This window comes from Paenibacillus sp. FW507-14B1B (assembly GCF_058781425.1).
The window spans coordinates 1,499,162-1,556,832 of sequence record NZ_JBYSWS010000001.1 but is presented as its reverse complement, the minus strand read 5'-3'; the positions used below and the strand labels follow the sequence as shown (position 1 = coordinate 1,556,832).

The following is a 57,671-nucleotide window of genomic DNA, read 5'->3' as shown; positions in this document are numbered from 1 at the left end:
GTTCAGATTCTGACACTTGGTATGGACTGTTGCCGAGATTACATTGTAGAAGCTCTCGTAGAAGTAATGAGTCCTGTAGGGATTTATGAGCGCAGCGATGTATCCGTGAGGGAACTGGAAGGTCTCGAACAACGCAAGGGAACATTGTACGGGGAGTGTCCAAGGCACGTTACTGTGACAGAGAATGGATTAAAGATCAAAGTTGATATTGAAGAAGGTCAGAAAACGGGTTATTTCTTTGACCAGCGTGAGAACAGAGCCTCTATTGAGCCGCTTATGAAGGGCTGGGGAGGCCGAAGTGGAATTGTGAAGCAGGAGGTTGAAATCAGCGGAGAAGTTCGTACGGTTCCTGTTAACAAGAGTGGAAAAGAAGTTACGTTTCCTTACTGGGATGGAGCAACGGTTCTTGAATGCTTTTCACACACAGGAAGCTTTACACTTCATGCATGTAAGTACGGTGCTAAAAAAGTGACTTGCTTGGATATATCAGCGCATGCGATCGAAAGTGCAAGAGAAAATGTGGAGCTGAACGGATTTCAGGATCGTGTCGAATTCGTTGTGGATGACGCTTTTCAATATCTTCGGACACAGGTGAAAGGTGTAGAAGAGCGGGAGGAACGCGCAAAAGGGGACCATAAGGTGGATACCTCCAAGCCGTTAACAGCTGGAGGCGGGCGCACATGGGACGTCGTTATTCTAGATCCTCCTGCTTTTGCCAAGAGTAAAGGTGCGGTCAAGGGAGCTTGCCGCGGTTATAAAGACATCAATCTTCATGGTATGAAGTTAGTTAATGAAGGTGGTTATCTTGTCACTGCGAGCTGTTCATATCACATGCGTCCTGATCTATTCCTGGAGACGATTAAAGAAGCGGCGCAGGATGCCGGTAAAGTGTTACGTCTAATCGAATGGCGTGCAGCTGGCAAGGATCACCCTCAGATCTTGGGTGTAGATGAAGGTCATTATTTGAAGTTTGCAGTATTCGAGGTTCGTAGCAAAAAGACAATATAGAGTAACAGTTGCAATAAAGATTGAAAAGACTGCTTGATTAAGCGAAGTATAATTGCTTAATTGAGCAGTCTTTTTTGATGTGTTGATGTGAATGAAGGGGTTGACTAAGGGCCTGATAGGGACGATTTATAATGGTTTATAAATAAGTTTCTTATTTGTGTTTCTAATGGTAATGCAATCCAAACGTATGTTCCTTCTATTCTCAGATATGCTATACTAATAGACATCATCTTATAGGTTGAAAGTATAGGGATTTCAGCTTAAGAGTCAAAGATTATCTGAGAGAATACGATTGTTAGACATGATTTTTTTATATATAGAACAGGGTTTATGTATCGAACAATAGGCTTGAGTATTAAGGAGGTATGACATGTCGTTGCATTTTGTTATCGGGCGTTCTGGAAGCGGGAAGAGCACCGCTATATGTGAAGAGATTACAAGACGACTGGAGGAGGATCCTCAAGGTAAGCCGATTATTCTGATCGTACCAGAGCAAGCCTCATTTCAAGCGGAGAATATGCTAGTCACTTCTGGGAAAATCAAGGGGAGTCTTCGTGCCCAAGTACTAAGCTTTCGTCGATTGGCTTACCGGGTAATGCAGGAAACGGGCGGTGCTGCCAAGATTGCAATTAGTGAAGAAGGCAAGCGAATGATGTTATACAAGATCATTCAGCATCGTAAAGAGGAACTTAAATTGTTTGGTGCGTCAGGGGAACAGTTAGGTTTTGTAGGTAAGCTAAGTGATTTATACACTGAAATGAAAAGATATTGTATTGATTCTGCCTGTATTGAGGACCAACTTACTTATTTGACCTCTGTCGCAGGAAGCTCTCCTATGCTTAAGCGAAAGCTTGAGGATGTAGTAATGTTATACCGAGATTTTGAACGCGAGCTATCCCCACTTTATATGGATGAGGAAGATACACTTATTACGCTTGCTGAAGGGATTAGTCGTTCATCATATATCAGCAATGCTGATATATGGATCGATGGTTTCCATGGCTTTACCCCACAGGAATACGCAGTGCTTAGGGAACTGATTCAGCACGCTTCGTCGGTAACCGCTGCTTTGACATTGGATAAACCTTATTCAAGTGGTGCAATGCCGCATGAATTAAATTTATTTCATCCAACCGCTACGACATATGTAAAGCTACAAGGAATTGCAGATGAATTGGACATAGAATCTTCATACACGCTGCTTCAGGAAGATACACTACCGCGGTTTAAGAATTGTTCCGTACTTGCGCATTTAGAACGTGGTTATGACCGGAAAGTACGCTTTCGCTCTCATGAAGAGAATGAGGGTGATACGGGCTTAGCGATTTATGCTGCTGCGAACCGTCGTGCTGAAGTGGAGGGTGCAGTTCGTGAGATGATCCGATTATCCAGGGAAGAAGGAGCAAGATACCGTGAGATGGCAGTGTTTGCCCGTAATCTAGGCGATTATGAATCTTTAATCGGGCCACTGTTTCGCGAATACGATGTGCCTTATTTCCTTGATCAAAAGCGAAGTGAACTTCATCATCCGCTTGTAGAGTTTATCCGTTCGGCTCTTGATGTCGTCCAGCGGCGCTGGCGTTACGATGATGTTTTCCGATGTGTCAAAACAGACTTTCTGCTCCCTCTAGATGGATCACTAACCAGAGAGGATATGGATGTATTAGAGAACCATGTACTGGCTTCTGGTATTCAAGGTTCGCGTTGGACCGATGGTCGACCTTGGAAAGGCATACCTAGCCTGTCTCTGGAAGATGGTGCTGAGGGGACTCGTCACAGCAAAGGACTCCATCACATAGAGAATTGCCGTGCGGCGATTACTGGCCCGCTGTTTGCTTTTGAGAAGAGAATGAAGAAAGGCGTAACAGCGCTTGATAAATGTACAGCTGTTTTTAAACTGCTTGAAGAGGCTAAGGTGCCGGAGAAGCTGGAGCTGATGAGTAGAGCGGCACTGGATAGCGGTAAGCCTGAAGAGGCTAGAGAGCATCGCCAGATATGGTCTGCTGTGCTGGATCTTCTAGATCAGATCGTTGAAATGATGGGAAGCGAAAAACTGAGCACAGAAATGTTTACAGGTGTGCTGGATACAGGTCTAACCGAACTCAAAATGTCACTTGTACCGCCGTCTCTTGACCAGGTACTGGTAGGCAGCATGGATCATACCCGTTCGGGTGGCGTTAAATATGTATTTTTATTGGGCGTGAATGACGGGGTTGTTCCGGCTCAATTTCAGGATGATGGCATATTGACAGAGCAGGAGCGGGTTACGCTTGAGAGTTCTGGCATGGAACTAGCTCCTAACATTTCACGTCGACTTCTGGATGAACGTTTTCTTATATATACGGCTCTAACCAGTGCCAGCCACCGGTTGTGGGTTAGCTATCCGACTGCTGATCATGAGGGGAAAGGACTGCTGCCATCGGAGGTCATACGACATTTGAAGAGCATGTTTCAGTTGAATGAACAGGTGCTCTATGCTCAGCCTCATGGTGCGCAAGCTACAGAGGAACAAGGACGATTCATAGCTGGAAGTGGGAAATCCCTCGCTTTTCTTGTAGGTAGACTTCGAGACTTTAGGAATGGAGGGAACCTACCGCCTTTGTGGTGGGAAGTATACAATTGGTTCGCTCGTAATGCGGAATGGAAAGATCAACTGGAAACAATGTTGTCCTCACTTTCATATCGCAATGAAACGAAGACGCTAAAGGAGAATACGAGTCGACGCTTATATGGTAGTAAGCTTCGCACAAGTGTGTCGCGGATGGAGCGTTTTGTAGCATGTCCCTTTTCCCATTTTGCTTCACATGGACTTAAGCTGAAGGAGAGACAACTTTACCGACTTCAAGCTCCTGATATTGGACAGCTGTTTCATGCTGCGCTCAGTGATATGGCTTCTCGGTTTCAAGAGCAGCATCGAAGCTGGGGAGATCTGAGTGCGGATGAATGCCTTCGCGAGGCGGAGTCGACGGTAGATCGGCTCGTTCCACTCTTACAAGGTGAGATACTACTTAGCTCGAAGAGATACGGCTATATATCCCGCAAGCTTAAAAATATTGTAGGCCGCGCTTCTATCATATTAGGTGAACAATCTCGTCGAGGCAGCTTTGAACCGGTTGGCTTGGAGTTAGATTTCGGGCCCGATAAACCTATTCCTCCACTAGCTTTTGAGCTACCTAATGGAGTGATGATGGAAGTGGTCGGCCGGATTGACCGTGTTGATATGGCGCGCGGAGAGAATGGAATCATGCTTCGGGTTATTGATTATAAATCGAGTCAGAAGGATCTAAAGCTGCATGAAGTGTATTATGGATTGTCACTACAGATGCTGACTTATCTGGATGTTTTACTTACATTTGCTGAAGATTGGTTAGGAGAGACTGCTCTTCCTGCAGGTACACTTTATTTCCATGTTCATGATCCTGTTCTTCAGTCACCGAACGGAATGAATGCAGATCAAGCTGCTGAAGAGCTTTTGAAGCGATTCAAAATGAAAGGATTGCTTCTTGCGGATCGTGAGGCAGTCTCCTTAATGGATTCTGCTCTGGACAAAGGGCACTCAGCCATTCTTCCTGTTGCCGTGAAGGCAGATGGTAGCTTCTATAGCAGCGCCGCAGTGGCGACTCCGGACCAGTGGCATACGCTACTGGGTGCGGTAAGAGAGAATATTGTACGGATTGGATCCCGGATCACGGGTGGTGAAGTGAATATTGAACCTTACCGAATTGGACAGGAGACTGCTTGTACCCACTGTTCATACCGACCGGTGTGCCAATTCGATGAGTCGATGGAAGGAAGTCAATATCAATTATTAGGTAAACCAGGCAAGGATCAGGTGTGGAATCTGCTTGCTCAGATGAAAGGAGGAGACGGGAGTTGAACGATATCATGACGAAACCGGAAGGAAGTATGTGGAGTGATGATCAATGGAAAGCGATCGCTCTTAGTGGTGACGATATTTTAGTTGCCGCTGCTGCAGGTTCCGGTAAAACCGCCGTACTAGTTGAGCGCATTATTCGCAAAATCACGGATGAAAGTGCGGGTTTTAGTGTAGATCGTTTACTCGTGGCAACCTTTACGAAAGCAGCGGCGGCAGAAATGCGTGAACGTATTCGGGAAGCACTTGATCGAGAATTGGAAAAAGATCCAGACAATGAGCATCTTCGCCGGCAACTTGCGCTGCTGGGAAGGGCCTCAATAACAACGCTTCATTCCTTTTGTATGGAAGTGATTAGACGCTATTATCAACTAATTCCCTTGGATCCTAATTTTCGAATATTAAATGAGCATGAAGCTGAGTTGATGCGGCAGGATATTTTGGAGGAGCTATTCGAAGAAAAATATGGTGATGCTGAGAATGGTGGAACATTCCTTCAGCTTGCTGACTGGTTCAGCGGGGAACGCAGTGATGATGCGTTGTACCGACTCGTGCAGCGACTGTATAATTTCTCACGCAGTCATTCTTGGCCAGATCGGTGGCTCCGGGATACGGCAGCTGCATTTCAGGTGGAGGATACGACAGCGCTTGGAGAGACCGCTTGGGTTCGTAGTATTCTGACGGATGCACGTCTGGCATTATCGGGGGCCGTTGGTCTGCTTGAGCAGGCAATGGCAGTTGCACTTCAGCCGGGAGGACCAGCGCCATATGCCGTGAATCTCGAAGAAGATAGATTTTTGATTGATTCTCTGATTGAAGCGGTAGACACGAAGCCTTGGGATCAGCTTTATGATATGTTTCGAAATGTGTCTTTCGGTAAGCTAAAATCGGTCCGCAAGGATGATGTGGTACCTGAACTGCAGGAGCGCGTCAAAGAACTTCGTGACACGGTCAAAAAGATGGTTAATGAACTTAAAACCGCGTTGTTTGGACGTCCGGCTTCTGAGTTTGTGCATGAAATGCAAACAGCGGCTCCGCTTATGAATGAGCTGGTGGAGACGGTGATAACTTTTGCAGACCGATATCGCGCGGCAAAGGCAGCTAAAAGCACCGTGGATTTCAATGATTTGGAGCATTATTGTCTTCAAATCTTAAGACATAAGGACTCAGATCCAGATCATCTTATGCCTTCAGATGCAGCGCTCGAATATCGGCAGCAGTTTGATGAAGTGCTGCTTGATGAATATCAGGATACGAATAGTGTTCAGGAAGATATCGTCCGTTTGATCTCGAGAGAGTCACCGGGTAATCGATTTATGGTTGGTGATGTGAAGCAAAGTATTTATCGTTTCCGTTTGGCGGAGCCTGGATTATTCTTGGACAAGTATAAAAAGTTCGGTACTGGTGATCAGGAGGAGTATGATGCTTCAGAACGCCTAGATTCGCTTGAATCTTCTGGCATTCGAATTGATCTCGCTCGCAATTTCAGAAGCCGGATGGAAGTCGTTGATGCTGTGAATATGCTATTCAGGCAAATTATGAACGAATCGGTTGCCGAGATTGCTTATGATCATCGTGCTGAGCTTGTATGCGGTGCCTCCTTCCCGGAGGTGGATAAGATTGCCGAGGTAACAGAAGAGGATACATCCGAAAAGAGGGAAGAGCATTCGTATGCACCCGAACTTCTCCTCATAGACCGTCTGGGTCCAGAGTCTGAAGATGTGAAGGATGAAGACACCTCAGATTCAGAGGGCTATCTTCCCGAGGCTGAGCGTCTGGAGATGGAAACCGCCCAACTGGAAGCTAGGGCGATTGCTCGCCGAATTCGGGCGATGACAGGAGAGAATGGCAAGCCTTTGATGGTGTTTGATAAGTCATTGAAATCTATGCGACCAGCGCAATATGGGGATATGGTAATCCTGCTCCGCTCCGCGATGGTGTGGGCCCCCCTGATTATGGAGGAGCTTCGACAGGAAGGTATTCCATCCTTTGGGGATCAGAGCAAGGGGTACTTTCAAGCGATTGAGGTCGAGATTATGCTCTCTTTACTTCAGGTGATAGACAATCCACGGCAGGATATTCCGCTTGCTTCTGTGCTCAGGTCTCCGATTGTGGGATTAACGGAGGAGGAGCTAGCCCAGGTTCGCCTTTGCGCTTCAGGAGCTTTCTATGATGCTCTTTCCGAAGCGGTTGCCGGGTATATGCCGGATCTATTTGATACAGATATGAACACCGGTTCATGGCTTGCGGGACTTGAGTTACCGGGATTTGCCGAGGCTGCAGCAGGTGTGGCAGATTTGGTGGACGGTCAGAATCACAAAATAAGTTCAATCTATACAGAGAATGTAAGCGATGAACGACCTGTTATATCAAATGAGCTTTTCAAAAAATTGAAGAAGTTCATGGAGAGACTTCATAGTTGGCGTAAAGATGCACGTCAAGGAAGTTTAAGTGATCTCATATGGCGGATTTACAGTGAGACGGGGTATCTGGATTGGATTGGTGGTCTACCTGGTGGTGCGCAGCGTAGGGGGAATCTGACGGCGCTATATGACCGGGCTGTGCAGTATGAACAGGACACTTCATCCAGAGGTTTGTTTCGTTTCCTAACATTTATTTCTCGCTTGCGTGATAATGGTGGAGATTTAGGGGCTGCAGGAACAACGGAGACCCAAGGAAATGCTGTACGTTTAATGACCATTCACAAGAGTAAGGGCTTAGAATTTCCTATCGTGTTTGTGGCTGGTATATCGAAAAAATTCAACCAACAGGATTTGAATGTACCTTTCCTGATGCATAAGGAGCTCGGTTTTGGACCGAAGTATGTAGATGAAAAGCTGAGAGTCAGTTATCCAACACTGCCGAATCTAGCGATTCGTCGTAGATCCCAGCTCGAATTACTTGCTGAAGAGATGCGTGTACTTTATGTCGCGCTTACCAGACCGAAAGAGAAGATGGTGTTGGTTGGAACGCTGAAAGACCTTCCGAAAAAAATAAGCAGTTGGGCGCAAGCTGATCATGTGCGGGATCTACTCCTTCCGGATTACTTACTTGCGCGTGGACGGAGTTATCTGGACTGGATCGGACCGGCAATTATACGTCATCCATCTGCGCGCATTTTGAGAGAGGCTGCTGGTTTAGATACACTTGATCACACCCCTTTATCTTCAGATAGCACAAGGTGGGTTATTCATTTGATGAGTTCTGAATCGCTTGCTGAGACAACTATAGTTTCGGAGGAGGAAACACAGAGCCCAGACAGGTCTGATAAAGAAGCGGCACTGCATAAACTTGAGCCGGTTGCCGATATTGGGTGGAATGAAGAGGGCAGTCTTCAAGAAATGAGACAAGAGATATACCAACGCTTGAGCTGGTCTTATCCATATGCAGAGCTAAGTGGGATCCCTGCGAAAACATCCGTTTCGGAGATGAAAAAACTACTGACCATGCAGGATAGTCCTTCGCTTGATATGATGGAGGAAGCGGCTGTCCACAGACAGCAGGAGGACAAACAGAAAGATAATGCTCAGTTCACTTTCCAACTGCGAAGACCAAAATTCATGGAAAATAAAGCCCTGACCCCAGCAGAACGAGGGACGGTTTATCACACGATAATGCAGCATATGCCTATTAGTCATAATACCGATCTCCCTGTCATAGAAGAGACAATTGCAAAGCTTACGGAGAATGAGACGATCACCAGAGTACAAGCGGAAGCGGTGAGACCAGAAGACATTCTAGGTGTTTTCCATTCACCAGTAGGTGAGAAATTGATTGAGGCACAGCAAATTTGGCGAGAAATGCCTTTCTCTTATGGCCTTTCGGCTGCGGAAGCCTATCAAGGCTTAGCCGTTCTAGGAATCGCAGACAGTACTAGGATAACCGCTTCAAACCGTGATCAGCTGTTTGAAGAAGAGACTGTATTAATCCAGGGAGTTGTGGACTGCTTGTTCAGATATAATGGACAATTAGTCCTGCTGGATTACAAAACAGATCGGGTACTTGAGCACCGTGGAGGTATTGAAGCATTAACAGAGCAGTATCGCTTCCAGCTGGATTTGTATAGCAAAGCACTCGAGGACATATTAGGCGAACCAATCTCTGAAAGATGGCTCTATTTTTTCGATGATGGGGGACACGCTGTACTCATATAGTTAATATCGTTTGAATGTGAATAGAAACAAACAACAATGCTCCTTGATACCATAGGTTTCAAGGAGTACGTTTTCAGTAGGGAGGAGAATGAAGCGTTATGCGGATTTTGCATACGGGTGACTGGCATTTGGGTCGTACCCTTGAAGGACGGAGCCGTTTGGCAGAGCAAGAAGCGTTTTTGGATGAGCTCGTTCATATGGCGAATGATCAATGCGCTGATCTCATATTGATGGCGGGTGATGTATACGATTCGGTCAATCCGCCAGCAGCAGCAGAGCAGTTGTTCTATGATGCTGCCGCCCGGCTGACAGAAGGAGGGCGTCCGCTTGTTGTTATTGCAGGCAACCATGATCAGCCTGAACGGGTATCTTCAGTAACGCCTCTTGTATCTAAACGAGGAATCACTTTAGTTGGGCTTCCTTCGTCGGAAGCTATAACGGTCACCACTCCAAGAACAGGTGAGATTGCTAAGATCGCGGCACTTCCATATCCCTCAGAAGCAAGGCTGAATGAGCTGCTAACCGCGGATGGAAATGAAGATGAACTTCGCCGAGCATATAGTGAGCGGGTCGGTAAACTGATGCAGCTAATGGCGCGTGATTTTTCACCAAAAACCGTAAATTTGGCCATGAGTCATATTTACGTGCTTGGAGGACTAGAGAGCGAGTCAGAGCGACCGATTCAAGTGGGGGGCGCGTATACAGTAGATCCATCTGCTCTTGCTATGGGCGCTTGCTACACGGCTTTGGGGCATCTCCACCGCCCTCAAGCTGTTAAAGGTGAAGGGATTATACGCTACAGCGGATCGCCGCTGGCATACAGCTTTTCCGAAGCTGGACAAGCTAAATCTGTAACGATGATAGATGTTTCACCTGGATGCACACCGGTGATCGAAGAGCTATTCCTCAGTAGTGGTCGTCCGCTCGTTCGCTGGAAGGCGAAGGGGGGGCTTCAGGAGGTATATCGGTGGCTTGATGAAGAACGAGATATGAATGCTTTTATTGATCTGGAAGTGTCATTAACCGAAGCTATGGGACTCGCAGATATCCAGCGTTTACGTAAAAGCCGTGATGGTATCGTGCATATTCGACCGATCTATCCTGAAATGGAGGCGCTAGAGCTTGAGATCGAACGCTCACGGATTCCTTTGCCTGATTTGTTCCGAAAGTTCTATCAGCGTCAGACCGGAGGAGCAGAGCCGGATGACAGCTTGGTACATTTGTTCATGGAACTTGTGGATGAAGAAGAGTCAGCAGGGCAGGAGGTGACAGAATGAAGCCGATATTGCTGAAAGTAGCGGGCCTTCAGAGCTATCGTGAACCACAGGAAATAGATTTCGAGAAGCTGTGCGAGACGGGATTGTTCGGGATATTTGGACCGACGGGTAGTGGTAAGTCAACACTGCTTGATGCCATCACCTTGGCCATGTATGGCAAAGTCGAGCGGGCGGTAAACGGAACACAAGGTATTATGAATCATTCAGAGGACAGTCTGTCCGTTTCATTTACCTTTGAACTAGCTTCAGCAGATGGGCCGGAGCGCTACCGGGTTGAACGCAGATTTAAGCGGGTTAACGAATTATCTGTAAGCAATACAATTAGCCGCTTTGTTGCCATTACAAGTGAAGGTGAGGCTGTAATTGCGGATAAGCTGGCGGATGTCACAAGATGTGTCGAAGAGAAGATTGGTCTTAAGATGGACGACTTCACAAGAGCGGTTGTGCTACCTCAAGGTAAATTCGCAGAATTCCTATCCTTAAAGGGAAGTGAACGGCGTCAGATGCTTCAACGTTTGTTTCATCTTGAACGTTATGGTGACCAGCTTGCAGTCAAGTTGAGCCGAAGAGTGAAAGACAATGATGGGGCTCTTAGATCCTTGGAGGCGGAGCAGCAAGGTCTAGGAAATGCAGGTAAAGAGGCTTTAAATGAAGCTGAAAAAATGCTCTTAGAAGCGGCAAAACACGCCGGTGAATCCAGAAAACAGTTGCTTGCTGCCACCGAGCGTAGTGAGCGTATGAGTAAAGTGCGAGAGCTTGACCTTGAGCAGCGTCGATTGAGAAGTAAACTAGATGATCTGTCGGCCCGTGAAGAAGAGATGAAGAACTATGAGCGGCAACTCGAGCTTGGTGCAGCTGCCAAGCAGCTTGTTCCTGTACTGGACACCCTGCGCGAATCTGTAAAGACACATGGCCAGCTTTTGGAAAAAGCGGAACTGTTATTCAATGCAGCAGAACAGATGGAAGTGGTAGCGCAGCGTGCTACTGTGGCGGATGACGCAGCAGCGGAGGTATTGTCAGCAGAGGAGCCGAAGCTTGTATTACGAGCAGAGCAATTGGAGCAAGCAGCTGCGTTACAGCGCGAACGGAATATTTTACAGCGTGAGCTTTCTGAACTAACGGAACAGCGAGTGAAGACAAGAGAGTTACTTAACAAAACGAATGAACAGTTATATAAGGAACAAGAATTGCTAGAAAGAGGTAGAAAACGTAGGGATGAATTAAAGGATTCCCTGAAGCTGTTAGAGACACGTTCCCAAGATCGTCAAATGCTGCATGACGCGATGCATAAGCGACAATCAATCTTGCTTGCAGAAGAGCAATTAACAAAAGCTGAGGCAGAAGTAAAGGGACAGCGTGCGAAGCTGAATAAGGCGGAAACAGAACTACAGGAAACACGAACTACTGAAAAAGAATTCCAGCAACAACTGGAAATCTTGGCTGCTGAGATATCGCTGCTTCAGAACTCGGCTACTCATGCCGTGAAATCTGTTGATGATGGATCGGCTCAGGCAGCATCAGTATTCAAAGCGATGAATGAATCCCTTCGAGAACAGCAGCTTCATGCTTTATCTCTCTCGCTTGCTTCTGAACTTCGTGAGGGAGAGGCTTGTCCGGTATGCGGAAGTGCTCATCATCCTGCACCCGTTCAGCCAGAAGCGTTGTCAGATCACTCCGGGGAGCTTCAGCTTGAGCGTATACGCCAAGTCCAAGAAGAAGTGCAAGAGATTCGACTAGTACTGCGTCAGCAACTGAATGAGATCTCAAGTTTACCAATCCCAGCATCAAGCTGCGAGAAAGTGGCTACTGAGGAGATTTCTGTACACATTGCTTTAGGTGAAGCAGCTGCTGGTCTGGTTATCGATCAGGCTTCCAGTCGTAAGCCTGCCGATGAGCTTTCTAGTCTTGAACAATTCGTAGAAGCATTGAAGGCCTTTACCTCAACTCAAGCTTCTATTCTCCGTGAATATAGAGAGAAGGCGACATTGTTACAGCAAAAGTTAGCTACTCTACAGCAGGAGTTGGCCAAACGTTCGGCTTCTGTCGAGAATGCAAATTCGTTATTTGAACAGCTCAATACAAAGTTAACTGGATTGAAAGATGACATAAAGGCATTGAAGCAGGTATGGGAAGAAAGTTATCAAGGGCTCAGTCTACAGGAAGTTGAGAGTCGATTCAAAGAGATGCAGGAACGTGACGCTAAAGCGGAATCTGTAAAAGATGGCCTAGAGCGCAGTGTTCCCTTTTTGGAAGAAAAGAAGCACGTAGTACTTCATCTGGAGGGTCAGGCTCGCGAACTGGAAAAGCAGTTAATTCAGTGGGATGCTCAGGATCAAGGCAAACAGGAACTGTTGCAGGAGAAAGAACATCGGCTCCGGACGTGGATTGGAGACAGTTCGGCAGAGGAGTTACTGCAGGAATGCAAGCAACGTCTTCTTGATCTTAAATCGGCAGCGGAGCATGCTAGACAGGAACGCCGCAAAGCCGAAGAGGCGAAGCAGCAAGCGGCAAAAGATGCGGCCATCGCGAAGCAAGCAGCTGATTCAGCGGCAGCGCATGCTAAGGCGGCTGAAGAACGCTGGCTGACCCAGCTTAAGGACTCGCCGTTTGCTACAGAAGAAGGGGTTCTTGAAGCCTTTATGACTCCAGAAGAAACGGATAGACTATCCGTACAAGTCCAAGCTCATCGGGAAGGACAGCGTGAATGGTCCCTGCGACTTAAGGATGTTGAGTCGAAGCTGAAGGGAGCTCAGTTTAACGAAGCGGATTGGCAAGAATGTTGTCTGCAACTTGAACATTATCGTCAATCAGATGAAATGGCGATTCAATCCAAGGCTCGTGCAGAAAGAGATCTTGAAGACCTTCGTACACGCCATGTTCGTTTTATGGAGCTTGAAGAACGCAGATTGATGCATGCTGAGGAAGGGGAGCGGCTTTCCAAGCTGCAGTCTTGTCTTCGGGGGAACGCGTTCGTAGAATATGTTGCGGAAGAGCAGTTAATGCAGGTCAGTCAATCCGCGTCACAGCGCTTGAGATTCCTCACGAAGCAGCGTTATTCCTTGGAAGTAGACTCTGGCGGTGGATTTGTTATTCGGGATGATGCCAATGGGGGAGTTCGCAGGCCTGTATCAACACTTTCTGGTGGAGAAACATTCCTAACTTCTCTATCCCTTGCACTTGCGTTATCGGCCCAAATTCAACTGAGAGGCCAGTATCCACTTCAGTTCTTCTTCTTGGATGAAGGGTTTGGTACACTGGATCCGGAACTACTCGACACCGTGATTACTTCGCTTGAAAAATTGCACAACGATCAGCTTACGGTAGGTATCATTAGCCATGTACCAGAGCTTAGAGCGCGTCTTGCACGAAAATTGGTCGTGCGACCAGCTGAGCAAACCGGTGGTGGCTCACAGATCATTCTGGAGACAATGTGAGAATGAATTTGCGTCGTGACTTTTTTCACAGAGACAGTTACATGGCGCTGTTATAATACAGCTAAGCCGACATTCTATTTAGAAGCACCCCGGCGGACGTATGGACGAGAGCGATCTCTCTTGGATCATACGCCCGCTTGCTGGACAGCTGTGTTCCAGCTGACCTGGGTGCTTCTATTTTTTTTGTTATCATTGGACGGATTTACAGGTTTTCTTGTATGATGGGATCAAGATAACCGTTATAGGAGGTATGATTGATATGGATTGCTTGTTCTGCAAAATAGTCAATGGAGATATTCCTTCCAAAAAAGTTCTAGAGAATGATAAGGTACTCGTGTTTCATGATATACAACCTGCTGCACCGGTTCATGTCCTCGTCATTCCGAAGAAACATATCGCTTCTATGAATGATGTTCAGGGAGAAGATTATGAACTGATCGGTGAGATTCATAAAGCAGCACAAGAGGCTGCTGCTGAACTGGGTATTGCAGAAAGTGGATATCGTCTGATCAACAACTGTGGACGTGACGGTGAACAGACTGTTCATCATTTACACTATCATGTGCTGGGTGGGGCGCGTCTAGGTGCATTAACAGGCATTTCAAACTCGCACGCCTAATTATAATAGAGCTAAGAGGAACGGTAAGATTAGAAAGATATTATCTTTTAACTCTAAAAAAATACACTCAAGGTTGACACCATATTTCAGTTTGCCCTATAATGAAGAATGATGAACCGTGTTATTGCTCTTGGACGGTCTGGTCGGAGGGAGGGAAAACTGGTGTCTGAAACGAAAGTTCGCAAAAACGAGACAATTGATGCTGCACTTCGTCGCTTCAAACGTTCCATTGCTAAAGATGGTGTCTTGGCAGAAGTGAAGAAACGCAAGCATTATGAAAAGCCAAGCGTAAAGCGCAAGAAAAAGTCCGAGGCTGCTCGTAAGAGAAAGTTTTAGGAGGAAATGAACTAGCATGAATCTTAGCGAACGATTGAACGAAGATATGAAGCAAGCGATGAAGAGTAAGGACAAGTTCAAACTCTCCAACATTCGAATGGTTCGTTCGACGATTAAAAATCTTGAAATAGATTTGAAAAGAAGTTTGGATGACAGCGAAGTGCTTGATATTATTGGTCGTGAAATCAAACAGCGCAAAGATGCCCTCCAAGATTTTGAAAAAGCAGGTCGTGAAGATCTTGCCGCCGATGCGAAAGCAGAAATTGAATTTCTTAGCGCCTACCTCCCGGAACAGCTTTCTGAAGAAGAAATTAAAGTCATTGTAAAGCAGACCATCCAGGAAACCGGTGCTTCTTCAAAAGCCGAAATGGGTAAAGTAATGAGCGCTCTCATGCCGAAAGTTAAAGGGCGTGCAGACGGAAAGCTTGTCAACCAAGTTGTTCAACAATTTCTGTAACAACATAAGCGAAACATCCCTTGATTTTTTCAAGGGGTGTTTTTTTCGTTGGTGCAACATTTTTGAAACGAAATGTAAAGTTATTCGTAGTAACTACCATAAGATGGGGAGTTTATACATAAGTTAATCCCGAGGCCATTCGCATGGTTTGCCCTATCGATATATGCGAATTACTGGCATAATATGTCGTAAAGGAGGGGAAGAGTTGAAGATAAGAGGAACATGGCTGGGTAGAGTGTGGGCATGCGTAGGAATGCTAGTTTTTATTCTGATGTCTGCTGGGATGTATGTAAGTCCAGGCAATACTGCTGCGGCGGCTAACATCGGTTCGGTTTATGTGATTCCTGTAGAGCACCAGATAGAACGTGGATTGACCAGCTTTATGAAGCGCGGATTCGCAGAGGCTGAGAAGATGGAAGCAGGTTTAATAGTCCTGGAGATTAATACACCTGGTGGCCGAGTGGATCAAGCTGATGAGATTGGTAACTTAATTAAGAATACTAAGATTCCAACCGTAGCCTTTATTCGCGGGGATGCTGCTTCAGCCGGAAGCTTTATTGCGCTTAATGCAGATAAGATTGTGATGGCTGAAGGTAGTATGATTGGTGCAGCGTCCATGGTCGATGGCATGGGTAATCCCGTAGAAGACCCTAAGATGATTGCTTGGTGGAAGAGTAAGATGGCAAGTGCTGCGGAGTCGAAGGGTCGCCAGAAGGAGATTGCTCAGGGCATGACAGACCTCAAGATGAAGGTAGAGATGCCTGAGATCGGTAAGACGAAAGAGGCTGGCGAGATTATAGCCTTATCACCAGATGAAGCTTTAAAGGTTGGTTATGCTGATAAGATTGCGAATAGCACCAATGAAGTCATTGAGTGGATGGGTTACTCTACGAATGATGTGTTCCACATGGAACGTACCTTTTCGGAGAAGTTAGCAACATTTTTGACAAGTCCTGGTGTGATGACCTTACTGCTCTTTATTGGTATTGCGGGAGTTATCATTGAAGTGATTGTTCCAGGCTTTGGTGTTCCGGGCATACTAGGGATTGCGGCCTTTGTTTTATATTTCTTCGGTAACTCGGTTGCTGGATTTGCCGGATCAGAGACATGGCTGCTCTTCATTATTGGTATTGCGATGCTCCTTATGGAGTTGTTTGTTCCGAGTTTTGGCATCTTAGGTATTATTGGATCCGCAAGCTTGATTGTTGGAGTTGTGCGTGCAGCATATAGTACATCGCATGTGGCGCTATCACTAGGTATTGCGGCCGCTTGTGCTCTTGTAGCTATTATTGTTGTGGCAGTTGTGTTTAAGGAGCGAGGGATCTGGAATAAATTTATCTTGCAGGAGAGTCTAACGAAAGAGCAAGGTTATATTCCGATTGAGGACCGTGATATTCTGATTGGTGTTGTTGGTACAAGTGTTACACCACTTCGGCCTTCGGGGACAGCAGAGTTTGAGGGGCGTCGGTTTGACGTGGTGACCGTAGGAGGTTTTATAGATCCAGGTCGTGCTGTGCGTGTGTTAAAGACGGACGGAACCCGAATTGTTGTTGAGGAAGTAGAAGTGTAAGTGTTCGGAAGTGGTTGCGTTACTTGCTTTCTTTGGTAAGATAAACCTAACCAAATAATCTGATATGGAGATGATGTATATGACAGAAGGTTTGATTCCAATTTTACTGATTGCGGTCGTGGCGATCATCGTACTGAGCGTGTTTTTCAGTTTCTTCCCACTGATGCTCTGGATCTCTGCACTCGCATCGGGTGTGCGCATTGGTATTATTACACTGGTTGCTATGAGACTACGGCGCGTTACACCAAGTCGTATCGTGAATCCACTTATTAAAGCGACAAAAGCTGGTCTTGGCTTGAATATTAACCAACTGGAAAGTCACTACTTAGCGGGTGGTAATGTGGACCGCGTCGTAAACGCATTGATTGCTGCACAACGTGCGAATATTCCACTTGAGTTCGAACGGGCTGCTGCAATCGACCTAGCTGGCCGTGACGTGCTTCAAGCGGTACAGATGAGTGTTAACCCGCGTGTGATCGAAACGCCGGTTGTAGCCGCTGTAGCGAAGGATGGTATTGAGGTGAAGGTTAAGGCTCGAGTTACAGTACGTGCAAATATCGATCGTCTCGTCGGTGGTGCGGGTGAAGAGACAATTATTGCTCGTGTTGGGGAAGGGATTGTTACTACGGTCGGTTCGGCTGGTTCCCATAAAGATGTGTTAGAGAATCCAGATCTGATTTCGAGAACGGTATTATCAAAAGGACTGGATGCTGGTACTGCGTTTGAAATTCTGTCGATCGATATTGCGGACGTGGATGTAGGTAAGAATATCGGTGCATACTTGCAAACAGAGCAAGCGGAAGCGGATAAGCGGATCGCTCAAGCGAAAGCGGAGGAGCGCCGTGCGATGGCGGTTGCCCAAGAGCAAGAGATGAAGGCTCGTGTCGTAGAGATGAGAGCGCGCGTTGTAGAATCCGAATCTCAGGTACCACTCGCTATGGCAGAAGCGCTTAGCAATGGCAAGCTTGGTGTGATGGATTATATGAACCTTAAGAATATCGAGGCTGATACCCAAATGAGAGGATCCCTCGGTAAGATGGGCGAAAGTACAGATGGCCCAGACACTCCGAAGAACAATAAATAGAGATGAGGCGAGCCACTGATGCAATGGATTCTTGATAATATTTACATCGTGGCGGGTATCGCTTTCTTTATCCTCTCTGCACTTGGGAAAATGGGCAAAGGCAGCGGTGAAAGTAAACCTAGTCAGATGCCTACCTTTGGAGGAGGAGACGATTCGACCAGAAGAGGGCCACGGCAAGCCAAGACAGAGCAATCTGGTCAGCAGCTCCGTCGTGTCCACCCCCGTCCTGGTACAACCGCCTCAGCGGACAGTGTAGGAAATCGATCATATGAGAATACCGATGACAAGCAAACCAGAGGGGTTAATCCGTATGCTCAAGAAAAGGAGATCTATTACGAACCTTCAAGTGATATGGAGAGCCGAATGGATCTGTTCTCAGATGTAGATGATCCTCATGAGGAACGAGACAGTATGGAGAAGCGTAAGCGCAATATGCAAGCAGAATTGGATCAGATCCATAAGCATTTAGATCGTATGACTTCTCACATACCTGAAACGATTCTAGAAGTAACGGACACTGATGTTGCCACGAAAAAACAACAATCAATGTTTGCTAAACAAGCTCTGAACGGTGTCATCTGGGCTGAAATTTTGGGACCACCCCGTTCTAAGAAACCGATGGGCCGCAAGTAGTTAGGGAAACCGTATCCGTCTTTTGATGGATGCGGTTTTTTTGGTTTCTGGATTTGATGCTTGGTGAGCTGATGGAAATGAATCAACGGGTAGAAGAGCTTTTCAACTTGCATAAAAAGGGCTTCTCGCTCATAAGGTGTACAGTACAGGAAGGGGGAAGGCCTTCATATGTCCCGCATCAGCCGCAAGCTGCAGAAATGGACTCAAGAAATGCTCGATTTGCCACAGGATTTGCTGTTTGACTTGCCGCGGTTGACCCTGATTGGCAATAAAGAGCTTCATATTGAAAATCATCGAGGCGTCCGTCATTTTTCGGCGGAGAAGCTTATACTGTCCCTTGCTCAGGGCTCTATGGAAATATCGGGTTCTGACCTCTCCATTCGAGCTATTCAAAGTAGTGAAGTGACCATTGAAGGGACGATCAATCATATTAATTACATAGGGACGGGGGAGAAACCTTGAACATTCCGACAATGATATCTATTCGTGGTTATTTGAAGCTTACGGTTCGTGGGGAGCATGTAGAAGCATTCATTAATGCATTGGCGGAAACAGGAACCCCAATATGGGATGTTAGACCAACGGGGGAACATTCGGCAGAGTTCAAACTGCTGCTGAATGATTTCAAAGGGCTGCGCCCTTTGTTGAAGCGGACAGGCTGCAGAACGCGTATTCAGGAACGGCACGGCTTGCCGTTCCGTGCTTTGCGTTTGTTGAAACGTAAAATGTTCGTGGGTGGAATCGTAGCTTTTTTTGCGATATTGCTCGCCTTATCTTCGATGGTATGGAACGTAAGTGTGGAAGGCAATGAAAAAGTTGCATCAGAGGATGTGCTCGAAGCCGCTAAACAGGAGGGGTTGTATCCTTACCAATGGATATTTCGACTTAAATCACTGGACAAGCTCTCTACCAACTTAGCAACTCGGCTACCGGAAACCGCTTGGGTGGGGGTGGAAAGGAACGGTACTAGCATTCGAATTCAGATTGTAGAGGCTTCTGTGCCGAAGAAACCAGAACTGCTTAGTCCGAGACATCTCGTAAGTACGAGTGATGCTGTAATTACCCACATATATGCTGAGAAGGGCGTTCCGAGAGTTCAGATCAATAACCGAGTGAAGAAGGGGCAGGTGCTTATCTCAGGCATATTAGGAGATGAGGAGAATGCGCAGAATGTAGTTGCTAAGGGAGAGGTAAAGGGGCTTGTGTGGCATGAATACCAGATTGAGGTCCCCTTAGTTAAAATACGAAAAATCTATACGGGGGATTCCTCTAAGAAATCTTACCTCGTGCTTGGTAATCGTGCTGTCCAGTTGTGGGGATACGGGGAGGTTCCGTTTGAGAAACATGAGACATTAACTTTATATGATCCGCTTACTTGGCGCTCAAGAGTACTTCCCTTTGGTTGGATGACGGAGAAGGTATTGGAGGTCAATGAAACAAAAACAACTGTAACTGAGGAAGAAGCTAAGAAAGAAGGATTAGATAGCGCTTTTAGAGATATTTTGGCTAAATATGGCCCAGATAGCAGACTAGTAAGCCAAAAAATTTTGCATGATAAGAAAGAGAATGGTAAAGTTTATATGAAAGTACTTTTTGAGGTGGAAGAGACGATCTCGAAAGAACTTCCCATAGTATACAATCAAGGAGAATGAGGCTATTTGTCACAGCAAACGACCAGCATTCAGATTTTTTTGCAAAGCGCGTCTGAAGGACTTTCCTTATTCGGGCCGCAGGATACTTTTTTAAAGATTATTGAATCGGAAATTCCCGCGAGAATTGACTCAAGAGAAGCGATTATTACCATCTCAGGAGAGCAGCGTCATGTGGATAGTCTGCAGCAGCTGTTTGATGTTCTGCTTCAGCTTGTCCGTAATGGATATATCCTGACCGAAAGAGATGTCCTTTATGCGGTTGATCTGGCAAAAGACTTGCGTGCTGATCAGTTGCTTGATCTGTATAAGGGAGAAATTACGACAACATTTCGGGGTAAGCCGATCCGTGTGAAAACAATCGGACAGAAGCATTACGTCACAACCATTAAGAAAAGGGATATCGTGTTCGGAATTGGCCCAGCAGGTACGGGTAAAACTTATCTGGCTGTCGTTCTGGCTGTAGCAGCTCTTAAAGAAGGTACAGCTAAACGAATTATTCTCACTCGGCCAGCTGTTGAGGCTGGAGAGAGCCTAGGCTTCCTTCCAGGCGATCTTCAAGAGAAAGTAGACCCATACTTAAGGCCGCTATATGATGCGCTCTATGACGTCATGGGGCCCGACCAAGTAGCGAAGGCGCTAGAACGAGGATTGATTGAGATTGCGCCGCTTGCTTATATGCGGGGACGGACACTTGATGATTCATTTATTATTTTGGATGAAGCGCAGAATACAACACCTGAGCAAATGAAGATGTTTTTGACTAGGCTCGGTTTTGGCTCGAAAATGGTTATTACGGGAGATGTAACACAAATTGACCTGCCAAGAGGAAAGAAATCGGGATTGGTGGAAGCCAAAACCGTACTGAATCAGATTGAGGATATCGGATTCGTCTTTTTCGCAGAACAGGATGTTGTACGGCACTCTTTAGTACAAAAAATCATCGTCGCATATGATAAAGCAGCAGAAAACCAAGATTAAAGGGGATTGTCGCTATGGCCTCCAAAGAACCATCGACGGACAAGTCCATATCTGTTAAGAATAACGGTTGGAAATATAGCGTGGCGACACGCTATATTCTATTTTTATTGCTTGCCCTAATGTTCTACATTAGCTTTTCGATGAACTTGCTTCCAGAACGATATGATATTCAGGTCGGTACACGAAGTGAAAAGAGTATCATGGCTCCTTTGCAGATTGAGGACAATAAGGCGACCCTTAAGGCTCAAGAAGAAGCGGCTGAGCGGGTACAGCCCATTTATACATATGTCCCTTTGCGTAACGACTTACTAGTAACTCAGTTATTCGAACGGATTGATCGATTGAATCAAGATGAAGTGTCTGTTCAAGATAAGATCGATATATACCGTAAGGAAATTCCACAACGTGCGCAAGATTTCGTGAACAATTTCATTACTAGCAATAGAGGGACGGAGACGTATCCCCCTGAACTATTTGATGAAATGAAAAAGGTGATTGAACAACAAGCTTACCGTATACCGGAAGAGACGTTCATTAAAATTCCGAGACTTGCTCCTGAAGATATCAACCAGATGAAATCCGTAGCAAGGGAAATCGTATCTCGTTTGATGAATGAAATCGTTGATGCACAGACAGCGAGAGCGAAGGTTGCGGAGCTTGTTAGTGCGAGCTCGCTTAATGATCGTACCTCCAGAGAGGTCGTGCAGGAGCTTGTGCGGTTCTCGATAACTGCGAACAAGTTCTATAACGAGGTGGCCACTAAGGAAGCCAAGGTGGAAGCTCGGGAGAATACCCAGCCTGTATTCATTAAGCAGGGGGATGTGCTCGTTCAGAAAGGGCAACTGATCACACCTGAGTTGTACGAACTTCTTGGCAAGAATGGCCTATTGAAAGATGAGATCAATTATTGGCCTGAGCTTGGTCTTTTCTTATTCTCTATGCTGCTTTCCTTAGGTATATTGATGTTTATTCGCCAGTCTGATATGAATATATTCAAATATAACAATTCCCAAATTCTTATGCTTGTATTGATTTATGCGATTACGCTGATCTCCATGCATTTAGCAGGGATTTTGCAGAGTGAAGATCGCGCTTATGTAGGATATTTAGCACCCGTGGCAATTGGGGTCATCTTAGTAACTTTGCTGCTCGATATCCATTTAGCATATTTCAGTGCTATCATTTTCAGCATTATGGCAAGTGTTATTCTGAATGTGAATAAGGGTGAAATGTTTGATTTTCATTTTGGATTTTTTGCTGTAGTAACGTCTTGCGTAGCCATCTTCTCGATTCATCGCGCCAGTCAACGCTCCACTTTGCTAAAGGGCGGGATCATGGTCTCTTTGTTTGGAGCAATGTCGGTCCTGATTATGCTGCTCATTAATGACTCATCCTGGACGAGAGCGGAGTCCTTATATGCGTTAGCTTTTGCAATCGCAGGAGGGTTATTAACTGCTGTATTAGTGATCGGGTTGATGCCGTTTTTTGAAGTCACATTTGGCATTCTTTCAGCGCTTAAGCTTGTGGAGCTATCGAATCCAAATCATCCGCTACTGAGAAAGTTGCTTACAGAAACACCAGGGACTTATCATCACAGTGTTATGGTTGGGAATCTGTCAGAGGCAGCTGCTGAAGCCATTGGTGCGGATGGATTATTATGCCGAGTAGGTTCTTATTATCATGATATTGGTAAGACCAAGCGTCCCATCTATTTCATCGAAAATCAGAATAACATGGAGAATCCACACGATTCGATTGATCCTAAATTAAGTAAGTCCATCATTGTCGCTCACGCACGAGACGGTGTGGAAATGCAAAAGGATTATAAGCTTCCAAAACCGATCCGTGATATTGCAGAGCAGCATCATGGAACAACATTTTTACATTTCTTTTATCACAAGGCACTTCGTCAAGCCGAGGAGCAGGGCGTTGAGCCCGATTTTACGGAAGCTGATTTCCGTTATCCAGGTCCGAAGGCGCAATCTAAGGAAGCCGCTGTTGTGGGCATTGCAGATAGTGTAGAGGCAGCTGTTCGTTCACTTCGCAAGCCAACGGTGGAACAAGTAGAGTCCATGATTGAGAAGATTATTAAGAGCCGCTTGGATGACCATCAGTTTAACGAATGTGATCTGACGATGAAAGAGCTCGATATTATTGCTAGGACACTGAAGGAAACGGTTATGGGGATTTTCCACTCCAGGATCGAGTACCCTGAAGAGATAAAGAAGGGAAAACCGGATAGTTTACCAGAACAGAAGACAACGGTGACCCCTGATAAACAGGAATCTAAAGAAGAAGACCAAAAAAGGAGCGTTTGAGAATGAGTCTGCAGCTAGTATGGAACAATGAACAAGAGGAATTTGTCATTTCGGACAATTTGATCTCTCTTCTCGAGCGCATTCTCCAGCAAGCTGGAACAATTGAAGGCGTTATGGACGGAGAAGTGGACCTTACTTTTGTGGATGATGTACAAATTCACGAATTAAATAAGGAATACAGAGGAATTGATCGACCGACCGACGTTCTATCTTTTGCGATGCATGAAACGACGGATGAAGAGCTTCAAATTATATATGAACTTGATGAAGGCGATGAAGCCGGTAATGTTCCTGATGTACTGGGGGATATTATTATTTCTGTTCCGCGTGCAAAGCTGCAAAGTGAAGAATATGGACATTCACTGGAACGTGAGCTTGGTTTCCTATTCGTCCATGGCTTCCTTCACCTGCTTGGATATGACCATCAGGATGAGGCAAGCGAAGCCGTTATGATGGGCAAACAGGAAGCTGTACTCGCAGAAGTGGGTTTGACCCGGTAGTGAAACCTGCCAAGTATTCACTGCGTGCGACGTTTACTTTTGCAATCCAAGGCATTATTCACGCCTTTAAAGCCGAAAGAAATATGAAGGTCCATATCGCTGCGGCTGCTATCGTTTTCATAGCAGGCGGACTATTGGGACTTTCACCAATGCGTTGGTTGTTTCTTGCACTTGCTGTAACTTTAGTGATTTCGGCTGAATTAATAAATACAGCGGTGGAAGCTGTAGTTGATCTAGTATCTCCTGACGAACATCCCTTAGCCCGTATTGCCAAGGATACAGCCGCAGGGGCGGTATTTATTACCGCTCTTTTTGCGGTAGTCGTAGGGATTGTGGTATTTTATGAGCCACTGCGGAGTTGGATTGAAACGCATTGATCGTTAATGAAAAGATTCAAATAGATTGTTTTGAAATAAGGTTTCGACCTTGGGATTTGTAATATTGGTCAATCAAAGTTAAAGTACGTAAGTACAACTTAGAAACAATAGCGGAATTATAACGGAGGAATATATGCAGAAAAAAACATTCAAATCGGGTTTTGTAGCGATTATTGGACGTCCAAATGTTGGTAAATCAACACTGATGAATCAGGTGATTGGTCAGAAGATAGCCATTATGTCGGATAAGCCACAAACGACCCGGAATAAAATCCACGGCGTTTACACAACAAACGATTCACAAGTTGTATTCTTAGATACCCCGGGAATTCATAAACGCCAGTCTAAACTTGGAGACTATATGAATCAAACCGCACTTGGAACATTAGGTGAGGTAGAAGCTGTTCTGTTCTTAATTGATGCATCCGAAGGCTTTGGGGGCGGTGATCGATTTATTGCTGAACAATTGAAGCAGATTCGTACCCCGGTCATTTTGGTTATGAACAAGATTGACAAAATTGAGCCTCAGGCTTTATTACCGTTAATTGAGGAATACCGTAAGCTTCATGATTTTGCAGAAATCGTCCCGATTTCGGCGAGACTTGGGAACAACGTAAATACATTACTGGATCAGATTCAGAAGTATTTGCCAGCGGGTCCACAGTACTATCCTGAGGATCAGGTAACGGATCATCCCGAGCAGTTTGTGTGCGCTGAGTTGATTCGTGAGAAAATTCTTCATATGACGAGAGAAGAAGTTCCTCACTCCATCGCGGTTACCATTGAGGACATGAAGGTAGAAGAGAACGGGACAGTTCATATATCCGCTGTTATTTTTGTGGAGCGTGATTCTCAAAAAGGGATCATTATCGGTAAACAAGGCTCGATGCTGAAGGAAGTTGGAAGACAAGCACGCCAAGATATTCAGCGATTGCTTGGATCCAAGATATTTCTTGAATTGTGGGTAAAAGTTAAAAAAGACTGGCGTAACCAAGAACGCGTTCTTCGGGATCTCGGTTTCCACCGTGGACAATAACAAAATCCCTCCCATGTGATCATTGCTTGAGATACAGAATGTAGCTCCATTTCGACTCCTGCCAACAATTGCAAATCATAGATCTGATCGCAGGCGCACATCCTATTCTTGTAGATGCAGACGTCATTTCCGAAGAAAGGATGAATACGAATGCGAGATTTTTCGTGGAAGTATTTTGCGATGACTGGAGATGTCGATGCTTATTTGCTGTATAAGGAGTCCCATAGCGCTACGGAACTCGAAAGCATGACCACCTCAGAGGAAGATGCGGTTGAGTATGAAGAGAACGATTGATCTTTGGCTGCTTCAGGAATGGTTGGGGGATAGAGCATGCTATACAGGGCGGAAGGGATTGTCATCCGCAGCATGGACTACGGTGAAGGGAACAAAATCATTACGCTTTGCACCGAAAAATCAGGCAAAGTAGGCGTTCTTGTCCGCGGAGCAAAGAAACTGAAAAGTCGTCATGCTGCTCTGACACAGCCCTTTACTTACGGCGAATATGTTTTTTTTAGAAATGGAACGGGTCTTGGGACATTAAACGCAGGAGAAATCATTGAGTCCCATCATCTGCTTCGTGAGGATCTCCTTAAAGCTGCCTACTCTTCTTATGCTTGTGAACTGCTGGACCGGGTTCTTCAAGATGAAGAAACAGGCGCTTTTTGGTTCCATCAGTTGAAAGCTTGTCTTGAAGCCTTACAGGAAGGTAAAGACCCACAGATTATCATTAATCTATATGAAATGAAGGTACTTCAGACAGCTGGATATGGTCCTGAACTAAACGTCTGCGTCTCTTGTGGTAATGAAAGAACTGACGAGGAGATGCTGGTCAGCCCTAGACTTGGAGGCGTCTTGTGCCGGCGGTGTAAGCATTTAGATCCACCAGCGATGGTAGTGTCACCCAAGACACTGAAACTTCTTCGGTTGTTTGCACGACTTGACTTGAGAAGACTTGGAAATATTGATGTTAAGGAAACTACTAAGGCAGAGCTTAAAACAGTAATGAGAGCACTGATGGATACACAATTAGGATTACGTCTTAAATCACAAAATTTCTTAGATCAAATGGAGAAATACGGTATTTGACGTCTGAACGAAAATTAGGTATCATATGTTAAGTTTCAATTTTCGAATATTGACATGCGTTGAACGGAAAAGTAATGGATTTAAGTCCTATTTTGTGTAGCGAGCCGGTGATGGTGGGAGTCCGGCGATAGGAATCCATGAACATGGCGCCCGGGAGCATGCTGCACGTGATAAAGTGGGTCCTTATGGGGCCAAGTAGGGTGGAACCGCGGGAAGCCACAGCTCTCGTCCCTATGTCTGTACAACAGACGTAGGGCGAGAGCTTTTTGTTGTGCAGAGCGCTGGCGTAAACATTGCATATGAGAGATTAGATGCAGTCAGTATTAAAAACGGTATGAAGGAGCTAAAATCATGAATTTTCAACAAATGATTTTGACGCTGCAGCAATTTTGGGCGGAGCAGAATTGTATTATCGTACAACCGTACGACACGGAAAAAGGCGCAGGTACGATGAATCCAATGACTTACTTGCGATCGATTGGACCGGAGCCGTGGAATGTAGCTTATGTTGAGCCTTCCCGCCGCCCTGCGGATGGACGTTATGGGGAGAACCCCAACCGCTTGTACCAGCATCATCAGTTTCAGGTTATTATCAAACCATCTCCTGATAATATTCAAGAACTTTATCTGGAGAGTCTGAAGCGTCTTGGAATCGATCCACTTGATCATGATATCCGTTTTGTCGAGGACAACTGGGAAGCGCCGACTCTGGGAGCTTGGGGCCTTGGTTGGGAAGTATGGCTTGATGGTATGGAAATTACACAATTTACGTATTTCCAACAGGTCGGAGGTATTGATGCCAATCCGGTTGCTGTCGAGATCACTTATGGTATGGAGCGTCTTGCTTCTTACATTCAAGATAAAGAGAATGTGTTTGATCTGGAGTGGGTTGACGGTATTACATATGGTGATGTATTCCAACAGCCAGAATACGAGCATTCCAAATATACCTTTGAGGTATCGGATGTAAAAATGTTGTTCACTTTGTTTAATATGTATGAGGAAGAAGCAAATAAGGCGATGAGCCAGCACTTGGTGTTCCCTGCTTATGATTATGTTCTGAAGTGTTCACATACATTCAACTTGCTTGATGCACGTGGAGCGATCAGTGTAACAGAAAGAACGGGTTACATTATGCGTGTTCGTAATTTAGCGCGCCAAGTTGCAGCGACATATTTGGAGGAACGTGAAAAGCTTGGATTCCCGCTGATCAAGAAAGGAGGCGCTGACCGTGGCTAAAGATTTATTGTTTGAAATCGGGCTGGAGGAAGTGCCTGCACGATTCCTGCGTGCAGCGATGGAACAGCTTGAAGATAGAACCGTTAAATGGCTGGAAGCTTCCAGAGTTGCATATGGAGAAGTGAAATCATATGCAACCCCACGAAGACTTGCGGTGCTCGTTAAGGATGTAGCGGAAAAGCAGACGGATGTTAGCGAGGAGGTCAAAGGACCTTCACGTAAGATTGCGTTAGACGAGAACGGTAATTGGAGTAAAGCGGCACTTGGTTTTGCACGTAGTCAGGGCGTTGAACCAGATAGCTTTACCTTTAAAGAACTTTCTGGCGTTGAATATATTTATGTCACAAAAAATAGTATCGGCGTTGAAACCTCTGCAATTTTGGCAGAAGGGTTGAACGGAATCCTACATTCCATGACTTTTCCTAAGAACATGAGATGGGGTTCTTATGAATTTAAATTCGTTCGTCCGATCAAATGGATCGTATCTCTGTTTGGATCAGATGTAATTGATATGGAGATTACTGGCGTTAAGTCCGGTAATATAACGTCAGGGCATCGATTCCTGGGAAGTACTGCGGTAATTCCTGAAGCATCAGCTTATGTGGAAGTGCTCAGAGGACAACATGTTATCGTAGATGTTAAAGAACGGAAAGAAATGATTGTTTCTCAGATCAGTGCCTTAGCGCTTGAGAAGGACTGGAATATCGCTGTGAAAGAAGATCTACTAGAAGAGGTGCTCTTCTTGGTGGAAACACCAACCGTATTATACGGCTCATTCGACCCTTCATTCCTTGAAATTCCACAGGATGTACTGATTACTTCTATGCGTGAACATCAGCGTTATTTCCCTGTTTTGAATAAACAAGGTCAGTTGCTTCCGTTTTTCGTAACGGTACGTAGCGGCGACAATCGTTCGCTTGATATTATTGCGAAGGGGAACGAGAAGGTACTTCGTGCCCGCTTGTCCGATGCTAAATTCTTCTATGAAGAGGATCAGAAACTACAAATTAAGGAAGCCCTTTCGAAGCTTGAAAGCATTGTATTTCATGAGGAACTCGGTACGATCGGTGATAAAGTTCGCCGTATCCGCCGCATAGCAGATAGCTTGGCAGCAAAACTTAGTATTCCGGCAGAAGCTGCTGATTCAGTTAGTCGTGCAGCAGATATTTGCAAATTTGATCTTGTTACTCAGATGGTATATGAATTCCCTGAACTCCAAGGTGTAATGGGAGAAGACTATGCACGCAAGGCTGGAGAGAAGGAAAGTGTTGCGAAGGCTGTCTTTGAACATTATCAACCACGATTTGCTGGAGATTCCGTACCATCTACAAATGTAGGTTCAATTATTAGTATCGCTGATAAAATCGATACGATTGTTGGCTGCTTCTCGATTGGAATTATACCTACAGGATCACAGGATCCGTATGCGCTGCGTCGTCAAGCACAAGGGATTGTACAGATTATTCTTGAGCACAAGCTTCCAGTTTCATTGTCAGATGTATTTGGAGTCGCACTCTCCGTTCATGAAGATATGAGTGTGCTGAAGCGTTCAGGATCAGAAATCAGTAAAGATCTATATGAGTTCTTCAGTCTACGGGTGAAGAAACTTCTGTCCGAAGAGCAAAGATACGATGTTGTTGATGCTGTTATCTCAGCTGGATTTGACCATGTTGTATCTGTTATGTCACGGGGACAGGCATTAATGAGTGCTGTCAGCGAAGCGGAAGACTTCAAGACCATTGTTGAGTCATTTAACCGGGTGAGTAATTTGGCTGCTAAGGCGGGTAAGGTTGCAGTTAATCCGAGTCTATTTACAGAGGAAGAAGAAAGCAAGCTTCATGAGGCATGGCTCGCGATTCGTCAACCTTATGAAATAGCTATGAAGGATTCTGAAGGTAAGCTTGCACTCACACTTCTTAGTGGGCTGAAAGAACCAATCACTGGTTTCTTTGATTCAGTAATGGTTATGGCTGAGGATGAAGCGGTCAAAGCGAATCGTTTAGCACTGTTGTCTGGTATTGATAGTGACTTGAAGCAGTTTGCAGATTTTACAAAGTTGGTGTGGTAAATCAGAACCAATTCATACACAACTGAAGATATTATTTAATAGACGAAAGCGGGGCCTTTTCTAGGGGAGGTGGCCGCTTTCGTTATTCCATGGAACGGTTGGAAAAAAGAGGATTATCATTTGAACATCTAAGAAGAAGGATTTTAATCACCCTAAGACGTATATAATATATAGATATCATTAATTTGAAATACGGAGATGCCTATGACGTCCATACGTTCTTTACAGATTGTTGTTGATGGCGATGCTTGTCCTGTTAAGAAAGAGATTGCAGAGACAGCAAGGGCATTTGGAGTTCCGGTTCTGCTCGTATCTTCATACGATCACTTTCTCCGTGAAGAAGAAGGCGTACGAACGATTCAGGTGGATCGAAGTGATCAAAGTGCTGATTTGTATATTGCTAATCACATTGTGCGTGGTGATATTGTCATTACACAGGATTATGGACTCGCTGCACTAGCGTTATCGAAATCTTGCCATGTGCTTTCCAATCGTGGTCGTATTTTTAGTGATCAAGATATTGATTTTTTGCTTGATTCAAGACATCATCAGGCCAAAGCGAGGAAAGCTGGGCATTACGGTAAAGGTCCTAAGAAAATGGTCGAAGAGGACCGGATAATTTTTCAACATAAACTGACAAAACTTTTGCAAAAATTGCAGGAGAACGTTAGTTCATAGCGAATACTATTTACGTGCAAAAAGAGATGAAGGTGGTTTTGATGAGTACCGGACAAGGCAGTATACCGGATGATGTCATCGAGGCAGTACTGGTCCGAAGCGATATTGTCGATACGGTCAGCAAGTACGTGCATCTTACCAAACAGGGGAAATACATGAAGGGGCTATGCCCTTTTCATTCAGAGAAGACCCCTTCCTTTACGGTTACGCCGGAGCGCCAGATCTTTTATTGCTATGGGTGTGGCAAGGGTGGTAATGCCATTAAATTCAGAATGGAAATTGAAGGTTTTTCCTTCCCGGAAGCTGTTAAGACCATGGCAGAAGAGAATGATATTGCGTTACCGGAGAGCCAGGGTGTTTCTGTAATTCCGCGGAATCCGGAGAAAGAGCGTCTGTATGAGGCTTATGAGTTGACTGCTAAACTGTATCATTTTTTATTGAAGAATACAGAGCATGGCAAGGAAGCAGTGGCATACTTACGTTCACGTGGAATAACTGACAAGATTATTGATCAATTTCAGATTGGATTTGCACCGGATCGGTGGGATACACTGGTACAATTTCTGAGCAAGCGGACCTTTGATCTGAAGGAGATGGAGAAAGGCGGGCTAGTGTCCGCAAGGCATGAAAGTGATGGTTATCTTGATAAATTCAGAGGAAGAATTATGTTTCCTATCCATGATCGGAATGGCAAAGTTATTGCCTTTGCTGGTCGGATCTTAGGAGATGGACAACCTAAGTATTTGAATTCGCCTGAGAGTTTATTATTTAATAAGAGCCGCACGTTATATAATCTTCATAATGCCAAGACGTCTATACGAAAACAGCGTCAGATTATATTATGCGAAGGATACGGAGACGTTATATCTACTTGGGAAGCAGGCTTTCACAATGTAGTTGCAACGATGGGGACCTCTCTTACAGAACAGCAGATAGTCATTATGAAGTCTATGGCAGAGGAAGTCGTCATAACTTACGATGGGGATAAGGCTGGTTTGGCAGCTGCTATGAAGGTTATACCTATGCTTGAGGGTGCCAGCCTCAGAGTGAAAATTTCGATAATGGGAGACGGATTAGATCCAGATGACTATTTCCGTAAATACGGAATCGATCGGTTCAGGCATGTTGTAGAATCTGCCGTTTCAACCACGAAATTTAAACTTATATATCTGAAAAAAAACCATATACTGCTAGAAGAAGAGGGCAAGATATCGTATGCAAAAGAAGCGCTCCCTATTATTGCAGTCCTGAATTCTTCCACTGAACGCGAAGTTTATTTGAGGGAGTTATCCTCAGAACTGGGCCTATCTTATGAAAGTCTCAAGCAAGATTGCAACCTATTAAGGCAGTCTATGCAAAAAAAGATGGGTAGTGGGGATAATAAGGAAAAAACGTGGAATAATGGTAGGCATAAAAAAGGGCAAATTCCCGCCCCAACTTTGCTACCGGCATATCATGCTGCAGAAAGACGGCTGTTGTCTCTGATGCTTCAAGATTCGGAGGCTGCTCGGTATGTGGGCGATAACCTCGGAGAAGCGTTTAATATTGATGATCATGCAGCGATTGCTGCTTATCTATATGCTTACTACGCGCAGGACAAACCACCCGATATCAGTCGGTTTATGTCATCTCTTCATGATGATCGACTTGAGAAAACGGTGAGTTCAATTTCCATGATGGATACTCCTACGGACTGGAATGTTCAAGTACTTGATGATTGTATTCGTGAAGTACTGAAATATCCGCAGCAGAAACAGATTGATCAGAAAAAAGAAGAAATGATGAAAGCGGAACGATCAGGTGATTTTATGCGTGCCGCGCAAATTGCAAGTGAAATTATTGCCCTAGAGAGACAATGACAGCCCAGCTTGAATGTTTCTAGAGGGAGGAGGGAGTCGAAAGATGGCAAATGATCAGCATACTGAATTAGAAACGGAATTTACACTTGATCAAGTAAAAGATCAATTGATTGAGCAAGGTAAAAAGAGATCCGTATTGAGTTACAAAGATATAATGGAGAAACTGTCACCTTTTGATCAGGATCCTGAGCAAATGGAAGAATTCTATGAGCAGCTCGGCGATTTGGGAATTGAAGTAAACAATGAAAGTGATGAGGAAAGCAGTCACCGTCAGTCTGATGATCAAGATGAGAATAACAATGACGACTTCGGTGGGTTTGATGACGACTTATCACTTCCTCCTGGTATTAAGATCAATGATCCGGTACGTATGTATTTGAAAGAAATCGGACGCGTACCATTGCTCTCAGCAGATGATGAAGTAGAGCTGGCAAAACGAATTGAGAATGGTGATGAAGAAGCGAAGCGTCGACTTGCAGAAGCTAACCTTCGTCTCGTTGTAAGTATTGCTAAGCGATATGTAGGTCGTGGAATGCTGTTCCTTGACTTGATTCAAGAAGGAAATATGGGTCTGATCAAAGCTGTTGAGAAGTTTGATCATAAAAAAGGTTATAAGTTTAGTACGTACGCCACTTGGTGGATTCGTCAAGCGATTACGCGCGCAATCGCCGACCAAGCCCGGACCATTCGTATTCCTGTTCACATGGTTGAAACAATCAACAAATTGATCAGGGTATCCAGACAGCTGTTGCAAGAGCTTGGACGTGAACCATCTCCTGAAGAAATTGCAGCGGAAATGGAACTGAGCGTTGAAAAAGTTCGTGAAATCATGAAGATTGCTCAAGAACCTGTATCCCTTGAAACACCGATCGGGGAAGAGGACGATTCCCACTTGGGAGACTTTATCGAAGATCAGGAAGCTCTCGCACCTGCCGATGCAGCTGCTTATGAACTATTGAAGGAGCAGCTGGAGGACGTGCTTGATACACTCACAGAGCGTGAAGAGAATGTGCTTCGTCTTCGGTTTGGACTTGACGATGGACGGACAAGAACACTGGAGGAAGTAGGTAAGGTGTTTGGCGTTACCCGTGAGCGGATCCGTCAGATTGAAGCCAAAGCTCTTCGTAAACTCCGCCATCCAAGCCGTAGTAAGCGGCTGAAGGATTTTCTCGAATAGAAGCAAGGCATTGGACCTTCTGCGGATGATCGCAGGAGGTTCTTTTTAATCGTTCAAAATCATTAGTGAATCGATATATAGAAGCCATCCGGAATGCTTATACTATACTAAACAAACCATCTGGATCAATGGGTCTAATGAAATAGGAAAGCTGTTCAAAGCTGAAATATGTAATTTCTTAGTTATGGGTTAATTTCCTTGATTTGTTTTATTGGTCTTTATTTTAGCTCTTTTCCCTGACCATTGCAAATTGCTTCCATCTTTTCTGTGAAGGTTTTCTGTTATACAATAAAGTGCAATATTGCACTTTGCAATGCTGTTTGTTAGGGTATTGAAAGAGTCACGAATATAATGGATTGTGTGGGTGTCATCATGAAATTGTCAAATCGATTACAGTTAATATTGGATCATATTCCGCATGGAAGCCGCCTTGCCGATATCGGCTCAGATCATGCGCTTCTGCCAACCGCAGCTGTGGAGAGTGGAACCTGTGTCTCCGCTATAGCTGGGGAAGTCAATTCAGGCCCGTTTCAAGCGGCTGTCAAACAAGTCAAAGAGACTGGACTAACTCAAACTGTAGCTGTTCGCCTTGGAGATGGTTTAGAAGTACTAAAGCCGGGTGAAGTAGATGTGATAACGATTTCCGGCATGGGTGGGGGACTGATTGCCTCTATTCTTGATCGTGGTGTGGAGAAGCTTTCCGGGGTAAGCAGGCTAGTGCTTCAACCAAATGTAGGGGAAGATATTCTTCGCAGATGGTTATTAGCACATCAATGGGTATTGATTAATGAGCATATTTTGGAGGAAGACGGTAAGATTTACGAAGTACTAATAGCAGAACCTGCAGAGCTGAGTGACTTAGAAATATCAAATGAGACATTGTATAAAGAGCGTATTCTCGATGGAGGGATTGTGCTTACAACAGAGTGGCTCCTTCGTTTTGGACCTTATTTAATACAACGTCCAACTTCTGTATTTCATGCCAAGTGGAAAACCGAGATTCAGAAGCTAAAAGGAATCCTACATTCTTTGTCGAAATCAGAACAGGTTTCTGCGGAAGAGAAATCTGAAAGCATTAGAACAGATATTAAGCTAATTGAGGAGGTGCTGGTATGTTTGCTAAAGGACAAACAGTAATTCAGTACATGGAACAGCTAGCTCCGAAGTATGTAGCTATGCCGGATGACCGAATTGGTCTACAGCTTGGCACCTTACAAAAGGAAATTAAGACGGTACTAGTTGCTCTGGATGTGAATGAGGAGGTCGTTGAAGAGGCCATTCAGTTGAATGCAGATCTCATTATTGCGCATCATGCAATTATATATCGGCCTTTGAAACAGCTTCAGACAGACTCACCGATGGGGAAAGTATATGAGAAGCTGATTAAGAACGACATCGCTGTGTACATAAGTCACACGAATCTGGACGTGACTGAAGGCGGGATGAATGATTGGATGGCCGAGGCCATTGGTATGGAAAACACGCAGCCTATTCATGATGTTCATACAGAACAGCTTTCTAAACTCGTCGTTTTTGTTCCCAAAAGCCATCATCAAGAGGTGCTTGATGCGGTATTAAATGCTGGGGCGGGTGCCATTGGGAACTACAGTCACTGCAGCTTCAATATCGAAGGTTTTGGTACCTTTGTGCCAGGAGAAGGGACAGATCCTTTTATCGGTAAGCAGGGGACAATGGAACGAGTAAATGAAATTCGAATCGAGACTATCGTTCCGGATAACCTTCGGAATAAAGTGGTACAAGCGATGCTCAAAGCTCATCCATACGAGGAAGTGGCATATGATTTATATCCACTTGATCTAAAAGGGCGCTCATTTGGCCTCGGGCGGATTGGAAGACTAAGCGAGCCGGTAACACTTGCTGCACTTGTGGACATCGTGAAAGAGAAACTGGATGTCCCACATGTACGTGTCGTAGGAGATTTAAATCGTACCATCAAAAAAGCTGCTGTAATTGGTGGTTCGGGTGGAAGCTTTATGAACCAAGTGATATTTAAAGGAGCGGACGTTCTTGTAACGGGTGATATTGACTATCATACTGCTCAGGATGCTTTGGCTGCCGGTTTAACCATTATCGATCCAGGTCATAATGCCGAAAAGATCATGAAGATGAAAGTGGCTGAATGGATGGATAATAAATTCAAAGATAATCGATATGAGACTCGTGTTGTAGCTTCTAAGATTAATACGGAACCATTCCGTTTTATTTAATAAGGAAGTTATGGAACGATCCCCTTCGACTGCTATTATTTATGGGGTTGAATAAGGTCCAAATAACTTGTATACTATCAAGTGTTGTCCGGAAAGTTTAACAGACAATCGCTGGCGGCTAAGAGCCGCGAGAGGAAAGTCCGGGCTCCATAGGGCAGGGTGCTGGATAACGTCCAGTCAGCGCGAGTTGAAGGATAGTGCCACAGAAATGGACCGCCGATGGCCGCTATGCGGCACAGGCAAGGATGGAACCGAGGTGTAAGAGACCCCGAGGAACGCTGGTGACTTCGTTCCTGGTAAACCCCACCTGGAGCAAGACCTAATGGGACGCAAGCTTCTTTCGAGGAAGCAGCCTTAGCCCGAGGTGCGTCTGGGTTGGTCGCTGGAGCCGTGTAGTAATGCTCGGCCTAGATAGATGATTGTCGCTTAAGGTGGCAGGGTAGTTCCCGTTATGACCACGACAAGCACAGAACCCGGCTTATGGTAAGCTTTCCTAACTGCAACAGTAAGATGAATAGTTTCACCCAGGTATATGCATGATTATAACGCGTATCTTTCGGCAGATCTTAGAGATCTGCCCAAGGATGCGCGTTTTTTCTTGTATGTTTCGTTGTTTACCCCGGGCAAATCCATCATTTTTATGCTGCTAATGTCATTGACGGACAGACGTCCATACCAAATAGCCCCTGGATTAATAAGCTGTTATCATCAACAGAAAGGAAGTGGCTAGCAATGTCTTGCGAAAATCATTGCCCAAGTTTTTGTCCACCAGTATCACCGATTATATGTGATCCTATAGTCATTGTAAGAGACCATTATGTGCAACAAATTGTACCTGTTATCCATCCGATAAAAGTTGTAGATAAAGTGCACTGTGTTCCAGTACAGCAACATATATACAAATGGGAAAACGAAGAAGAAGAAGTTGGATGCGCGAATGTTTCCAGTAAATCTTCCTCTTCTAAACCTAAGAAACGTTCTACTAATGCTTCTCGTACTCGTAAAAAAAGATAATACAATAAAATCAACCACACACAACTAATAAAAAAAGCAGCTCTCACCATTTGGCGAAAGCTGCTTTTACTTCTGTTATTTACGGGTTCCGTTGAAGCTCTTGTTGGAGTCGCTGTAGAACATGCTCTGGCCATAATTGGAGAGGTTTGCTCTGATTGCTTGCAGCTTCAAGTGACCGAAACACATCTACTTGTCCGCTGCCAAAATATTTGTCTTTTCCTTTCTCACCAAGGTCTACAGCTTGCGATATCATAAGATCCATAACCTCACGGTTACTTAGTTCCGGATTCAATGATCGGATAAGCCCAGCCATAGCCGCTACGTGAGGGCTTGCCATGGATGTACCGGAGAGTGCTGCGTATTGATTCCCAGGGTAGGTACTAGCAATATTGGTTCCAGGAGCAGTTACATCAATATAATCTCCATAGTTAGAATAGTCTGCACGGGTCATATCTTGATTCGTTGCTCCAACCGCTAGTACTTCTGGGTATGCAGCTGGGTATCCTGGACGCTCTGTATTATCATTACCAGAAGCAGCTACGAGGAGAACATCACGGTCATAAGCATATTTAATAGCATCATGCAAGAACTGTGAGTCTGCGTAATTACCAAGGCTCATATTAATGACCTTTGCTCCATGATCGGTAGCCCATATTATTCCTTCTGCTACAGCATAGGTCGTACCTGAACCGCTTCCGTCTAGCGCTTTAACGGGCATGATTTTGTTATACCAGCTAACTCCTGCAACACCTTCCCCGTTGTTTACGAGTGCCCCAATAATGCCAGCAACATGGGTACCGTGACCAACGTCATCCGCAGGTGCCTTCGACGGGTCCACAACGTTATACCCTGATACTAATTGCCCGTCCAGATCGGTATGGCTCAGATCAACTCCGGTATCGACAACGGCGATGATGACATCTTTGCTCCCTTTGGACAAGTTCCAGCCACGGTTTGTTTCAATAGCTGGTAAATTCCATTGATAATCAGAGAACAGAAGATCATTTGGGATATTTACATTCTCTGTCAGTGGTTCATTCTTCTCATTCGTCAAATACAAAAAATGAGGTTCTGCATATTTTGGACTCCATTTCTCCACAAAGTAGGTGTGAAGAGATTTATAATCCATCCGGTCAGATTTGAACACATAGGCATAGCCTAGCTTACGAGGAATTTTTCCTGATATTTCTTTAGCAATCTGTTTGAGTTCGAGTTCTGTTGGTTCTTGAGAGAAACGAATAACAATTTCATTCTCATAAAAGTGACTTGCATTCGCGTTATCATGCCCTGTTTTAACGGTAAGATCACGGAGGGTATCGCTGTGAACGGATTCAACTTTAAACTTACCTTCCTTTGGATAAGGAATCATCCGTAAATTCCGCTTTTGGTGATTCTTTACTTCCTTTAGCACTTTCATATTAATCATTGCAGCAGCGCCATATTTTTTATCCTCAGAAGGCTCAGCCATAACAAAATAGGTTTCTCCAGCTGCTTTAAATTGTGGGGAAGCATAAGCTTTTCCTTGCTGCAGGTTCTGCCGTGCACGTTCTAAATGCTCCTTGATCTGTTGCTGATCTTGAGTGCTCCATTTCGGTTTTTTGATGTTTACTTCTTCCTCTTTATGATTCTTCAGATCGTACCAAATGAATTTCTCGAAGTGATCGTGAGTACGTTGGTGATCTTTTACCAATCTTACAATCTGCTCCGGTTTGCGATGCTTTTCATGCTTTAGAATGATCTGTAAATGCTGCTTGGCATCCATGCGACTAAAATGATCCGTGGCATCTAAATCACCTGATATTGTTGCCTGTTTTAATCGATTTTCTTCTTTGGCTGGTAAGGGTTTCTCGTTTTGTTTTGCAGCATACTCTGGAAGATTGGGATCAGGGGTTAATAAGAAAATGACGAATAAACCCAAGACTGCAGCGAATCCCAATATACTCCATAGGCGTCGTGAATTCATATTCATTTCTCCTTACAGATGGACTTTATTTTTCTTATGGTTGGAAGAGGAGAGCTATTTTATTCGCCATTGTAAGGAAGATTGATGTAATTACCTTTCTTTGGATAATATTATCCTAAAAAATCCTTGAAAGTGTATTCATAAGGGATTTCGAAAAGCGGTATTTTATGTTAGGATAATACATAATCTTTGACCGCCGTAGACTTAAGCTTAGTGCGGTCAGTAACCATTTAAGGGGGAGCAACCGTAATGCCAGCAGACAATCTTCAGAATCTGTGCGCGGAGACAAGGGAGAAACTGAAATCCGCAATAAGCATCATGGAATCGTTTTTGAATGAACACACCTTGCCTCAATTAGACGCAGAACAGAATGAAGAGACCATTCATTTTTACAAAGGATTTCTTTCAGATCTTCGCCACTTGTTAACTTTCTCAGAAGTATCCTTCGAGAAGCTCGGTGTTGTCCAGCGTCGTCCTAATTTCGATGCTGAGTTTGCCGAGAAGGAATTGTATCGTGTATACCACAGCTGTGTGAACAGTTTCTTCTACCCTAAAAATGAAAGCTATTCTGAGGATGGACGCTATGCTTATACAGGTCAGGACGCGATTCGATTCCGTAAGAAACCAGTTCGCCCTGCAAGAGATGTCATCATGGATATTACGAAAATTTACGAAGAACTTCGGGATGATCTAAGTTACTACGAAAGTGATTATTTAACGGAACGCCGTATGCAGTCTGAAAGAAGACATGCATAAATTTTAGAAAACAATTATTTTATTAATATAATGTAAACTGAGGAAGGGATGCCATTTGGCATCTCTTTTTTTGTGTAACTTAACACCTACTGACAACCTATAACGTGAATACACCTGGTGAACTGCGGAGAAAATATGTATGAGGTGATTCTAATGGCCAATGAAGCCAAACCATACGTTAAGTGCAGTGTAAGCAACTGTAATTATTGGGGTGAACAAAATGTGTGCCGGGCAGACATGATCATGATTGAAATTGACCGACATGCGAATGTCCGTCTGAATGCTGAGTTTGCAGATGAGGATTTTGTTAACAATCATAAGGATAGTGCAGGAACCTCTTCATCCACATGCTGCCTAACATTTAAACCCAAAGCATAACGGCGTCCTTTAATTGTCTTTCAACCACACGGAGGTGACAGCATGGGTAAGGGCAAAAAGCACAAGAAGAATAATCTCAAGGTGATTGATACCAAACGCAGTCGGGTGGATTATCCTCGTAAAGAACATTATGAGGAATATGCCTCAGAGGTATCTCCTCCTGTCGGTACAGATGTTCGAACAAGAAGATATGATGACGATTATCCGGTTGTAGAAGAAAAATCAACCGGCCGCATGGCAGGTTATATAGGATTGGTGCTCGGTATTGCATCATTGTTCATGTGGTCGGTGATCCTTGGACCTGTTGCAGCCGTCACTGGTTATTATGCCTACAGTCAAGGTAGCAGGACACTTGGATCTTGGTCCATGGGACTGGGTATCTTAGCTACGATTAGCTATTTTGTCCTCATTCCATTTGCCCGTTAGGTAAATAATGAGAATAAGCAGACGATTTTCACGCTTTTAGGGTGAATCGTCTGCTTTTTTTGCTATAGAGTATAGCAGATTGTCCTGAAAGGATGTAAAATGGAAATTGAAACCTTACAGGAAGATGTGATGAATGACATGCAGATTGATCTGGCATCAGCGAGAAGTATGGTAGAATTACAGCGCTCCGTGAATAGCAGTTCTTTAGACCTGACGCAAAGTCTCGGAACTGTGGAGAACGGTGGAGATTTTGAGTCAGTACTAACGAGCATGATGAATAACAGCAATTCCATTTCTTCAGGAACAACAGTAAAGTTAGCTCCCGGTGTTACTTGGGAAGACGGTTTATTGTGGCAACAACTTGGGACGCTGGATAACGAACGCGAACTCGAATCAGCTGAACCAGTGTCTGTATCGTCCGCTGAACCTGTCAAGGAACGTGAAGAAGTGTCTTCTGTCAAATCAGCTTTTGAGGGATTAATTACAGCCGCAGGGGAAAAATACGGCGTACCGACATCTTTGATCAAAGCTGTCATTGATACGGAATCATCTTTTAATTCGAATGCAGTGTCTTCGGCAGGAGCTAAAGGCTTGATGCAGTTGATGGATGGTACAGCCCGTGGACTCGGTGTTAGCAATTCATTCGACCCTGTTCAGAATATTGAAGGCGGAACTAAATACTTATCTTATCAACTTCAGAAGTTTGGTGGAGAGATTGCCATGGCCTTGGCTGCATATAATGCGGGACCTTCTCGGGTTACACGTCTTGGCGTTTCGAATGATGAAGAGCTAATGGCTCAGTCACACCTACTTCCAGCTGAGACACAAGCTTATATCCGTAAAGTAATGAATGCGCGTGAGAAATATGAGGCTTAGCCTCTGAATGATACATGCCTAAAAGAAGGATCAAACGGGGAGTATACGGTGAGCTAAGTGCTCAATTCCGGTTACCCGTTTGATCCTTTTGTGATTAACAGAAAGGGGATTTATGGAGATGCTTTATTGGGATCACGCTGCTACGACACCTCCACACAAAGAAGTTGTGGACACGATGACAGAAATTATGAACCAGCATTATGGTAATCCATCTGCCCTTCATCAAGCTGGGGAAGATGCTGCCAAGTTATTGAAGCGGGCTCGTGAGGTCTGTGCAGAAGCGCTTGAAATGCAGCCGTCAGAAATTGTATTCACTTCGGGAGCAACGGAGGGGAATAATATAGCCATTAAAGGTGCTGCAATGCAATACCGCTCACGGGGACAGCATCTGATTACTACAACAACGGAACATCCATCGGTTTACGAATGTTTTAAGCAGCTTGAGAGTCTGGGGTGGGAAGTCACATACTTGCCAGTTGATGAAACGGGTGTGGTTGATCTCCAGAAGCTTGAAGAAGCTGTAAGAAAAGATACGGTATTGGTAAGTATAATGCATGTAAACAATGAAACCGGTGCAATTCAGCCGGTAGCAGAGATTGGTAGCATAATTAAAGAGCGGAACCATCGTACATTATTCCATGTGGATGGCGTGCAAGGGTTTGGAAAGCTCTCGGTATCCCTAAAAGACTGGAAGGTCGATCTATACACATTATCCGCCCATAAGTTTAAAGGGCCAAAAGGAGCAGGTATCCTTTATGTGAAGCAAGGTGTTGAATTATTCCCATTGTTAGTTGGAGGTTCTCAGGAAAGTGGACAACGACCGGGAACTGAGAATGTTGCTTCAGCGGTAGCTGTAGCAAAAGCGATGAGATTAGCCCAAGAGCATCAGGAACAATTTTGTGATAAAATAGGCAAGTTGCGTAATTTACTCTTGGAGGAAATTCGCAGTATACCAGATTTCGTACTGAACAGTAGCAGTCAAGGGGCGCCTCACATTGTTCATTTCTCATATCCTGGTCTGAAGCCTGAAGTATTGGTCCATACCCTGGAGCAACTAGGGATGCTCGTGTCGACAAAGTCGGCCTGTTCATCCAAGAATAGTGAACCAAGTCGGGTCTTAACTGCTATGGGTAAGGACAAGGAATTAGCTGCAAGTGGGATTCGTATCAGTCTGGGCTGGGAGCATACAGAGGACGATGTCATTCGTTTGATCCATGCGCTTCACCAGTCTGTCGAGAAGCTTCGTCCCTTAACTGTAAAAAGGGGGTAACATCATTGTGAATATTACTTATGACATGCTGCTTCTCCGTTTTGGAGAGTTTACTTTGAAAGGAAGAAACCGCAATAGATTCGAGAAATCTATGCTTAATCATGTAAAGTCTGTGATAAGACCATTTCCTAAAGCGAAGATTCTTAAGGAATATGGACGAATGTATGTAGAGTTGAACGGGGAATCTCCGGATGCATTGATAGAGGTACTACGGAAAGTGTTTGGACTTGTATCCATCAGCCCTGTAAGAGTCTGCCCTTCCGAGCTTGATGCCATAATCGAAACAGCCGTGGACTTTATTGGGCACTCTCAACTTTCGGATAATACGACTTTTAAGGTGAATGCTAGACGTGTGTGGAAGAAGTTCCCTCACTCTTCTCACGAGATGAACCATCTTATTGGCTCACCTCTGCTTCGAACCTATCCACAATTAAAAGTACAGGTAAAGAACCCACAAATTGAGCTCAAGGTTGAGATTCGTGAAGATCTAACCTATCTTTTCCATGAGGCCGTGCCCGCTGTGGGAGGATATCCGCTGGGTTCGAACGGAAAGGCAATGCTTCTACTATCCGGAGGCATCGACAGTCCAGTAGCCGCTTGGTCTGCCATGCGGAGAGGGCTTGAGGTTGAATGTGTGCATTTTTACAGCTATCCGTACACAAGTCAGCAAGCCAAGGATAAAGTTATTGAACTTACCAAAATATTGTCCAATTATGCTGGGAGAATTAAGCTTCATTTGGTTCCATTTACCGATGTGCAGACATCATTTACTGGCCTTGGTCAGGATAATCTAATGATTACACTTATGCGCCGTGCTATGCTTCGCATTACGACGATGATTGCTGAACGAGAAAATGCACTTGCGATTGTAACAGGGGACAGTCTTGGTCAAGTAGCAAGTCAGACTTTACCTAGTATGAATGTTATAGGTAAAGCTACTGACCTGCCTATACTTCGCCCATTGGTTATGATGGATAAGAATGACATTATTAACTTGGCGAAGGAAATTGGAACTTTCGAGACGTCGATTCTCCCTTTCGAAGATTGCTGCACATTGTTCGTGCCGAAATCGCCTACGACCAATCCTAATCTGCGGATTGTGGAGAGTATAGAAAGTTCCCTTGTTGATTTACCGGAGAAACTCCAGATCGCGGTTGAGAATAAAGAGACAATCATTCTAAAGAACGGAAAGCAGATGACTAAAGGCGATAATGAGAGTCAGGATGAAGTTGTAAAAGAAGAATGGTTCTAGAAAAGACCTGCGAAGACAAAAAAGGACTTCACTGCCGATGGGCAGTGAAGTCCTTTTTTAGTTTGGTGAAAATTCAAGATGCTTGCTCACGCCGCACCTTGGATGCTCTTTTTTTGAGGTGTCCTGCAGTTATAACGCCAATGATGATCATTGCAATAAAGAGATAGCGAACCAGTGGGTGTGTATCAAAAAATACTTTAAAATGTTTCTCATCTGTAATCATAGAGGAGGCTGTGTATCCCAAGACTGCAGCTCCTAAATAGATAATCCAAGGGAATCGATCGATAAGTTTTATAAACAGTGTACTACCCCAGACGACGATAGGGACGCTGATTAGAAGACCAATAATGACGAGCAGATTATTATGTTTTGCTGCACCAGCAACAGCTAATACGTTATCCAAACCCATGGCAGCATCAGCAACAATAATAGTTCGAATGGCGGCACCAAGACTTTTTCCAGCTTTAATGTCCGACTGATCATTTTCATCAGTTAGCAGCTTGTACGCAATCGTGATAAGTAAAATTCCTCCAATTAGCATAAGCCATGGAATATTAAGCAGCCAAACTACGAGTATTGTGGCAATAATTCGAAGGACTACCGCACCTGCTGTGCCATAAATGATTGCCTTTTTTTGAGTGGATGCTTCAAGGTTCCGAGCTGCCAACCCGATGACAATGGCATTATCTCCGGCCAGTACAAGGTCCAAAAACACAATGCTGAATAATGACAGTAAGAAATCCGAAGTTGCAGTATCCATGTTATGTCACTCCTCTAAAGTTACGGGTTCACCTAAAACAAAGTGGATCTATTATAGGCTTATTTTTTCGCACATGCAAGCATAGCGGGGCTGTATGAATCATATGTGTAGAGGGGGAGGGGTTGTCTAGTGGAGACGATATGGCTGTTAGGGCAAATATTGATCATTAACCTGGTACTAAGCGGTGACAACGCCTTGGTTATAGCAATGGCGAGCAGAGATCTTCCAGAGCCCAATAAGAGAAAAGCGGTATGGATTGGTACATTCGGAGCAGTTATTCTACGCTGTCTTCTTACCGTAATCGCTGTGCTACTTCTAAAGGTTCCTTATCTACAGGCTGGTGGAGCACTGCTCCTGTTATGGATTGCATTCAAGCTGCTAGCCGAACAGCATTCGAATGAGATTCGTGTCTCTGAGACTTCATCAATGTGGAGGGCCGTAAATACAATATTAATTGCTGATTTCGTAATGAGTCTAGACAATGTACTCGCCATTGCAGGACTCGCTAATGGTGATTTGGCATTAATAATGATTGGTATTGTTATTAGTATTCCAATTGTCGTATGGGGAAGCGGTATAATCTCTAAACTCCTTCAAAAATTTCCACTATTGCTATATATCGGGGCTGGCATTTTGGCTTATACAGCGGGGGAGATGATACTTCAGGACTCGAAGACGGGAGTTATTCTTGCTTATTGGCTGCCTGAATATCATCATCTCCTTCCCATAGCATTAGCTCTCTTGGTCATTAGCATTAGTGGGATGAAGAACATCAACCTTAAGAGAGCCTAAATGATTTATATACCTGACAAGTTGACTTGTCAGGTATATTTTTTGGAGTCGAGTGTAAACGTTAATTTTTGGGGGACAAGCTCGATGTGTGGTTTTTTTTGTCGCTTTCGGATAAAATTAATGTAACAGCTTTATTCTTTATGCAGCCAGTGACGCTATATATTAAGTGAAGAGGGTGATGAGATGTCCTCCAAAAAAGATTTGATGCTTGGTGTATTTATCGTTGCAGCTGGTGTTGTCATTCTGCTCGGTAAACTTGGTGTATTCGGATTTTTAGGTCGTACTTTCTGGCCGCTTCTCGTTCTCATTCCGGGACTGATTCTCCATGTACTGTTCTTTGGCCGGCGCGCTTCAGCCGCTATCTTGATTCCCGCCGGGATCTTGACCGTTTATGGTTTATTGTTCCTCATATGCAGTATTTGGGGTTGGAGTTTGATGGGTTCTTTGTGGCCGCTGCTTATTCTCGGTATTGCTGTAGGGTTGTATGAGTATTACATGTATGAAACACCTCGTCCTGCAGCGGTATTACCGATAGCACTCGGACTTACGTTACTCTCTGCTGTAATCTTAATATTTACCTGGCTCTATACAGGGGCACTTTACATCATTGCTCTTGTCCTCATTGCAATCGGGATATGGCTTATTTATGGGCGTAAACGGACGAAGGGTGGAAAATGGTCTAAAGGGTGGTAATATTACTGGAAATTTTCTGAAAAGACTTGATTTCTATATCCGTTTACCTATAAAATAGTGGTTATGTTGAAGCGTCGGTTGGCATTAACGCCCTGGCGCTTATTTTGATGGTTTATTCGAAGAGAAGGGATTTGAGATATATTTATGCAATCGAGAGATCAGATTCGCAATATTGCAATTATTGCCCACGTTGACCATGGTAAAACGACACTAGTCGACCAGTTACTGCAACAGTCCGGTATTTTCCGGGAACACGAAACTTTGCAGGAACGTGCAATGGATTCTAATGACATAGAACGTGAGCGCGGTATTACTATTTTGGCAAAAAACACAGCGATTACTTATAAGGATTTCCTTATTAATATCGTAGATACACCGGGTCACGCTGACTTTGGTGGTGAAGTAGAACGTATCATGAAGATGGTTGACGGCGTACTGCTAGTCGTTGATGCTTATGAAGGATGTATGCCTCAAACGAAGTTCGTGCTAGGTAAAGCACTTGCGCATAACCTGACGCCGATCGTTGTTGTTAACAAAATTGACCGTCCGGCAGCTCGCCCGGCGGAAGTAATAGATGAAGTTCTGGACTTGTTCATTGAGCTTGGCGCTAATGACGAGCAATTGGAGTTCCCTGTTGTGTATGCATCAGCACTTAATGGTACTTCTAGTCTAGATCCAGAGAAGCAAGATGATAACATGCTTGCTCTTTATGAAACGATTACCGAGCACATTCCTTCTCCTAAGGAGAAAGTGGACGAGCCTTTGCAATTCCTCGTGACACTGATGGATTATAACGAATACCTTGGTCGTATTGCGGTAGGTCGTGTTAACCGCGGTATTATCAAGCAAGGGCAATCCGTTGCCGTTATGACTCGTGATGGTTCAACCAAGACAGCCCGTATTGAGAAGTTGTTTGGCTTCCAAGGTTTGAAGCGTATTGAGATCGAAGAAGCGGGTGCTGGTGATATCGTAGCTATAGCAGGTATTAAGGACATTAACATTGGTGAAACGATTGCGGATCCTCAGAATCCTGAAGCGCTTCCTGTCCTTAAGATCGATGAGCCTACACTACAAATGACATTCCTTGTTAACAACAGTCCGTTTGCAGGACGTGAAGGTAAATGGGTTACTTCCCGTAAACTGCGCGAACGTCTCTTTAAAGAACTAGAAACGGATGTCAGTCTTCGTGTAGAAGAAACAGAAAGCCCAGATGCTTTTATTGTATCGGGTCGTGGTGAGCTTCACCTTACGATTCTGATTGAGAACATGCGTCGTGAAGGTTATGAGTTACAGGTTTCCAAGCCAGAGGTTATTGTTAAAGAGATCGATGGTGTAAAAATGGAACCGATTGAACGCTTGTTGATTGATGTACCTGAAGACAGCACAGGAGCAATCATGGAAAGTCTGGGTGCACGTAAAGCTGAGATGGTTAACATGATTAATAACGGCAGTGGACAAGTTCGTCTTGAATTCTTGGTCCCAGCTCGTGGATTGATTGGTTACCGTACACACTTCCTAACATTGACACGTGGTTATGGTGTTATGAACCATGCGTTCGATAGCTACGGTCCACTTCATGGAGGACAAGTTGGCGGACGTCACCAAGGTGTTCTTATCTCTACAGAGAATGGTTCAACAACATTCTACGGTATGATGTCTGTTGAAGATCGCGGTACATTGTTCCTAGAACCAGGTACCGAAATCTACGAAGGTATGATCGTTGGTGAGCATACTCGTGATAACGATATTGTGGTAAACATCTGTAAAGAGAAGCAGTTGACTAACGTTCGTTCCGCTACAAAAGATGATACAGTTAAGATGAAGACGCCACGTATTTTCTCTTTGGAACAAGCGTTGGAATACTTGAATGACGATGAATATTGTGAGATTACTCCGAAGTCTGTTCGTCTTCGTAAGAAGATTCTGAATAAAAGTGAACGTGAGCGTGCAGAAAAACATCGTAAAATGGCGCAAGCCAATCTATAATAGAGAGAGTATTTTCTATTAAGGTTGAAGTAGCTGAATGTGTTTCCTATCGTAAAGGAGTGAACCTATTATGCAATCGTGGTTTGCCGCGCATCCGATCGTTTCCTATATCATCATTTTTGTGCTGATTACGTACGTGTACAACAAGGTATTTCGGGTGAAACAGAAGCTTCCGCTTTTGAAAGAAGTTCTCCTGTATATCTTAATGGCACTTGGTTCGGGTATGCTGCTCATTTTCCAAGTGGACAAGCTGCCTATAATCCAATGTTTGCTTGTAGCGGTAGCGCTGATGCTGATGGTTCGAATTCGCTATTTTGTCGAGGATCGTCAGAAGAGAAAATCTCAGACGGAGCCGAAGACACGCTAATTTACTAGCTGCAGGTTGATCCGGCAACTTTTTGCCAGTCACCCTCGTTTATAAGAGAGAGAAGTACACATGGTCCGATAAATACACCTTTTTGGGTGTGTTTATCGGACCTTCATCTAAATTGAGAAAAAAGGTGTTATGATTATGAGTTCAGGTCATAGTAATCTTCCTCCGAGAGCGAAAACCGGGGGGCAGAGCAAGAAGCAGCCGCCTCGTAAAAAGCCAAGCGGTGTGAAATCATTTTTTAAATTTATATTAATTCTTGTCTTGTTGGCCGTATTGGGTGTTGCCGTTTATGCTGGGAGTTTATATTTCAAAGCGGAGAACGGGGTTCTGGACACGGGGAATAACAATCCGGTACCTCCAGAGAAAGCTGCCACGGTGAAACCGATCACGATGCTGTTGCTAGGTTCAGATCATCGCCCTGAATCGGGGACGAATCTGACGGATGTGATGATGGTTGTGTCGATGAACCCGGATACGAATTCTGCTACAATGGTGTCTTTACCGAGGGATACGAGTATCCAGTTGGAAGGATATAAGTCAAATCAGAAGCTAAATGCATTCTATGGAGCCTTCAAAAGACAAGAGAAGGATAGTGGAATCAAAGCGGAAGAGCAGATGAAAACGATGTTTAGTAAGTATCTTGACGTCGAAATCGATTACGTAACTGTTCTGGATTTCCAAGGTTTTAGGGATGTTGTTGATGCCTTAGGTGGTGTCAGTGTAGATGTTCAGTACAATATGTGTTATAAGGATTCCGTGGATGGAACAGATATTAATCTAAAGGCCGGCCCACAAGAGTTAGATGGAAAACAGGCGCTGGATTATGTTCGCTATCGGAAATCAAACTGTAGCCCAAAAACCAAAGAATCCAATGACTTTGATCGGAACGCTCGTCAAAGTGAAGTACTTCACTCCTTGATTGACCGAATGAAATCGTTTGGTGGAGCGACTAAAGCATTTAAAGTTCTGGATGCGGTAGACGATAATATGACAACGGACATTGAAAAAGATCAGGTTAAAAATATGATCAAAGCCTATTTTGACATCAATAAACAAGATGTGAAATTCATGCCGGTTACAGGCGAATGGCGAAGTCCTTTCGTATACATTAATAACGAAGAACTTGAGAATGCCAAGCAGGCACTGAAAGATGAATTGGCCGGCAAGCATGTGCGCGAGTCAGAAGAGACAAATGCGGATTCTGAGCCTAAGTCGTGACAATTGAAGGCAAGTTTTACCCTGTGCTATAATACAATGTAATGAATAGACGTTCATTGTACAGGAGGCCGGTGTGATGTCCCAACCCGCTACGCAATTAACGGAAGCATTGATGAAGAAGCTGCAGCCAGAATCATTTATCCTATTGAATACTGTGGATGCTGAATCCGGAGGTCCGACCTCCAGTGTTGTGTCATGGATTTATCCTGTGAATGAATCAACACTTAGGCTGGCAATCGATCACCGTTCACGGCTCGTTGTCAATTTAAAGCGTAATCCGCTTGCTTCTGTGACGGTATTCTGTAATGAACAAGTTATTGCTATTAGTGGTCGTGCTGAAGTTCGGCAGGATCCGCTGGATGGGGTTCCTTTTGATATGTGTTGCTTCGACATTCATGTTGAATTTGTTCGAAATGCACTCTTTCATGGTATTCAACTTGCCGCTTCTCCTGAGTTTATTAAAATATATGACGAACAAGCAGCGGAAAAGCTCGACGGACAAGTTTTGGCTGCGATGAGAAAAGCCTAGTGATATGATCACTAGGCTTTTTTGTATGTACATGAAGAATGCTGTAAAAACATACGATCACTGTCGCTAGAGCTAGCAATCTGTCATAAACTGCTGGGTTACCAAATAAACCCCTTGTAATTCTGAAAGGGAGGTGATGGGCATAGAACGTTAATGAGCGGAGTATTCTTCGAACAAAGTGGTGGATTGTAATGATGGAGCAGTGGAGGGGAAACGATGAAGAAAATATTTGTACTGGATACCAACGTTCTGCTGCACGATCCCAATGCGATTTTTGCATTTGAGGAGCATGAAGTGGTCATACCTGCAGTCGTGCTAGAAGAAATCGACTCCAAGAAGCGAAACGCTGATGAACTCGGGAGGAATGCTCGTTCCGTATCACGTCTGCTCGACGGATTAAGGGAAAAGGGACAGCTTCATGATGGTGTTCCTCTAGATCATGGAGGCAGACTCAAGGTAGAGCTGAACCACCGCAGCTTTGTTAAGGTACAGGAGATGTTTTGCGAGGCCTCGAATGATAATCGGATTCTGGCTGTCGCTTTGAATTATAAATTAGAGGAAGACCCTAAAGATGATCCACGACCTGTCATTTTGGTGAGCAAAGATGTGCTCGTAAGGATCAAAGCAGATGTGCTTGGCGTTACTGCTCAAGATTATTTGTCTGATAGAACAGCGGATCCAAGTGAGTTGTATAGAGGCCACACCACACTTAAGGTACATCCTTCTGTAATTGATGAATTTTACAGTTATCGTTTTTTACTAATCAAGCCACTTCAATTGCCATATACACTTTACCCTAATGAATTTGTTATTCTAAAAGATGAGATGGGAACTGGAAAGTCTGCGCTATTACGTGTCAGCACGGATGCGACACGGCTTGAGCCTCTTTATTTAAGTAATGATCCTGTATGGGGAATATCCGCACGTAATGCTCAACAGCGCATGGCACTTGAACTATTGTTAAACGATGATATACCGCTTGTGACCATCACAGGAAAGGCGGGTACCGGCAAAACACTGCTCGCATTAGCTGCTGGTCTGTGCAAAGTTGAGGATGACCATAAATATAAAAAATTGTTGATTGCTCGGCCCGTTGTACCTATGGGAAAAGATATCGGATATTTACCAGGTGAAAAAGATGAGAAATTACGTCCCTGGATGCAACCGATCTACGACAACTTGGAGTATTTATTTGATACGAAAAAGTCAGGCGATATTGATAAAATCTTAATGGGCCTTGGGAGTATTCAAGTCGAAGCTCTTACTTATATTCGCGGGCGCTCTATTCCGGGGCAATTTATTATCGTAGATGAAGCTCAGAATTTATCAAGACATGAAGTGAAAACCATTGTCTCTCGTGCAGGTGAAGGCAGTAAAGTTATTCTAATGGGCGACCCGGAACAGATTGACCATCCTTATCTGGATGCCGTTAGTAATGGCTTAACGTACGTGGTTGAACGATTTAAGCAGGAGGGCCTCAGTGGTCATATTACGTTGACTAAAGGGGAAAGATCCAAGCTGGCTCAGTTAGCAGCAGATTTGCTGTAAGTACTATTTTCCGGGAAATGATATCATGATAATGAGGCCCGCTGTAGCTGAAAAGCTGCAGTGGGCTGTTTTTGCAGGTGCCGAGGGGAAGAATTCTAATCTAGAAAAAAATGGTCTTATGTAACTATGAAAAAAGGTAGGACAAGAGCCCTATAAGTCTGGTAAAATAAGGACAAGGCTCAAAAAGGAGTGGAGAAGGTATGAAACGGAAAAACTATTGGTTTTTATTTGCCATATTACTTCTGTCTTTAACCAGCCTATCTCCAAGCTTTGAATTTACTAAGAATGTAGGCAATCATACACCGGGGAAAGATCCTATCCCCCCTTCACAGACACCGGACACGCCAGAGAGTGATCTAGGTCCAATACAAATTGCTGTGCAGGTGAATGGTGATGAACTAGATAAGCTTAAACAGATGAATGAAGCGTTTATGAAAGAAACTGGTGCTGTTGTCGAGATCATTCCAATGGAATCTTTAGAATCCAATGAAGCCGGTTTGATGGGACAGATGAACTTGGGTGAAGGCCCAGATGTTTTATTAGTAGACAGTCAATGGATAAATTCTTTAGCGGTCAAAGGCTATTTACTTCCGATTGACGCCTCACAAACGGTTGTCCCTGATTCCCAGCTTCTTGGCGGACTTCTACCTCCTGTTCAGTGGAATGGATACCAATGGGGGATTCCATTTGATATGGACCCATACGTACTTCTCTGGAGCCCTGAAGGAGATCAATCTGAATTGCCCTCTAATCGGAAAGCTTGGCTTGAATATAAGAATAATAACGGGGATAGACCTGTGTTTGCTTTAGATCCCGAAGATCCGTATGCTTTCGCGTCGGTAGTATCTACTCTAGGTGGCGATCCAGCGCAACCTAATAAAGAAGTGATTTCGATGCTGGCTCCTTCAGTGGGAGACTCCTGGATTAATTTCATAGACACCAAGGGAGCAATAGCAGCGAGTACGGAGAGAAGTGAAGGCGGTAGTGCATCTGTCGTTATTGGTGCATATTCCTTATTAGGTCGTTATCTACCTGAAGGTAGTCAGCTGACACTTGTTAGTAATAACTCGAATTCCATGCAGCCTATCATAAAATCACGGAGTTTTGCAGTGACTGCACAAAGCGAATCTTCTTCGCTTGCAATGGCGTGGATTGCTAAAATGACTTCGAAAGATGCTGTACTAGCATGGACTGAGGCGACTGGTAATCTAACAGCTATATCTATGATTGATAACTATACTGATAGCGCTATCAATCATAGTAAGCACAGGGAAATTATTGAGCAGGTTACATCCATGATGGAACATGATGAAGCTATGAGGTTGAACTTTGGGCGAGACGATGGCTTTGGTACATATTCAAGTTCAGTTAGTGACCTTCTCCATGGCCGTATGAAGATCAAGGAGTTCTTGGAGCAATACAAGACGGCATCCCCCTAATAAAAAAAGAGAGCTACCGACTCCGGTAGCTCTCTTTTTTACATATCAAGTTCTAACTTAACCAATAGTAATTTATCGGCTGTATTGACTTCGGTAGCTTTTAGGAAAGATACGAGTTGCTTGGGATAGAAGTTCATGTCGAACTCATTTTGAAGTGCTTCACGTGTCGTATCAGGTAGCTCCAGTCGGTTAAATACAAGCTTATCTATCTGAAACATAATGGCGTTCTCGGGATCATTAATGATGGTGTATCTTCCTTCAATAAGTAGTGATAAATTTCCACTCTTACCCTCTGCGGATATCTTCCCATTGTCAAAATGAAATGCAAAAGTGTTAAAAATCTCATTCTGAGATCGAAGGAATTGATTGAGATCATCTTCATGAATACTAATGGAATACTCTTTACCGTTGGTTTTCAGCATGTTTTTACTACTCTGAATAAAGTCCGGGAGATTGTTCATGGCATCTGCCAATGCCTGAAAGTGACGCTTGAGTTCATACATACCTACGTTCTCCCAGTACAATGTGAACTCTTCGATCAACTTGGTCATCGCTTCAGGATTGCTGCTGGAGGCAATCGCTCCACCCACTTGTTTCTCTAGGGCAAGAACTCGCTCTCTTTGCTTCATAAGACGCTCTTTAACTTCAATCAACTGACTTGAAGTTCGGGCGGCTTCGGTCTGAGCTGACACTAATTCTTTATATTGCTGGTCGTAGGCTTTAAGGACGTTTTGGTCATTTTGTATAATCAGATCGTAAAAGTCCAGAATTCTAAAAAATTCAGTTAAGCTTTTTGCAGATAATAGAAGGCCCAGTAAGCTTTCACGCTCACCCATATAGTAAGCACGAAGGACAACTCCTGCCTGTTCTTGGCGTTCTTCGATATGTTGTTCTAGCTCGGAGATTGTGGCCTTTAATGACTGCTGCACTTGTTCAAGTTCCTTCTGTTTACTTGCAATCCGTTCAATCTCATGATCAATTTCCACAATCGAGAGACTGTCCTCTAGCAGCTTTCTTGCTTCTTCCGATTGGATATCTGGTGTGTCCGCGATAGCATATACGGATTTTGACCCAGTAATGGAGTGTGAAATGAGAAAAAAGCATAACGAAATCAATATGTATAGCCGTAGCCGTGGTTTAGGCGCAATCAAACGGGTATCCCCCTTGGCAAAAAGATCTGTTAATTAAGGAATAGGCATTCTCTCATTGTTAACCAATATATGATGGGGAAGACTCAAATATCAACCCTTGTCTTCCTTATTAATAAATTCGATATATTTATTTCTTTGAAAGCGCATTAAAAAAGCGACCGGCAAAAGAATGCCTGATCGCTTTTTTAACTTGTTTTCCTACACTGGGATGTTAGACTGGTAAGCCCATTTCAAAGATCGTCCAATAACTGAAACCGGTAAAGGTCACGATCATATAAGCCCAGAAGAGAAGAATATAAGTTCTCTCCGTGAAGTTCAGATATCCCAAGATCACGAAAAACGCTGTCTGCAGGAAGAAAAGCAAAGCCATTTCAACCATGTCCCCGGCAAACGCCATCAAACCGATGGTCAGGGTGAAAAAACCGAGTACTCGAAACATGCGTGCCACGATCGTATCCTCCTCTCATATGTACGGACAATGCTTATTGCTATGTACATTATAACGTTCTGGTAAAATCGTGTAAACGCCTAACTGACGAATATTTCCTTAAATTTCGAATTCGTGTGACTTTTGTTCTTGAAAATACGCTTATTTTGCATTTTTAACACAAATACCACCGAAAACGTATGTTATTTATTCAAAATGGAAATACATTTTAGTATCAAATAGATTCTATGAACTCTATGAGAAGCATAGGAATGAATTAAGCAGCTTTTATACCTTATTCAGCAACCGAATAATACGGTATTGAAGACGGTTATTTTAGGATGTCGTTAGGAGGGTTTTATGGTATGTCAGCAGTGAGACAGGATGCATGGAGCGCGGAGGATGATCTGATTTTAGCGGAGGTGACTCTTCGTCATATCCGGGAAGGAAGTACACAGTTATCAGCGTTTGAAGAAGTCGGTGAACGGATCGGCCGAACGTCAGCTGCCTGTGGTTTCAGATGGAACAGCTGTGTGCGTAAGAAATATGAGGATGCCATTAGTTTGGCAAAATCTCAGCGTCAGAAACGAAGCTACTACAAGAAACAAACAGCCGCAGTTCCACAAGTAGCAGGCTTGGCTCATGCCGAACTCGACCATGATAGCTATAAGAGTGAGGGTGCTAGTGAAGAAACGCTTTCCATCGATGCGGTAATCCGTTTTTTGCGTCAATGGAAGGGTGGATTGCAGGAAAGTGGACGTCAGTACAAGGTTCTTGAGAGAAACTTGCGTGAGAAGGATGAAGAGCTGAGTAGGCTTCGTAGTGAGAATGCCCGTCTATTAAAAGAAGTTAGTGAAGTGAAGACGGACTATCACGTAGTCAACGATGACTATAAGGCATTGATTCAGATTATGGACAGAGCTAGAAGACTGGCATTTCTCAATGAAGAGGAAGAAGAATTAAAGACCCGCTTCAAAATGGATGCCAACGGTAATCTAGAACGCATTGAGTAGTCATACTTGAGGCATGGGATAAATAACCCGCTCTAAGCGCATTTATAAGGCGCCAGAACGGGTTATTTGTATTTTTGTCTATTGTTCTGATATATACTAAAAGCTAAGATGAAACACCAGCAACGGAGGTTTATGTGATGACTATACATATTATTGGTGCAGGTTCACTTGGATTGCTGTACGGAGGTAGACTTGCAGCTAGTGGGTCTAATGTAGTCTTGTGGTGCCGTAGTACAGAGCAAGCCGAACAACTGCGATTAAATGGAATAACCATAGAAGAGAAAGATGAAGTGATTCAGATCTCCAGCGAGTTGTTTCAAGCGAAGTCGATTACGGAGTTCCATGAGCAAAGTGGTCCAGGGGAGCACGATTTTATTTTTTTGATGGTAAAACAAACGGGGATCGAGACAGCCGCTAGGGAACTTCTGTCCCCGTATTCATGCATGAAACGAAAATTGATTTGCTTTCAGAATGGAACGGGGCACATGGAACAACTACAACGAATGCTTCCTAACTGGTCGTTATTTGCAGCTATCACGACCGAGGGAGCAAAACGAGTGGGAGAGACCGAAGTAATACATGCGGGTGCCGGTTCTACCTGGATCGGACAGACAGGGACGTCTTCTATCGAAGGAAAACAATACTGCCATGAGACTGGACAATCAGAAAAAGCACTTGCTGCGTCTTTGGAAAGAGCAGGATTTGAGGTTTTTTTGTCGAATGATTTGGATGGCATGATCTATCGGAAACTGTTAATGAATGCTGTGATTAACCCGTTAACAGCTCTATGGCGGATCCCTAATGGTGCACTTCTTGAATCGGAAGAGCGTATTGCGTTCATGAGGGAACTTTATGAAGAGGGGATTACAGTTTATACAGCTTGCGGGATACCTTGGGATTCCGATTTATGGGAACAGATTCTAAAGGTGTGTCAATCCACTTCTCGTAACACGTCCTCTATGCTGAAGGATGTATTAGAAGGACGTACCACAGAGGTTACATCAATTAATGGAAGCATTGTTCGTATGGGCGAGAGTAAGGGGGTGCCAACGCCTGCTCACCGTCTAATATGGAAACTGATAGAAGGTATTCATGTGAAGGAGGCGTGAGAATGGATTTATTTATTGTTATGAGTGTGGCTCCAATCATACCGTTTGTTCTGATTTATTTGTTCGTCTATCTGCGAAAAAAAGATAAGAAGCAAGCTATGAGGCTTGCGATGGATGTAACCACTTTGTTTTTGGTTTTTTCTGTTTCCGCTCTTTTTAACATTTTGTTCCAGTCTAAATTTGGATTTTATTTAATTTTGTTACTGTTATTAATAACGGCAGGGCTGATTGGCGGAGCGCAGAACCGTTGGAAGGGACAGGTTGATGGGAAAAGATTATTTCGTGCAGTATGGCGGTTGGCATTCGTAACAACGAGCATTAGTTACATAATATTTACATTTTCTCTCATTATACTTAACATATTTAAAGTGATGTAAGGGCATGATATTGAACAAAACATTTACAATCATGTGTCATTAAACCTCGCAGGGAGATATTTCTCTCGGGGTTTTTATGGATTTTTTTGACCACTGGTTGTATAATCGATTAGCATATACCTAAAATCTATGAGGGGGAAACTGCAAGATGAAGAAACACAGAAGTCTTTTACTACTATTGACGCTGATTCTTGCCATCGGTACTGTGTTGGCCGGATGCGGATCCAACAACAAGAACGATGACCAGAGCGCAACCGGGGACAACGGGAAACCGAAAGAGCAAATTTTCCGTATGAACCTCGCATCAGAGCCTCCTACATTGGATCCAGGACAGTCTCAAGACAATAACTCGAATACGATCATTAATGCTGTATTTGAGGGCTTGACACGTAAAGGCGACAAAGGTGAGGCAGTACCAGGTGTGGCTGAGAAATGGGACATTTCAGAGGACGGCCTGAAGTACGTGTTTACGCTCCGCAAGGACGCTAAATGGAGCAATGGCGATCCGGTAACGGCTAAGGATTTTGAATACGCTTGGAAGAGAGTATTGGATCCTAAATTTATGCCTGCACCACCGTATGCTTACCAACTGTATTACATAAAGAATGCAGAAGCATACAACATGGGTGAGGTCAAGGATGCTAACGAAGTTGGCGTGAAAGCTACAGATGACTACACG

The 57,671-nt window shown here is 44.3% G+C and carries 50 protein-coding genes and 1 other RNA gene (2 of these 51 running past the window's edge); 47 read left to right on the top strand and 4 right to left on the bottom strand.

From position 1 onward, the window contains the following. From AC3WJJ_RS07470 to AC3WJJ_RS07330, 29 genes are all read left to right on the top strand, one after another. Positions 1 to 1,008 carry the 3' portion of a class I SAM-dependent rRNA methyltransferase gene (locus AC3WJJ_RS07470; RefSeq protein WP_492539279.1) on the top strand. Its footprint begins 366 nt before the window's first position, so 1,008 of the gene's 1,374 nt are visible here — the last part of the coding sequence; its start codon lies beyond the left edge, outside the window; it ends in the stop codon at positions 1,006 to 1,008. Positions 1,009 to 1,378: 370 nt separating this feature from the next. Next, complete coding sequence (addB, locus tag AC3WJJ_RS07465; RefSeq protein ID WP_492539278.1) at positions 1,379 to 4,885, top strand: helicase-exonuclease AddAB subunit AddB; 3,507 nt, start codon at positions 1,379 to 1,381, stop codon at positions 4,883 to 4,885. A gap of 8 nt (positions 4,886 to 4,893) precedes the next feature. Beyond that, positions 4,894 to 9,036 (top strand): helicase-exonuclease AddAB subunit AddA, encoded by a 4,143-nt coding sequence (gene addA, locus AC3WJJ_RS07460; RefSeq protein WP_492539630.1) that lies wholly within the window; start codon positions 4,894 to 4,896, stop codon positions 9,034 to 9,036. Between the two features lie 98 nt (positions 9,037 to 9,134). Further along, positions 9,135 to 10,313 (top strand): exonuclease SbcCD subunit D, encoded by a 1,179-nt coding sequence (locus AC3WJJ_RS07455; RefSeq protein WP_492539276.1) that lies wholly within the window; start codon positions 9,135 to 9,137, stop codon positions 10,311 to 10,313. Further along, entirely contained in the window at positions 10,310 to 13,747 is a 3,438-nt protein-coding gene (locus AC3WJJ_RS07450; protein WP_492539274.1) for an SbcC/MukB-like Walker B domain-containing protein, read from the top strand. The genes AC3WJJ_RS07455 and AC3WJJ_RS07450 overlap by 4 nt, the downstream gene beginning before the upstream one ends. A gap of 259 nt (positions 13,748 to 14,006) precedes the next feature. Next, entirely contained in the window at positions 14,007 to 14,366 is a 360-nt protein-coding gene (locus tag AC3WJJ_RS07445) for a histidine triad nucleotide-binding protein (RefSeq protein ID WP_492539272.1), read from the top strand. Between the two features lie 162 nt (positions 14,367 to 14,528). Next, on the top strand, positions 14,529 to 14,702 hold the full coding sequence (gene rpsU, locus AC3WJJ_RS07440; protein WP_005547957.1) for a 30S ribosomal protein S21: 174 nt from the start codon (positions 14,529 to 14,531) through the stop codon (positions 14,700 to 14,702). A 16-nt stretch (positions 14,703 to 14,718) separates the two neighbouring features. Then, a complete protein-coding gene (locus tag AC3WJJ_RS07435; RefSeq protein ID WP_422660323.1) occupies positions 14,719 to 15,159 on the top strand; it encodes a GatB/YqeY domain-containing protein in 441 nt (146 codons plus the stop codon). A gap of 253 nt (positions 15,160 to 15,412) precedes the next feature. After that, on the top strand, positions 15,413 to 16,729 hold the full coding sequence (locus tag AC3WJJ_RS07430; protein WP_492539629.1) for an NfeD family protein: 1,317 nt from the start codon (positions 15,413 to 15,415) through the stop codon (positions 16,727 to 16,729). A gap of 79 nt (positions 16,730 to 16,808) precedes the next feature. Then, complete coding sequence (gene floA / locus AC3WJJ_RS07425; protein ID WP_492539270.1) at positions 16,809 to 17,813, top strand: flotillin-like protein FloA; 1,005 nt, start codon at positions 16,809 to 16,811, stop codon at positions 17,811 to 17,813. Between the two features lie 18 nt (positions 17,814 to 17,831). Then, a complete protein-coding gene (locus tag AC3WJJ_RS07420; RefSeq protein ID WP_492539268.1) occupies positions 17,832 to 18,446 on the top strand; it encodes a YqfB family membrane protein in 615 nt (204 codons plus the stop codon). A 168-nt stretch (positions 18,447 to 18,614) separates the two neighbouring features. Beyond that, positions 18,615 to 18,908, top strand: coding sequence for a sporulation protein YqfC (gene yqfC / locus AC3WJJ_RS07415; protein ID WP_492539267.1), 294 nt, complete (start codon positions 18,615 to 18,617; stop codon positions 18,906 to 18,908). Next, a complete protein-coding gene (gene yqfD, locus AC3WJJ_RS07410) occupies positions 18,905 to 20,098 on the top strand; it encodes a sporulation protein YqfD (protein WP_492539265.1) in 1,194 nt (397 codons plus the stop codon). The genes yqfC and yqfD overlap by 4 nt, the downstream gene beginning before the upstream one ends. Before the next feature lie 6 nt (positions 20,099 to 20,104). Further along, entirely contained in the window at positions 20,105 to 21,076 is a 972-nt protein-coding gene (locus tag AC3WJJ_RS07405) for a PhoH family protein (RefSeq protein ID WP_492539264.1), read from the top strand. A 14-nt stretch (positions 21,077 to 21,090) separates the two neighbouring features. Beyond that, positions 21,091 to 23,394 (top strand): HD family phosphohydrolase, encoded by a 2,304-nt coding sequence (locus AC3WJJ_RS07400; RefSeq protein ID WP_492539262.1) that lies wholly within the window; start codon positions 21,091 to 21,093, stop codon positions 23,392 to 23,394. A gap of 2 nt (positions 23,395 to 23,396) precedes the next feature. After that, complete coding sequence (gene ybeY, locus AC3WJJ_RS07395) at positions 23,397 to 23,894, top strand: rRNA maturation RNase YbeY (RefSeq protein WP_492539260.1); 498 nt, start codon at positions 23,397 to 23,399, stop codon at positions 23,892 to 23,894. Then, positions 23,894 to 24,271 (top strand): diacylglycerol kinase family protein, encoded by a 378-nt coding sequence (locus AC3WJJ_RS07390; RefSeq protein WP_492539258.1) that lies wholly within the window; start codon positions 23,894 to 23,896, stop codon positions 24,269 to 24,271. Before ybeY ends, AC3WJJ_RS07390 begins: the two co-directional genes overlap by 1 nt. Positions 24,272 to 24,404: 133 nt before the next feature. Then, complete coding sequence (era, locus tag AC3WJJ_RS07385; RefSeq protein ID WP_422660332.1) at positions 24,405 to 25,307, top strand: GTPase Era; 903 nt, start codon at positions 24,405 to 24,407, stop codon at positions 25,305 to 25,307. A gap of 150 nt (positions 25,308 to 25,457) precedes the next feature. Continuing rightward, positions 25,458 to 25,601, top strand: coding sequence for a YqzL family protein (locus AC3WJJ_RS07380; protein ID WP_492539256.1), 144 nt, complete (start codon positions 25,458 to 25,460; stop codon positions 25,599 to 25,601). Positions 25,602 to 25,637: 36 nt separating this feature from the next. After that, positions 25,638 to 26,393 carry a DNA repair protein RecO gene (gene recO / locus AC3WJJ_RS07375; protein WP_422660334.1) on the top strand — a complete coding sequence of 252 codons (756 nt, stop codon included), beginning with the start codon at positions 25,638 to 25,640 and terminating at the stop codon, positions 26,391 to 26,393. Between the two features lie 351 nt (positions 26,394 to 26,744). Further along, positions 26,745 to 27,632: a glycine--tRNA ligase subunit alpha gene (glyQ, locus tag AC3WJJ_RS07370; RefSeq protein WP_422660335.1), complete on the top strand. Its 888-nt coding sequence runs from the start codon at positions 26,745 to 26,747 to the stop codon at positions 27,630 to 27,632. Next, entirely contained in the window at positions 27,625 to 29,700 is a 2,076-nt protein-coding gene (gene glyS, locus AC3WJJ_RS07365) for a glycine--tRNA ligase subunit beta (RefSeq protein WP_492539254.1), read from the top strand. Before glyQ ends, glyS begins: the two co-directional genes overlap by 8 nt. 204 nt (positions 29,701 to 29,904) lie before the next feature. Beyond that, positions 29,905 to 30,378 (top strand): YaiI/YqxD family protein, encoded by a 474-nt coding sequence (locus AC3WJJ_RS07360; RefSeq protein WP_422660337.1) that lies wholly within the window; start codon positions 29,905 to 29,907, stop codon positions 30,376 to 30,378. 41 nt (positions 30,379 to 30,419) lie between these two features. Continuing rightward, the gene (gene dnaG, locus AC3WJJ_RS07355) at positions 30,420 to 32,237 is read left to right on the top strand and encodes a DNA primase (RefSeq protein ID WP_492539252.1); all 1,818 of its coding nucleotides are present in this window, start codon (positions 30,420 to 30,422) and stop codon (positions 32,235 to 32,237) included. Positions 32,238 to 32,280: 43 nt separating this feature from the next. Next, entirely contained in the window at positions 32,281 to 33,414 is a 1,134-nt protein-coding gene (gene rpoD / locus AC3WJJ_RS07350) for an RNA polymerase sigma factor RpoD (protein ID WP_492539250.1), read from the top strand. 372 nt (positions 33,415 to 33,786) lie between these two features. Further along, on the top strand, positions 33,787 to 34,551 hold the full coding sequence (locus tag AC3WJJ_RS07345) for a tRNA (adenine(22)-N(1))-methyltransferase (protein ID WP_492539248.1): 765 nt from the start codon (positions 33,787 to 33,789) through the stop codon (positions 34,549 to 34,551). Continuing rightward, the gene (locus tag AC3WJJ_RS07340) at positions 34,527 to 35,642 is read left to right on the top strand and encodes a Nif3-like dinuclear metal center hexameric protein (protein ID WP_492539246.1); all 1,116 of its coding nucleotides are present in this window, start codon (positions 34,527 to 34,529) and stop codon (positions 35,640 to 35,642) included. Before AC3WJJ_RS07345 ends, AC3WJJ_RS07340 begins: the two co-directional genes overlap by 25 nt. Before the next feature lie 92 nt (positions 35,643 to 35,734). Next, positions 35,735 to 36,138: RNase P RNA component class A (gene rnpB, locus AC3WJJ_RS07335), an RNA gene on the top strand. A gap of 323 nt (positions 36,139 to 36,461) precedes the next feature. Beyond that, positions 36,462 to 36,656 carry a hypothetical protein gene (locus AC3WJJ_RS07330; protein WP_492539244.1) on the top strand — a complete coding sequence of 65 codons (195 nt, stop codon included), beginning with the start codon at positions 36,462 to 36,464 and terminating at the stop codon, positions 36,654 to 36,656. A gap of 79 nt (positions 36,657 to 36,735) precedes the next feature. Here the strand turns inward: AC3WJJ_RS07330 and AC3WJJ_RS07325 are convergent, their stop codons facing one another. Then, positions 36,736 to 38,619, bottom strand: coding sequence for a S8 family peptidase (locus AC3WJJ_RS07325; protein ID WP_492539242.1), 1,884 nt, complete (start codon positions 38,617 to 38,619; stop codon positions 36,736 to 36,738). Positions 38,620 to 38,868: 249 nt separating this feature from the next. Here AC3WJJ_RS07325 and AC3WJJ_RS07320 point away from each other — a divergent pair, with 249 nt between their 5' ends. From AC3WJJ_RS07320 to thiI, 6 genes are all read left to right on the top strand, one after another. Further along, positions 38,869 to 39,375 (top strand): YpuI family protein, encoded by a 507-nt coding sequence (locus AC3WJJ_RS07320; RefSeq protein WP_492539240.1) that lies wholly within the window; start codon positions 38,869 to 38,871, stop codon positions 39,373 to 39,375. 153 nt (positions 39,376 to 39,528) lie between these two features. After that, positions 39,529 to 39,753 (top strand): DUF1540 domain-containing protein, encoded by a 225-nt coding sequence (locus AC3WJJ_RS07315; protein ID WP_422660345.1) that lies wholly within the window; start codon positions 39,529 to 39,531, stop codon positions 39,751 to 39,753. Between the two features lie 42 nt (positions 39,754 to 39,795). Next, positions 39,796 to 40,179 carry a hypothetical protein gene (locus tag AC3WJJ_RS07310; protein ID WP_492539238.1) on the top strand — a complete coding sequence of 128 codons (384 nt, stop codon included), beginning with the start codon at positions 39,796 to 39,798 and terminating at the stop codon, positions 40,177 to 40,179. Positions 40,180 to 40,317: 138 nt separating this feature from the next. Continuing rightward, entirely contained in the window at positions 40,318 to 41,055 is a 738-nt protein-coding gene (locus tag AC3WJJ_RS07305; RefSeq protein WP_492539627.1) for a lytic transglycosylase domain-containing protein, read from the top strand. Positions 41,056 to 41,173: 118 nt separating this feature from the next. Continuing rightward, positions 41,174 to 42,325 carry a cysteine desulfurase family protein gene (locus AC3WJJ_RS07300; RefSeq protein WP_492539236.1) on the top strand — a complete coding sequence of 384 codons (1,152 nt, stop codon included), beginning with the start codon at positions 41,174 to 41,176 and terminating at the stop codon, positions 42,323 to 42,325. A gap of 13 nt (positions 42,326 to 42,338) precedes the next feature. After that, positions 42,339 to 43,577, top strand: coding sequence for a tRNA uracil 4-sulfurtransferase ThiI (thiI, locus tag AC3WJJ_RS07295; protein WP_492539625.1), 1,239 nt, complete (start codon positions 42,339 to 42,341; stop codon positions 43,575 to 43,577). A gap of 73 nt (positions 43,578 to 43,650) precedes the next feature. On the opposite strand, the gene AC3WJJ_RS07290 is transcribed toward thiI, so the two are convergent. Beyond that, a complete protein-coding gene (locus AC3WJJ_RS07290) occupies positions 43,651 to 44,337 on the bottom strand; it encodes a TerC family protein (RefSeq protein ID WP_492539234.1) in 687 nt (228 codons plus the stop codon). Positions 44,338 to 44,466: 129 nt separating this feature from the next. On the opposite strand from AC3WJJ_RS07290, the gene AC3WJJ_RS07285 reads away from it, so the two are divergent. From AC3WJJ_RS07285 to AC3WJJ_RS07250, 8 genes are all read left to right on the top strand, one after another. After that, the gene (locus AC3WJJ_RS07285; RefSeq protein ID WP_492539232.1) at positions 44,467 to 45,129 is read left to right on the top strand and encodes a TerC family protein; all 663 of its coding nucleotides are present in this window, start codon (positions 44,467 to 44,469) and stop codon (positions 45,127 to 45,129) included. A 183-nt stretch (positions 45,130 to 45,312) separates the two neighbouring features. After that, entirely contained in the window at positions 45,313 to 45,822 is a 510-nt protein-coding gene (locus tag AC3WJJ_RS07280) for a hypothetical protein (RefSeq protein WP_492539230.1), read from the top strand. 144 nt (positions 45,823 to 45,966) lie between these two features. After that, positions 45,967 to 47,808, top strand: a complete 1,842-nt coding sequence (typA, locus tag AC3WJJ_RS07275; protein ID WP_422660351.1) for a translational GTPase TypA — start codon at positions 45,967 to 45,969, stop codon at positions 47,806 to 47,808. Positions 47,809 to 47,878: 70 nt separating this feature from the next. Then, entirely contained in the window at positions 47,879 to 48,175 is a 297-nt protein-coding gene (locus AC3WJJ_RS07270) for a YlaH-like family protein (protein WP_492539228.1), read from the top strand. Positions 48,176 to 48,319: 144 nt separating this feature from the next. Continuing rightward, the gene (locus AC3WJJ_RS07265; RefSeq protein WP_492539226.1) at positions 48,320 to 49,399 is read left to right on the top strand and encodes an LCP family protein; all 1,080 of its coding nucleotides are present in this window, start codon (positions 48,320 to 48,322) and stop codon (positions 49,397 to 49,399) included. A gap of 76 nt (positions 49,400 to 49,475) precedes the next feature. Further along, positions 49,476 to 49,928: a pyridoxamine 5'-phosphate oxidase family protein gene (locus AC3WJJ_RS07260; protein ID WP_492539224.1), complete on the top strand. Its 453-nt coding sequence runs from the start codon at positions 49,476 to 49,478 to the stop codon at positions 49,926 to 49,928. 216 nt (positions 49,929 to 50,144) lie between these two features. Continuing rightward, a complete protein-coding gene (locus tag AC3WJJ_RS07255; RefSeq protein WP_422660355.1) occupies positions 50,145 to 51,476 on the top strand; it encodes a PhoH family protein in 1,332 nt (443 codons plus the stop codon). Positions 51,477 to 51,676: 200 nt separating this feature from the next. Further along, positions 51,677 to 52,915: an extracellular solute-binding protein gene (locus tag AC3WJJ_RS07250; protein ID WP_492539222.1), complete on the top strand. Its 1,239-nt coding sequence runs from the start codon at positions 51,677 to 51,679 to the stop codon at positions 52,913 to 52,915. 38 nt (positions 52,916 to 52,953) lie between these two features. Here the strand turns inward: AC3WJJ_RS07250 and AC3WJJ_RS07245 are convergent, their stop codons facing one another. Together AC3WJJ_RS07245 and AC3WJJ_RS07240 are read right to left on the bottom strand one after the other, a co-directional pair. Then, positions 52,954 to 54,066 (bottom strand): coiled-coil domain-containing protein, encoded by a 1,113-nt coding sequence (locus tag AC3WJJ_RS07245; RefSeq protein WP_492539220.1) that lies wholly within the window; start codon positions 54,064 to 54,066, stop codon positions 52,954 to 52,956. A 211-nt stretch (positions 54,067 to 54,277) separates the two neighbouring features. Beyond that, on the bottom strand, positions 54,278 to 54,514 hold the full coding sequence (locus tag AC3WJJ_RS07240; RefSeq protein WP_379249930.1) for a DUF2626 domain-containing protein: 237 nt from the start codon (positions 54,512 to 54,514) through the stop codon (positions 54,278 to 54,280). Between the two features lie 344 nt (positions 54,515 to 54,858). On the opposite strand from AC3WJJ_RS07240, the gene AC3WJJ_RS07235 reads away from it, so the two are divergent. From AC3WJJ_RS07235 to AC3WJJ_RS07220, 4 genes are all read left to right on the top strand, one after another. Next, positions 54,859 to 55,506 carry an RsfA family transcriptional regulator gene (locus AC3WJJ_RS07235; RefSeq protein ID WP_422660358.1) on the top strand — a complete coding sequence of 216 codons (648 nt, stop codon included), beginning with the start codon at positions 54,859 to 54,861 and terminating at the stop codon, positions 55,504 to 55,506. 137 nt (positions 55,507 to 55,643) lie between these two features. Continuing rightward, entirely contained in the window at positions 55,644 to 56,615 is a 972-nt protein-coding gene (locus AC3WJJ_RS07230) for a ketopantoate reductase family protein (protein WP_492539218.1), read from the top strand. 2 nt (positions 56,616 to 56,617) lie between these two features. Then, positions 56,618 to 56,992 carry a DUF3397 domain-containing protein gene (locus tag AC3WJJ_RS07225; RefSeq protein ID WP_492539216.1) on the top strand — a complete coding sequence of 125 codons (375 nt, stop codon included), beginning with the start codon at positions 56,618 to 56,620 and terminating at the stop codon, positions 56,990 to 56,992. Positions 56,993 to 57,140: 148 nt separating this feature from the next. After that, on the top strand, positions 57,141 to 57,671 hold the 5' portion of the coding sequence (locus AC3WJJ_RS07220) for a peptide ABC transporter substrate-binding protein (RefSeq protein WP_492539214.1). Its footprint extends 1,134 nt past the window's final position; only the first 531 of its 1,665 coding nucleotides appear in the window; it begins with the start codon at positions 57,141 to 57,143; its stop codon lies beyond the right edge, outside the window.

What these genes read in the sequence shown, in the direction of transcription:
- rpoD (WP_492539250.1), top strand. Translation starts at nt 32,281, where the DNA reads ATGGCAAATGATCAGCATACTGAATTAGAAACGGAATTTACACTTGAT.
- AC3WJJ_RS07380 (WP_492539256.1), top strand. Translation starts at nt 25,458, where the DNA reads ATGCGAGATTTTTCGTGGAAGTATTTTGCGATGACTGGAGATGTCGAT.
- era (WP_422660332.1), top strand. Translation starts at nt 24,405, where the DNA reads ATGCAGAAAAAAACATTCAAATCGGGTTTTGTAGCGATTATTGGACGT.
- AC3WJJ_RS07345 (WP_492539248.1), top strand. Translation starts at nt 33,787, where the DNA reads ATGAAATTGTCAAATCGATTACAGTTAATATTGGATCATATTCCGCAT.
- AC3WJJ_RS07250 (WP_492539222.1), top strand. Translation starts at nt 51,677, where the DNA reads ATGAAACGGAAAAACTATTGGTTTTTATTTGCCATATTACTTCTGTCT.
- AC3WJJ_RS07310 (WP_492539238.1), top strand. Translation starts at nt 39,796, where the DNA reads ATGGGTAAGGGCAAAAAGCACAAGAAGAATAATCTCAAGGTGATTGAT.
- AC3WJJ_RS07265 (WP_492539226.1), top strand. Translation starts at nt 48,320, where the DNA reads ATGAGTTCAGGTCATAGTAATCTTCCTCCGAGAGCGAAAACCGGGGGG.
- AC3WJJ_RS07400 (WP_492539262.1), top strand. Translation starts at nt 21,091, where the DNA reads ATGGCCTCCAAAGAACCATCGACGGACAAGTCCATATCTGTTAAGAAT.
- AC3WJJ_RS07260 (WP_492539224.1), top strand. Translation starts at nt 49,476, where the DNA reads ATGTCCCAACCCGCTACGCAATTAACGGAAGCATTGATGAAGAAGCTG.
- AC3WJJ_RS07325 (WP_492539242.1), bottom strand. Translation starts at nt 38,619, where the DNA reads ATGAATTCACGACGCCTATGGAGTATATTGGGATTCGCTGCAGTCTTG.
- floA (WP_492539270.1), top strand. Translation starts at nt 16,809, where the DNA reads ATGACAGAAGGTTTGATTCCAATTTTACTGATTGCGGTCGTGGCGATC.
- dnaG (WP_492539252.1), top strand. Translation starts at nt 30,420, where the DNA reads ATGAGTACCGGACAAGGCAGTATACCGGATGATGTCATCGAGGCAGTA.
- AC3WJJ_RS07320 (WP_492539240.1), top strand. Translation starts at nt 38,869, where the DNA reads ATGCCAGCAGACAATCTTCAGAATCTGTGCGCGGAGACAAGGGAGAAA.
- glyQ (WP_422660335.1), top strand. Translation starts at nt 26,745, where the DNA reads ATGAATTTTCAACAAATGATTTTGACGCTGCAGCAATTTTGGGCGGAG.
- AC3WJJ_RS07225 (WP_492539216.1), top strand. Translation starts at nt 56,618, where the DNA reads ATGGATTTATTTATTGTTATGAGTGTGGCTCCAATCATACCGTTTGTT.
- AC3WJJ_RS07430 (WP_492539629.1), top strand. Translation starts at nt 15,413, where the DNA reads ATGCTAGTTTTTATTCTGATGTCTGCTGGGATGTATGTAAGTCCAGGC.
- AC3WJJ_RS07290 (WP_492539234.1), bottom strand. Translation starts at nt 44,337, where the DNA reads ATGGATACTGCAACTTCGGATTTCTTACTGTCATTATTCAGCATTGTG.
- AC3WJJ_RS07280 (WP_492539230.1), top strand. Translation starts at nt 45,313, where the DNA reads ATGTCCTCCAAAAAAGATTTGATGCTTGGTGTATTTATCGTTGCAGCT.
- AC3WJJ_RS07305 (WP_492539627.1), top strand. Translation starts at nt 40,318, where the DNA reads ATGCAGATTGATCTGGCATCAGCGAGAAGTATGGTAGAATTACAGCGC.
- typA (WP_422660351.1), top strand. Translation starts at nt 45,967, where the DNA reads ATGCAATCGAGAGATCAGATTCGCAATATTGCAATTATTGCCCACGTT.
- AC3WJJ_RS07445 (WP_492539272.1), top strand. Translation starts at nt 14,007, where the DNA reads ATGGATTGCTTGTTCTGCAAAATAGTCAATGGAGATATTCCTTCCAAA.
- AC3WJJ_RS07270 (WP_492539228.1), top strand. Translation starts at nt 47,879, where the DNA reads ATGCAATCGTGGTTTGCCGCGCATCCGATCGTTTCCTATATCATCATT.
- AC3WJJ_RS07435 (WP_422660323.1), top strand. Translation starts at nt 14,719, where the DNA reads ATGAATCTTAGCGAACGATTGAACGAAGATATGAAGCAAGCGATGAAG.
- AC3WJJ_RS07340 (WP_492539246.1), top strand. Translation starts at nt 34,527, where the DNA reads ATGTTTGCTAAAGGACAAACAGTAATTCAGTACATGGAACAGCTAGCT.
- AC3WJJ_RS07230 (WP_492539218.1), top strand. Translation starts at nt 55,644, where the DNA reads ATGACTATACATATTATTGGTGCAGGTTCACTTGGATTGCTGTACGGA.
- yqfC (WP_492539267.1), top strand. Translation starts at nt 18,615, where the DNA reads ATGTCCCGCATCAGCCGCAAGCTGCAGAAATGGACTCAAGAAATGCTC.
- ybeY (WP_492539260.1), top strand. Translation starts at nt 23,397, where the DNA reads ATGAGTCTGCAGCTAGTATGGAACAATGAACAAGAGGAATTTGTCATT.
- AC3WJJ_RS07455 (WP_492539276.1), top strand. Translation starts at nt 9,135, where the DNA reads ATGCGGATTTTGCATACGGGTGACTGGCATTTGGGTCGTACCCTTGAA.
- recO (WP_422660334.1), top strand. Translation starts at nt 25,638, where the DNA reads ATGCTATACAGGGCGGAAGGGATTGTCATCCGCAGCATGGACTACGGT.
- AC3WJJ_RS07360 (WP_422660337.1), top strand. Translation starts at nt 29,905, where the DNA reads ATGACGTCCATACGTTCTTTACAGATTGTTGTTGATGGCGATGCTTGT.
- AC3WJJ_RS07420 (WP_492539268.1), top strand. Translation starts at nt 17,832, where the DNA reads ATGCAATGGATTCTTGATAATATTTACATCGTGGCGGGTATCGCTTTC.
- addB (WP_492539278.1), top strand. Translation starts at nt 1,379, where the DNA reads ATGTCGTTGCATTTTGTTATCGGGCGTTCTGGAAGCGGGAAGAGCACC.
- AC3WJJ_RS07450 (WP_492539274.1), top strand. Translation starts at nt 10,310, where the DNA reads ATGAAGCCGATATTGCTGAAAGTAGCGGGCCTTCAGAGCTATCGTGAA.
- AC3WJJ_RS07300 (WP_492539236.1), top strand. Translation starts at nt 41,174, where the DNA reads ATGCTTTATTGGGATCACGCTGCTACGACACCTCCACACAAAGAAGTT.
- AC3WJJ_RS07255 (WP_422660355.1), top strand. Translation starts at nt 50,145, where the DNA reads ATGAAGAAAATATTTGTACTGGATACCAACGTTCTGCTGCACGATCCC.
- addA (WP_492539630.1), top strand. Translation starts at nt 4,894, where the DNA reads ATGACGAAACCGGAAGGAAGTATGTGGAGTGATGATCAATGGAAAGCG.
- AC3WJJ_RS07235 (WP_422660358.1), top strand. Translation starts at nt 54,859, where the DNA reads ATGTCAGCAGTGAGACAGGATGCATGGAGCGCGGAGGATGATCTGATT.
- AC3WJJ_RS07315 (WP_422660345.1), top strand. Translation starts at nt 39,529, where the DNA reads ATGGCCAATGAAGCCAAACCATACGTTAAGTGCAGTGTAAGCAACTGT.